Annotated in this window: 47 protein-coding genes, 1 tRNA gene, 1 rRNA gene, 1 other RNA gene and 1 pseudogene (1 of these 51 only partly in view); 18 read left to right on the forward strand and 33 right to left on the reverse strand. The window is 19.4% G+C overall.

What is annotated here, in order from left to right:
• Nucleotides 1–13: 13 nt before the first annotated feature.
• Nucleotides 14–1,493: ribosomal RNA gene (locus GJU02_RS01750) — 16S ribosomal RNA — on the reverse strand.
• A 196-nt stretch (nt 1,494–1,689) separates the two neighbouring features.
• On the reverse strand, nt 1,690–2,499 hold the full coding sequence (gene murI / locus GJU02_RS01755; RefSeq protein WP_168919362.1) for a glutamate racemase: 810 nt from the start codon (nt 2,497–2,499) through the stop codon (nt 1,690–1,692).
• 138 nt (nt 2,500–2,637) lie between these two features.
• On the opposite strand from murI, the gene GJU02_RS01760 reads away from it, so the two are divergent.
• Nucleotides 2,638–3,792: a cysteine desulfurase family protein gene (locus GJU02_RS01760; protein ID WP_168919363.1), complete on the forward strand. Its 1,155-nt coding sequence runs from the start codon at nt 2,638–2,640 to the stop codon at nt 3,790–3,792.
• Nucleotides 3,793–3,827: 35 nt separating this feature from the next.
• Here the strand turns inward: GJU02_RS01760 and pykF are convergent, their stop codons facing one another.
• The 8 genes from pykF to murJ all read right to left on the reverse strand — a co-directional run bounded on the left by pykF (nt 3,828) and on the right by murJ (nt 12,532).
• A complete protein-coding gene (gene pykF / locus GJU02_RS01765; protein ID WP_168919364.1) occupies nt 3,828–5,237 on the reverse strand; it encodes a pyruvate kinase PykF in 1,410 nt (469 codons plus the stop codon).
• Nucleotides 5,238–5,282: 45 nt separating this feature from the next.
• A complete protein-coding gene (gene sufE / locus GJU02_RS01770; protein ID WP_168919365.1) occupies nt 5,283–5,732 on the reverse strand; it encodes a cysteine desulfuration protein SufE in 450 nt (149 codons plus the stop codon).
• A 2-nt stretch (nt 5,733–5,734) separates the two neighbouring features.
• Nucleotides 5,735–6,967, reverse strand: a complete 1,233-nt coding sequence (locus tag GJU02_RS01775) for a SufS family cysteine desulfurase (RefSeq protein WP_168919366.1) — start codon at nt 6,965–6,967, stop codon at nt 5,735–5,737.
• Entirely contained in the window at nt 6,957–8,240 is a 1,284-nt protein-coding gene (locus GJU02_RS01780) for a SufD family Fe-S cluster assembly protein (RefSeq protein WP_168919367.1), read from the reverse strand. Before GJU02_RS01780 ends, GJU02_RS01775 begins: the two co-directional genes overlap by 11 nt.
• Nucleotides 8,230–8,973 (reverse strand): Fe-S cluster assembly ATPase SufC, encoded by a 744-nt coding sequence (sufC, locus tag GJU02_RS01785; protein WP_168919368.1) that lies wholly within the window; start codon nt 8,971–8,973, stop codon nt 8,230–8,232. The genes GJU02_RS01780 and sufC overlap by 11 nt, the downstream gene beginning before the upstream one ends.
• A gap of 35 nt (nt 8,974–9,008) precedes the next feature.
• The gene (gene sufB, locus GJU02_RS01790; RefSeq protein WP_425482344.1) at nt 9,009–10,469 is read right to left on the reverse strand and encodes a Fe-S cluster assembly protein SufB; all 1,461 of its coding nucleotides are present in this window, start codon (nt 10,467–10,469) and stop codon (nt 9,009–9,011) included.
• Complete coding sequence (locus GJU02_RS01795; RefSeq protein ID WP_168919370.1) at nt 10,465–10,839, reverse strand: HesB/IscA family protein; 375 nt, start codon at nt 10,837–10,839, stop codon at nt 10,465–10,467. Before GJU02_RS01795 ends, sufB begins: the two co-directional genes overlap by 5 nt.
• Nucleotides 10,840–10,984: 145 nt before the next feature.
• Nucleotides 10,985–12,532, reverse strand: a complete 1,548-nt coding sequence (gene murJ / locus GJU02_RS01800) for a murein biosynthesis integral membrane protein MurJ (RefSeq protein ID WP_168919371.1) — start codon at nt 12,530–12,532, stop codon at nt 10,985–10,987.
• 161 nt (nt 12,533–12,693) lie between these two features.
• On the opposite strand from murJ, the gene ribA reads away from it, so the two are divergent.
• On the forward strand, nt 12,694–13,287 hold the full coding sequence (gene ribA / locus GJU02_RS01805) for a GTP cyclohydrolase II (RefSeq protein WP_168919372.1): 594 nt from the start codon (nt 12,694–12,696) through the stop codon (nt 13,285–13,287).
• 6 nt (nt 13,288–13,293) lie between these two features.
• Here ribA and sbcB read toward each other — a convergent pair whose 3' ends face one another.
• A complete protein-coding gene (gene sbcB / locus GJU02_RS01810) occupies nt 13,294–14,703 on the reverse strand; it encodes an exodeoxyribonuclease I (RefSeq protein ID WP_168919373.1) in 1,410 nt (469 codons plus the stop codon).
• 55 nt (nt 14,704–14,758) lie between these two features.
• On the opposite strand from sbcB, the gene GJU02_RS01815 reads away from it, so the two are divergent.
• Nucleotides 14,759–14,843: transfer RNA gene (locus GJU02_RS01815), tRNA-Ser, on the forward strand.
• 67 nt (nt 14,844–14,910) lie between these two features.
• Complete coding sequence (locus tag GJU02_RS01820) at nt 14,911–15,483, forward strand: DedA family protein (RefSeq protein ID WP_168919374.1); 573 nt, start codon at nt 14,911–14,913, stop codon at nt 15,481–15,483.
• Nucleotides 15,484–15,492: 9 nt separating this feature from the next.
• Here GJU02_RS01820 and GJU02_RS01825 read toward each other — a convergent pair whose 3' ends face one another.
• The 17 genes from GJU02_RS01825 to parC form a co-directional block, all read right to left on the reverse strand.
• Complete coding sequence (locus GJU02_RS01825; protein ID WP_168919375.1) at nt 15,493–16,956, reverse strand: NADH-quinone oxidoreductase subunit N; 1,464 nt, start codon at nt 16,954–16,956, stop codon at nt 15,493–15,495.
• Between the two features lie 50 nt (nt 16,957–17,006).
• Nucleotides 17,007–18,527 (reverse strand): NADH-quinone oxidoreductase subunit M, encoded by a 1,521-nt coding sequence (gene nuoM, locus GJU02_RS01830; protein WP_168919376.1) that lies wholly within the window; start codon nt 18,525–18,527, stop codon nt 17,007–17,009.
• A gap of 66 nt (nt 18,528–18,593) precedes the next feature.
• The gene (nuoL, locus tag GJU02_RS01835; protein ID WP_168919377.1) at nt 18,594–20,462 is read right to left on the reverse strand and encodes an NADH-quinone oxidoreductase subunit L; all 1,869 of its coding nucleotides are present in this window, start codon (nt 20,460–20,462) and stop codon (nt 18,594–18,596) included.
• The gene (gene nuoK, locus GJU02_RS01840) at nt 20,459–20,761 is read right to left on the reverse strand and encodes an NADH-quinone oxidoreductase subunit NuoK (RefSeq protein WP_168919378.1); all 303 of its coding nucleotides are present in this window, start codon (nt 20,759–20,761) and stop codon (nt 20,459–20,461) included. The genes nuoL and nuoK overlap by 4 nt, the downstream gene beginning before the upstream one ends.
• Nucleotides 20,762–20,809: 48 nt before the next feature.
• Entirely contained in the window at nt 20,810–21,307 is a 498-nt protein-coding gene (locus tag GJU02_RS01845; RefSeq protein WP_168919379.1) for an NADH-quinone oxidoreductase subunit J, read from the reverse strand.
• Nucleotides 21,308–21,333: 26 nt separating this feature from the next.
• Nucleotides 21,334–21,876, reverse strand: a complete 543-nt coding sequence (nuoI, locus tag GJU02_RS01850; RefSeq protein WP_168919380.1) for an NADH-quinone oxidoreductase subunit NuoI — start codon at nt 21,874–21,876, stop codon at nt 21,334–21,336.
• 25 nt (nt 21,877–21,901) lie between these two features.
• Nucleotides 21,902–22,876: an NADH-quinone oxidoreductase subunit NuoH gene (gene nuoH / locus GJU02_RS01855; protein WP_168919381.1), complete on the reverse strand. Its 975-nt coding sequence runs from the start codon at nt 22,874–22,876 to the stop codon at nt 21,902–21,904.
• Entirely contained in the window at nt 22,873–25,602 is a 2,730-nt protein-coding gene (gene nuoG, locus GJU02_RS01860) for an NADH-quinone oxidoreductase subunit NuoG (protein ID WP_168919382.1), read from the reverse strand. Before nuoG ends, nuoH begins: the two co-directional genes overlap by 4 nt.
• Before the next feature lie 89 nt (nt 25,603–25,691).
• The gene (gene nuoF, locus GJU02_RS01865) at nt 25,692–26,972 is read right to left on the reverse strand and encodes an NADH-quinone oxidoreductase subunit NuoF (protein WP_168919383.1); all 1,281 of its coding nucleotides are present in this window, start codon (nt 26,970–26,972) and stop codon (nt 25,692–25,694) included.
• Nucleotides 26,920–27,465, reverse strand: coding sequence for an NADH-quinone oxidoreductase subunit NuoE (gene nuoE / locus GJU02_RS01870; RefSeq protein ID WP_168919384.1), 546 nt, complete (start codon nt 27,463–27,465; stop codon nt 26,920–26,922). Before nuoE ends, nuoF begins: the two co-directional genes overlap by 53 nt.
• 12 nt (nt 27,466–27,477) lie before the next feature.
• The gene (gene nuoC / locus GJU02_RS01875) at nt 27,478–29,301 is read right to left on the reverse strand and encodes an NADH-quinone oxidoreductase subunit C/D (protein ID WP_168919385.1); all 1,824 of its coding nucleotides are present in this window, start codon (nt 29,299–29,301) and stop codon (nt 27,478–27,480) included.
• A gap of 27 nt (nt 29,302–29,328) precedes the next feature.
• Nucleotides 29,329–29,991, reverse strand: coding sequence for a NuoB/complex I 20 kDa subunit family protein (locus GJU02_RS01880; RefSeq protein WP_168919386.1), 663 nt, complete (start codon nt 29,989–29,991; stop codon nt 29,329–29,331).
• Nucleotides 29,992–30,015: 24 nt separating this feature from the next.
• Complete coding sequence (gene ndhC / locus GJU02_RS01885; RefSeq protein ID WP_168919387.1) at nt 30,016–30,399, reverse strand: NADH-quinone oxidoreductase subunit A; 384 nt, start codon at nt 30,397–30,399, stop codon at nt 30,016–30,018.
• Nucleotides 30,400–30,421: 22 nt separating this feature from the next.
• Nucleotides 30,422–31,726, reverse strand: a complete 1,305-nt coding sequence (gene thrC, locus GJU02_RS01890) for a threonine synthase (RefSeq protein ID WP_168919388.1) — start codon at nt 31,724–31,726, stop codon at nt 30,422–30,424.
• Nucleotides 31,723–32,664: a homoserine kinase gene (thrB, locus tag GJU02_RS01895; RefSeq protein WP_168919389.1), complete on the reverse strand. Its 942-nt coding sequence runs from the start codon at nt 32,662–32,664 to the stop codon at nt 31,723–31,725. The genes thrC and thrB overlap by 4 nt, the downstream gene beginning before the upstream one ends.
• Before the next feature lie 19 nt (nt 32,665–32,683).
• The gene (thrA, locus tag GJU02_RS01900; protein ID WP_168919390.1) at nt 32,684–35,131 is read right to left on the reverse strand and encodes a bifunctional aspartate kinase/homoserine dehydrogenase I; all 2,448 of its coding nucleotides are present in this window, start codon (nt 35,129–35,131) and stop codon (nt 32,684–32,686) included.
• 357 nt (nt 35,132–35,488) lie between these two features.
• Nucleotides 35,489–37,732 (reverse strand): DNA topoisomerase IV subunit A, encoded by a 2,244-nt coding sequence (parC, locus tag GJU02_RS01905; RefSeq protein WP_168919391.1) that lies wholly within the window; start codon nt 37,730–37,732, stop codon nt 35,489–35,491.
• Nucleotides 37,733–37,910: 178 nt separating this feature from the next.
• On the opposite strand from parC, the gene GJU02_RS01910 reads away from it, so the two are divergent.
• Complete coding sequence (locus GJU02_RS01910) at nt 37,911–38,969, forward strand: 3-deoxy-7-phosphoheptulonate synthase (protein ID WP_168919392.1); 1,059 nt, start codon at nt 37,911–37,913, stop codon at nt 38,967–38,969.
• Nucleotides 38,970–39,000: 31 nt separating this feature from the next.
• The gene (tyrA, locus tag GJU02_RS01915) at nt 39,001–40,068 is read left to right on the forward strand and encodes a bifunctional chorismate mutase/prephenate dehydrogenase (RefSeq protein WP_168919393.1); all 1,068 of its coding nucleotides are present in this window, start codon (nt 39,001–39,003) and stop codon (nt 40,066–40,068) included.
• A gap of 99 nt (nt 40,069–40,167) precedes the next feature.
• On the opposite strand, the gene bamD is transcribed toward tyrA, so the two are convergent.
• Nucleotides 40,168–40,890 carry an outer membrane protein assembly factor BamD gene (gene bamD, locus GJU02_RS01920; RefSeq protein WP_168919394.1) on the reverse strand — a complete coding sequence of 241 codons (723 nt, stop codon included), beginning with the start codon at nt 40,888–40,890 and terminating at the stop codon, nt 40,168–40,170.
• A gap of 73 nt (nt 40,891–40,963) precedes the next feature.
• Between bamD and GJU02_RS01925 the strand changes: the two genes are divergently transcribed.
• The 4 genes from GJU02_RS01925 (at nt 40,964) to GJU02_RS01940 (ending at nt 43,621) form a co-directional block, all read left to right on the forward strand.
• Nucleotides 40,964–41,152, forward strand: a complete 189-nt coding sequence (locus GJU02_RS01925) for a S4 domain-containing protein (protein ID WP_168919395.1) — start codon at nt 40,964–40,966, stop codon at nt 41,150–41,152.
• Between the two features lie 35 nt (nt 41,153–41,187).
• Nucleotides 41,188–41,919, forward strand: coding sequence for an RluA family pseudouridine synthase (locus tag GJU02_RS01930; RefSeq protein ID WP_246208775.1), 732 nt, complete (start codon nt 41,188–41,190; stop codon nt 41,917–41,919).
• A 106-nt stretch (nt 41,920–42,025) separates the two neighbouring features.
• A complete protein-coding gene (locus tag GJU02_RS01935; RefSeq protein WP_168919396.1) occupies nt 42,026–42,703 on the forward strand; it encodes a DsbA family protein in 678 nt (225 codons plus the stop codon).
• 45 nt (nt 42,704–42,748) lie between these two features.
• Complete coding sequence (locus tag GJU02_RS01940; RefSeq protein WP_168919397.1) at nt 42,749–43,621, forward strand: 5'-3' exonuclease H3TH domain-containing protein; 873 nt, start codon at nt 42,749–42,751, stop codon at nt 43,619–43,621.
• Nucleotides 43,622–43,654: 33 nt separating this feature from the next.
• On the opposite strand, the gene yihA is transcribed toward GJU02_RS01940, so the two are convergent.
• Nucleotides 43,655–44,266 carry a ribosome biogenesis GTP-binding protein YihA/YsxC gene (gene yihA, locus GJU02_RS01945; protein ID WP_168919398.1) on the reverse strand — a complete coding sequence of 204 codons (612 nt, stop codon included), beginning with the start codon at nt 44,264–44,266 and terminating at the stop codon, nt 43,655–43,657.
• A gap of 118 nt (nt 44,267–44,384) precedes the next feature.
• On the opposite strand from yihA, the gene typA reads away from it, so the two are divergent.
• Nucleotides 44,385–46,205: a translational GTPase TypA gene (typA, locus tag GJU02_RS01950; protein ID WP_168919399.1), complete on the forward strand. Its 1,821-nt coding sequence runs from the start codon at nt 44,385–44,387 to the stop codon at nt 46,203–46,205.
• 15 nt (nt 46,206–46,220) lie between these two features.
• Here typA and ssrA read toward each other — a convergent pair.
• Both ssrA and smpB read right to left on the reverse strand, forming a co-directional pair.
• Nucleotides 46,221–46,587: a transfer-messenger RNA gene (ssrA, locus tag GJU02_RS01955) on the reverse strand.
• Nucleotides 46,588–46,594: 7 nt separating this feature from the next.
• Nucleotides 46,595–47,035, reverse strand: a pseudogene (smpB, locus tag GJU02_RS01960) (SsrA-binding protein SmpB); the annotation flags it as partial.
• A gap of 264 nt (nt 47,036–47,299) precedes the next feature.
• On the opposite strand from smpB, the gene grpE reads away from it, so the two are divergent.
• From grpE to rpmG, 3 genes are all read left to right on the forward strand, one after another.
• Nucleotides 47,300–47,968 (forward strand): nucleotide exchange factor GrpE, encoded by a 669-nt coding sequence (gene grpE, locus GJU02_RS01965; RefSeq protein WP_246208770.1) that lies wholly within the window; start codon nt 47,300–47,302, stop codon nt 47,966–47,968.
• 98 nt (nt 47,969–48,066) lie between these two features.
• Nucleotides 48,067–48,291 (forward strand): 50S ribosomal protein L28, encoded by a 225-nt coding sequence (gene rpmB / locus GJU02_RS01970; RefSeq protein ID WP_168919400.1) that lies wholly within the window; start codon nt 48,067–48,069, stop codon nt 48,289–48,291.
• 4 nt (nt 48,292–48,295) lie between these two features.
• Nucleotides 48,296–48,460, forward strand: a complete 165-nt coding sequence (gene rpmG, locus GJU02_RS01975) for a 50S ribosomal protein L33 (protein WP_168919401.1) — start codon at nt 48,296–48,298, stop codon at nt 48,458–48,460.
• A gap of 96 nt (nt 48,461–48,556) precedes the next feature.
• Here the strand turns inward: rpmG and rpmE are convergent, their stop codons facing one another.
• Entirely contained in the window at nt 48,557–48,778 is a 222-nt protein-coding gene (rpmE, locus tag GJU02_RS01980; protein ID WP_168919402.1) for a 50S ribosomal protein L31, read from the reverse strand.
• 105 nt (nt 48,779–48,883) lie between these two features.
• Between rpmE and priA the strand changes: the two genes are divergently transcribed.
• The 4 genes from priA to nrdB form a co-directional block, all read left to right on the forward strand.
• Nucleotides 48,884–50,971, forward strand: a complete 2,088-nt coding sequence (gene priA / locus GJU02_RS01985) for a replication restart helicase PriA (RefSeq protein ID WP_168919403.1) — start codon at nt 48,884–48,886, stop codon at nt 50,969–50,971.
• Between the two features lie 57 nt (nt 50,972–51,028).
• Nucleotides 51,029–52,915 (forward strand): tRNA uridine-5-carboxymethylaminomethyl(34) synthesis enzyme MnmG, encoded by a 1,887-nt coding sequence (mnmG, locus tag GJU02_RS01990; protein WP_168919404.1) that lies wholly within the window; start codon nt 51,029–51,031, stop codon nt 52,913–52,915.
• Between the two features lie 2,050 nt (nt 52,916–54,965).
• The gene (gene nrdA, locus GJU02_RS01995) at nt 54,966–57,248 is read left to right on the forward strand and encodes a class 1a ribonucleoside-diphosphate reductase subunit alpha (RefSeq protein WP_168919405.1); all 2,283 of its coding nucleotides are present in this window, start codon (nt 54,966–54,968) and stop codon (nt 57,246–57,248) included.
• Between the two features lie 40 nt (nt 57,249–57,288).
• Nucleotides 57,289–57,671, forward strand: partial view of a class Ia ribonucleoside-diphosphate reductase subunit beta gene (nrdB, locus tag GJU02_RS02000; RefSeq protein WP_168919406.1) — the beginning only. It continues 748 nt past the right edge of the window; 383 of the gene's 1,131 nt are visible here — the first part of the coding sequence; the start codon lies at nt 57,289–57,291; its stop codon lies off the right edge, out of view.

A 57,671-nucleotide genomic window follows, 5' to 3' on the forward strand; every position in this document is an offset into this window, starting at 1 on the left:
AAGCGCCCTCCTAAAAAAAGGTTAAGCAACTTACTTCTTTTACAACCCACTTCCATGGTGTGACGGGCGGTGTGTACAAGGCCCGGGAACGTATTCACCGTAGCATTCTGATCTACGATTACTAGCGATTCCGACTTCATGGAGTCGAGTTGCAGACTCCAATCCGAACTAAGATATATTTTGTGAGATTCGCTTACTCTTGCGAGGATGCTTCCCTTTGTATATACCATTGTAGCACGTGTGTAGCCCTGGTCGTAAGGGCCATGATGACTTGACGTCGTCCTCACCTTCCTCCGGTTTATCACCGGCAGTCTCCTTTGAGTTCCCAGCCTAGCTGATGGCAACAAAGGATAAGGGTTGCGCTCGTTGCGGGACTTAACCCAACATTTCACAACACGAGCTGACGACAGCCATGCAGCACCTGTCTCATGGTTCCCGAAGGCACTAAAATATCTCTATTAAATTCCATGGATGTCAAGACCAGGTAAGGTTTTTCGCGTTGCATCGAATTAAACCACATGCTCCACCGCTTGTGCGGGCCCCCGTCAATTCATTTGAGTTTTAACCTTGCGGTCGTACTCCCCAGGCGGTCGACTTAACGCGTTAGCTACGAAAGCTATAAGTCAAGCTTACAACCTTCAAGTCGACATTGTTTACGGCATGGACTACCAGGGTATCTAATCCTGTTTGCTCCCCATGCTTTCGCACCTGAGCGTCAGTATTCGTCCAGGGGGTCGCCTTCGCCACTGGTATTCCTCCAGATATCTACGCATTTCACCGCTACACCTGGAATTCTACCCCCCTCTACGAAACTCAAGTTAATTAGTTTCAAATGCAGTTCCTAAGTTAAGCTTAGGGATTTCACATCTGACTTAACTAACAGCCTACGTGCTCTTTACGCCCAGTAATTCCGATTAACGCTTGCACCCTCCGTATTACCGCGGCTGCTGGCACGGAGTTAGCCGGTGCTTCTTTTACAAGTAACGTCAATGATAAAATATATTAGATTTTATCTTTTCTTTCTTGTTGAAAGTACTTTACAACCCTAAGGCCTTCTTCATACACGCGGCATAGCTGCATCAGGCTTTCGCCCATTGTGCAATATTCCCCACTGCTGCCTCCCGTAGGAGTCTGGACCGTGTCTCAGTTCCAGTGTGGCTGATCATCCTCTCAGACCAGCTAGGGATCGTTGCCTAGGTAGGCTTTTACTCTACCTACTAGCTAATCCCGTCTGGGTTCATCTAATGGCATAAGGTTTTATATAAATATAAAATCCCCTACTTTAGTCATAAAAAGACATTATGCGGTATTAGCTATCGTTTCCAATAGTTATCCCCCTCCAAAAGGCAGATCCCCAGATATTACTCACCCGTCCGCCGCTTGCCGACAATAAAAAAAATTGTAAAACTTTCTTTATTTCGCTGCCGCTCGACTTGCATGTGTTAGGCTTGCCGCCAGCGTTCAATCTGAGCCATGATCAAACTCTTCAATTTTTGACATAAAACTTTAATAAAAAAATTTATAAATTTAAAATTTATAAATCTATAAATTTATAGATACTCTTTTCAAGAGTGCCCTTAAAAGTTTTTTATAAATTTTTAAAGAACTATAAAACAATATTAACTATCTTACATATTTATAATAAATAGTCAAGTAGTTTATTTAAGTTTTATATATAATTAAAATATTTTATATTTTAAGATTTAAAATATCTTTAAAACCTTGATTTAAAAATAAAATCTTTATTTTATTTATATATTTATTTTTTTTTGTATAAAAAATAATATTATTTTTTTTTTTTAGAATTGTTTTATTAGAATTTATGTTTTTTTTAAATTTTAAAACAATATTTTTTTTTGAATCTAGAAAATATGTATTTTGTGGAAAAATAATTTTTAATTCATTTAAAATTAATGGGAAATGTGTACAACCTAAAATTATAGTATCTGGAAATATTGTAAGATTAAACCAAGAATTAAAAATTTTTTTTATATCATTTATAACAATTTTATATCCTAATAATTTTTTTTCTGCTAAAAAAACTAGTTTTGAAGATGATATTATTTTTATTTCATATTTTTTTTTTAGAAAATTAATTTTTTCTTTAATTTTATTATTTTTTATAGTTGTATGAGTAGCTAAAAGACCAATTACATTATTTTTTGTTTTTTTTATAGCTAAATCAATAGCAGGAGTAACTCCAATAATGGGAAAATTAAAATAATTTCTTATATTAGGTAAACTAGAGACACTAGCAGTATTACATGCAATAATTGCTAATGAAATATTATAATTATTCGAAATTTTTTCTAATATTTTAATTAAACGTTTTAAAATAAAATTACTTGATTTATTTCCATAAGGAAAATATTTATTATCTAATAAATAAATAAAATTTATATTAAAAAAAATATTTTTTATATAATTAAAAATTGTAATTCCACCTAAACCAGAATCAAAAATAAATATTGTGTTTTGTTTTAAAGATATTTTTTTCATAAAAAATCCTAATTTATTTACAATATTTGTATTTTAAATATAAATAATATTATTTTTTTAATAAATAATATATATTATTTATTATGAATTTATAAATTTTTTTTAAAATATTTAAATTAAATATAATTTTATTAAATTATGAAAAAATTAATTTATTTGGATTATGCTTCCACAACTCCTATTGATAAAAGAGTTTTAAATAAAATGAGTAAATATCTTACTATAAAAGGAATATTTGGTAATCCATCTTCTTCAAATTATTTAGGTATAAAAGCTAAAAATGAAATAGAAAATGCTAGAATAAATATAGCAAATATTATTGGAAGTTTAAAAGAAGAAATATTTTTTACATCTAGTGCAACTGAATCTATTAATTTAGCTATTAAAGGAATTATATATAATTATCTTACTTCTAATAAAAAATATGTTATTACAAGTATACTTGAACATAAATCTGTATTAGAAACTTGTAATTTTATAAAAAAATTAGGAATAAAAATTATATATATAAAAAATTTAAATAATGGTATTTTAAATTTACATTCATTAGAGAAAAAAATTACAGAAAAAACTATTTTAGTTTCTATAATGCATATTAATAATGAAATAGGAACAATTAATGATATAAAAACTATTGGAAAAATATGTAAAAAAAAAAATATATTTTTTCATGTAGACGCTACACAGAGTGTAGGAAAATATTCATTAAATTTAAAAAAAATGAATATTAATTTATTATCATTTTCTGCTCATAAATTTTATGGACCAAAAGGAATTGGTGTTTTATATATAAAAAAAAATAAATCTAAAATAAATTTAATTCCATTATTACATGGAGGTGGACAAGAAAAAGGATTAAGATCGGGTACTTTAGCTACTCATCAAATTATTGGTATGTCAAAAGCATTAAGTATTGCTAATGATGAAATAAAAAAAGAAAAAAAAAGGATAAAAGTATTAAAAAAAAAATTATGGAATGGTATAAAAAATATTTCTGGTATATATTTAAATGGTAATTTTAAAAATAGTTCTCCATATATTATTAATTTAGGTTTTAAAAATGTTTTTAATAAAATTCTTATGATAGAAATGAAAAATATTATTGTATCATCTTCTTCTGCATGTAATACAAATAAATATAATATATCTCATGTTTTACAAGCTTTAGGATTAACAAAAAATTTAATACAAAGTTCTATTCGTATTTCTTTTGGAAGATTTACTACTGAAGAAGAAATTAATTTTGTAATTAAATATTTAAATAATTCTATTAAAAGAATTAGAAAAAGTTAATTTTTTAAAATTTTTATTTAATAAAAAAATATAAATTATATAATATGAACAGAAGTTGTGTTAGTTGTTCCGCTAGGAACTAGCGCACCAGAAACCATTACAATAACATCTCCTTTTACAGCATATTTACTAGCTAAAGCAACTTTTTTACCTATAATATAAAAATCATCTGTAGATGATATTTTATCCACTAACTTAGGTATTATGCCTTTACTTAAAATTAATTGTTTTACAGTTTTTTTATTTGTAGTTAAAGCTAAAATTATTGCCTTAGGAAAATATTTTCTTATTGATTTTGCTGATTTTCCTAACTGAGTAGCAACAATTATTAAAGGAGTTTTTAATTTTTCGGCAATTTCTACTGCACTACGACATACTGCATCTGTAATACTCATATCTATATTATCATAAAAATTAATTCTATTAGTCATTGTAATATCTGTTCTTTCACAAATTGTAGACATAATAGATACTGATTCTAATGGATATTTTCCTTTAGCACTTTCCCCTGATAACATAACGGCATCTGTTCCATCTAAAATAGCATTAGCTACATCACCAGCTTCTGCTCTAGTTGGTCTTGGATTTTTTATCATAGAATCTAACATTTGTGTTGCAGTTATTACTATTTTACCGAAAAAATTACATTTTTTAATAATCATTTTTTGAGCAAAAATAACATTTTCCACAGGAATTTCTACTCCTAAATCACCTCTAGCAACCATGATTCCATCAGCTACTTCTAAAATCTCATCAAAATTATTTAATCCTTCTTGATTTTCAATTTTTGCTATAACTTGAATATTATTTCCGTTATATATTTTTAAAAAATTTTTTATTTCTAAAATATCTTGTTTTTTACGAACAAAAGATACAGCAATATAATCTATTTTATTTTTACATGCAAAAATTAAATCATATTTATCCTTTTCAGATAAAGAAGGTAATTTTATTGATACTCCAGGTAAATTAATACTTTTATTTTCTGATAATTTTCCATTATTTAATATTTTACATATAATTTTATTATTAATAATTTCTAATACTTCCATTGCTATCAAACCATCATCTATTAATATTTTATCACCTATATTTAAATCATTAATTAAATAAGGATAAGTAATAGCAACATGTTTATTATTTCCAATAATTGATTGATCAGTAGTTAAAATAAATTTTTCTCCAGAATATAAATATACATCTTTTCCTTTATATAATTTCATAGTACGTATTTCGGGACCTTTTGTATCTAATAAAATAGCTGCATTTTTACCTGTTCTTTTTATAATTTTTTTTAAAGTATTAATACGTTTTTGATGATCATTATGAGTTCCATGTGAAAAATTTAATCTAGCAACATCCATGCCTAAATTTAATAAATTTGATAAAATATTTTCTGATTCAGAACTAGGACCTATAGTACAAACTATTTTTGTTTTTTTCATAAAATTTATATTTCCTACATTATTTTATTTAATAAACAATAAAATTTATATTATATAATATTTATTTGTTTTAATAAGTATTAATTTTTTTAATTTATTTTTAATTGTTTTTAGAATAATATTAATTCCTTGTATTCTAGAAGAAGTTAAATATTTATTAAAAGATAATTTTTTTAAACATGATTGAATATCAAAAGAAATAATTTCATTGGAAGTTTTTTTATTATAAAAAATAAAAATTATCATTAATAAACCCTTAACTATGGCAGAATCACTATCACCTTTAAATTTTACATAATTATTAGAATTAATTTTTATCGAAATCCATACTCTACTTTGACATCCTGGTATAAAATTTTCTAAAGAATATTCTTTTTTTGATAAATTAGGAATTTGATTACCTAACTCAATTATATATAAATATTTTTCTTCCCAATTATTACAACTTATAAAATTATTTTTAATTTTATTTATACTAGGTATAGTATGTGACATAATTATTTACTTAATAAGTTATTTATATAATTTAATTTTTCTATAAAAAAATTAATATCATTTAAATTATTATATATAGAAAAAGAAATTCTACACATTGATTGAACTTTAAAATATTTCATAATAGGTATAGAACAATGATGACCAGTACGAATAGCAATACCATATTGATCCAAAAAACTACCTATATCATAAGAATGATATTTTCCTAAATTAAATGCAATTATACCTATTCGATTATTATTAGAATATTTTTGCCCAAAAATCTTAATATTTGATATAAGATTAAGTTTTTTTAAAGTATATTTTGTTAAAAATTTATTATGATTAATTATATCGTTTATATTAAATGACATAAACCATGACAATGCAACTCCTAATCCTATAATTCCCGATATATTAGGAGAGCCAGCTTCAAATTTCCAAGGAATTTTTTCCCAAATAAATTTATTTTTATATATATCTATAATCATACCTCCGCCACCTTGCCATGGAGGCATAAGTTCTAATATTTTTTTTTTCCCATATAATATACCTATCCCAGTAGGTCCAAAAATTTTATGACCAGAAAAAACAAAAAAATCACAGTTTAAATCTTGAACATCAATTTTTCTATTTGCAATTGCTTGAGCACCATCAATTAAAGTTATAATATTTTTTTTTTTTGCTAATTTAATTATATTTTTAACTGGATTTATAGTTCCCAATATATTTGAAATATATGTAATTGATATTAAACGAGTATTTTTATCAATTAAATTATTAATTTTATTTAATTTTAAATTTCCATTTTTATTTAATGGAATTATACGTATACTAAAACCTATTTTTTTAGACAATATTTTCCAAGGAATAATATTTGAATGATGTTCCATTTCAGAAATAATAATATTATTATGTGATAATATATTATTTAAACCCCAAGTATTTGCAACTAAATTAATACTTTCTGTTGTACTTTTAGTAAAAATAATTTCTTCATTATATTTTGCATTAATAAATCTTGCTACTTTATGACGTATTTTTTCCATTTTATTTGTTGTATTTATACTTAAACTATATATACTCCTATTTACTGAAGAATATTCATTTTTATAAAAATAATTTAATGCTGAAATTACTTTTTTAGGTTTATGTACAGTAGCTGCATTATCTAAATAAATAATTTTTTTACCATTAATTTTATTAAATAAAATAGGAAATTGTTTCCTAATATTTTTTATATTAAAAGTCATTAAAAAAATTCTCTACTGATAAATAACGTGATATTTTTTTTAAAAAAACTTTTTTTAAATTATTATAATTAATTTCTTTTAAAGAATCTAGTATAAATGACATAAGTAATATTTGATGTGCTTTTTTAAAACTTATTCCTCTCATTCTTAAAAAGAATATTTGATTATAATCTAATTTACCTGTACACACACCATGTGTACATTTAACATTATTATTTAGGATATCTAATCCTGGCTGTATATTTATTTTTGAAAATTTACTTAATAGTAAACTATTATAATTTATTTGTCCATTTGTTTTTATAGCGTATTTATTTATTTTTAATAAACCAATTAAATTAATAATTGCATTATTTAATGTTATTGCTTTATGTGTTTGAGTACTATAACAATTTTTTGCATTATGTTCTACATAATTATTTAATTTTATAAAATTATTATTTTTAGCAAACGATATACTTTTATATATTAACTTTGATTTTTTATCTACAAATTGAAAATTATTATTTTGTTCTATATATTTATTAGACATTAATAAATCATATTTTTTAAAATAAACATTTTTATATAGATAAAATTCATTATTAATAATACAATAATTTTTACTATGATTTTTACTTGTAGTAAATTTATAATATTCTAATTGAGAATTATTACCTAAAACTAAAGTATTATAAATATTATTAAAATATATTTGTTTTGTATTAATATGGTGTTCTATTAAAACTATAGGATAGATATTATTTATATAAATAAAATTTCTATAATTTGATATAAAAATTTCATTATTTTTATTATTTTTATTGTTTTCATTAAAATAAACTAAATAAAGTGGTTTAATATATTTTTTATTATTAATATTAATAAATATAAATTCTTTTGTTAGGGATTCAGATAAATATGTATAAATATTATTTTTAAAAAAAGTATTTTTAAAATTAGTAGTATTATGTTTTTTTATACTTATTTCATAATATGAGTTATTTATATTACTAAAATTTTTATCTATTTTCCCATTAATAAAACATAACATAACGGCATCTATTTTTAATAAAAATTTTTTAAATTTATTTATATCTATAGAAAATTTTTGATTATTTTTTAATATATTATTATTAATATATTTTAAAAAAAAATTATTATTGTCATCATATTGTTTATTTTTGAATAAATTTTTAAATTTTAACCAATTAGATTCTATTTGTTTAGAAAAATGATATTTTTTATGTAATTTATAAATATTTTTGAGTTGTATATAAATATTATTTTTCATTGAAATACCCATAACCATTTTTTTCTAAATGAGAAATAATATTTAAATTTCCTGATTTTACAATTTTTTTATTATATAAAATATGAATATAATCAGGATTTATATAATCAAGAATACGTCGATAATGAGTAATAATTAAAAAAGATCTATTTTTATTTTTCATAATATTAATTATTTTACATACTAATTTTAAAGCATCTATATCTAATCCAGAATCGATCTCATCTAAAATACATAAATTAGGTTCTAATACAAACATTTGAAATATATCATTAATTTTTTTTTCACCTCCGGAAAAACCAACATTAACAGGACGTTGTAAGAAATCTTTTGATTTTCCTAAAATTTTAACTTTTTCATTAATAATTTGATTATAAGTAAATCTATCTAATTCTTTTTTTTCTTTATGTTTTTTTATTGCTTTTAAAGAATTATATAAAAATAAATTATTACTTACTCCTGGTATTTCAATTAAATACTGAAAAGATACAAAAACTCCTTTTCTAGCTCTAATTTCAGGTTCCATAAATAATAAATTTTCATTTTTATAATATATTTCTCCTTTAGAAACTAAATATTCTTTTTTTCCAGATAATACATAGGATAATGTACTTTTGCCTGATCCGTTAGGACCCATAATTGCATGAATTTCTCCTGGATTTATATTTAAATTAAATTTATTTAAAATAATTTTATTATTTATATAAACATGTAAATTTTTAATTTTTAACATAATTTTTTATTGATAATAATTATTAATATATTATATTATCCTATACTATCTTCTAAATGAATAGATAATAATTTTTGTGCTTCAACTGCAAATTCTAATGGAAATTTAACTAAAACTTCTTTACAAAAACCATTGACAATAAGAGAAATAGCATTTTCAATATTTAATCCTCTTTGTAAACAAAAAAATATTTGTTCTTCTTCAATTTTAGAAGTAGTAGCTTCATGTTCTACTTGTGCAGTATTATTTAATATTTTTAAAGTAGGGTATGTATGTGTACTACATTTAGAACCGATTAAAAGTGAATCACATTGAGTAAAATTACGAGAATTTTCTGCGGATTTATTAATATAAACTAATCCACGGTAAGTATTTTTACTATATTCAGTAGAAATACTTTTAGAAATAATTTTTGATCTTGTATTTTTACCTATATGTATCATTTTAGTACCAGTATCAGCTTGTTGTTTTCCATTAGTTAATGAAACAGAAAAAAATTCTCCTTTAGAATTATCTCCTTCTAGAATAACACTTGGATATTTCCATGTAATTGCTGCTCCTGTTTCTGATTGTGTCCAAGACATTTTACTATTCTCTCCTTTACATATTGCTCTTTTGGTAACAAAATTTAAAATTCCTCCTTCATTTTTTGTATTTCCTGCAAACCAATTTTGTACTGTTGAATAATTAACTTGAGCATTTTTATGTAAAATTACTTCAACAACAGCTGCATGTAATTGAGTATTATTTCTAATTGGGGCAGAACAACCTTCTATATAATTAACATAACTATTTTCATCAGCAATTAAAATAGTACGTTCGAATTGTCCTATATTTTTTTCATTAATTCTAAAATAGGTAGATAAATCTATAGGACAATATGTATTTTTAGGAATATAAATAAAAGTACCATCAGAAGCGACAGCAGCATTTAATGCCGCAAAAAAATTATCATTAGCAGGAACTACAGAACCTAAATATTTTTGAACTAATTCAGGATAATTTTTTATAGCATTATTTAATGAACAAAAAATAATTCCTTTATTTAATAATTTTTTTTGGTTTGTTGTAATAACTGATACAGAATCAAAAATAGCATCTACAGCTATATTAGAATTATTTTCTATAGGAATATTTAATTTGTTAAAAGTTTTTTTTACTGCAGATGTTAAATATTTATTTTTAATATCATTATTTAATTTTATATCATATAAAGGAGCAGAATAATATACATAATTTTGATAATTTAATTCTTTATAAAAACCATTTAACCAATGAGGTTCTTTTTTATTTATCCATGAATAATATCCTTGTAATCTAAAATTTAACATCCATTTTGGTTCATTACGAATTTTAGATATTTTATGTATTATATCTAAATTAATACCAGGAATAAATTTTTCATTTTTTAATTTAGTAAAAAATCCTTCTTTATATATTTTTTTTTGTTTTCTAAAATATTTTACATTATTATTCATATTATTTATTCTTTTAATTAATATTAAAACTTTTTTTACATCCACAAAATTGTTTAATTTTCTTATTATAAAATTCAAATGATTGACTGAAATTATTTTTTGTAAAATCAATAACAGTACCATCTATAAAAATAATATTTTTATTATTTATAAAAATATATATATTTTTTTTTTTAAATAAAATATCATTATTAGGTATTTCTTTTACTAAAAGAAATTTATATTTAAAACCAAAACAACCAGATTTTTTTAAAAATAATGTTATTCCTTTACTATTATATTTTTTTATTATTTTATTTATTTGTAAAAAAGCATTTTTTGTTAAATATAAACCTTTATAAATATTTTTAATACACTTAAAATGTATTAAGTTCTGTTTTGTTATCATATAACAACCTAAAATATAGTTTTTATATATTTATTTTAAAATATAAATAAATTTTAATATATACAAGTTAACTTTTAAAAATAAGTTTTAAATATTTTAAATAAAAATATTTTAAGCTCAATTAAATATATATTTAAAATATGAATTATTTTACCATATTTTGTGAGGAAAAATCTTGTAAACGAAACCCTAATAAAAATAATATAAATATATATAAGCAAAAAATAAGAAAACAAATACTTGATAGAAAAAATATACGTATTTTAAAAGGAGATAAAATTAACCATTTTTCAGAAATTATATTAGATATAAATAATAAAATTATACTTAAAATAATTGTTACTGTGATAATACGAAAAAAAAATTTTAACCAACCAGATTCTGGTTTATAAATATTTTTTTTAATTAATTTATTAAATAACAAAATAACATTTAAAAATGCAGCAAAACATATTGCTATAGAAAATCCGATATGATGTAAAAAAAAAATAAAAAAAGGACTTAATAATTGAGTAATAATTAAAACAATTATGTTAATTTTAACAGGTGTTTTAACATCTTGTCTAGCATAAAATCCTATAGCTAAGACTTTAGCAATTATTAAAAATATAAGTCCTATTGAATATATAATAATATTTATTTGAGTCATTAATACATCAAAATATGTAAAAGCTCCATATTGAAATAAAGAAATTAATAATGGTTTTGATAAAAAACCTAAAATTAAAGAACTAGGAATTATTAATAAAAAACATAAACGTAATCCAATATCAATTAATTGATTATATTCGCGTTCTTTATTTTGAGTATAAGCATCAGTTAAAGCAGGTAATAATACTATTGTTAATGCTATTCCAAACATACTTACAGGTAGTTCCATTAAACGATCAGCATAATAAATCCAAGTAATAGATCCTGTAATTAAAAAAGATGAAAAAGCAGAGTTAATTAATAAAGATATTTGTGTAGTTGTAACTCCAATAATAGCTGTCCCCATTTTTTGAAAAACTCTTAATACTCCTTTATCAAAATTTTTAAAATGAGGAAAAATCAACATATTTATTTTTTTTAAATAAATTAATTGATAAAAAATTTGTAATAATCCTCCAATTAATACTGCCCATGCTAAAATTAAAATTGAAGGATCTAACATATTAGGAAAAATAATAATTAATAGAATCATACTTAAATTTAATAAAATAGGAGTTATAGCTGGTACAAAAAAATTTTTCCAAATATTTAAAATTGAACTTGCTAATGAAGCTAATGATATTAATAATATATAAGGAAAAGTCATTTTTAATATTTTTGATGTCAATTTTAATTTAAAATCTGTATTAACAAATCCAGGAGCAATTATAGAAATAATTAAAGAAGAAAATAATATTCCTAATATTACTATTATAGAAAGTATAATAATTAATATTCCTAATGTAGAAGCAATAAAATTTTTTGTATCTTTTTTACTTCGTTTATTTTTATATTCTGCTAATATTGGAGTAAAAGCTTGAGAAAATGCTCCTTCTGCAAATATACGGCGTAATAAATTAGGTAATTTAAAAGCTATGAAAAAAGAATCACTATAAACTCCTGCTCCAAAAACTTTTGCAATAAGACTATCTCTAATAAAACCCAATAATCTGGAAAATAATGTAATTATACTCACTGTCGTTAATGACTTTAATAAATTCATATAATTCCTAAAAATAATAGTTTATTATATAAATAAATTATTTTAATAAAAAATTCAATATAATAAAGTATTTTCTTTTATAAAAAAATATTATAAAAATATTATTTTTTTTAATAAAATATTTATTTTTTATAAATTTTAATTTTTATAGGTAATATATTATGAATATAAAAGAAGTATCTAGGGCAAAACTTCCAACAAAATGGGGTAAATTTATTATAGTTGGTTTTGAAGAAATAAATACAGGTAAACATCATATTGCATTAATACATGGATTAAAAAAAATACATAAAAATTCAATTATTTTAACTCGAATACATTCAGAATGTTTAACAGGAGATGCTTTTTTTAGTTTACGTTGTGATTGTGGTTTACAATTACAATTAGCCTTGGAAAAAATTTCTAAGGCTAATTGTGGCATCTTAATTTATCATAGACAAGAAGGAAGAAATATTGGACTTTTAAACAAAATTAAAGCATATAATTTACAAGATCGAGGTTTAGATACTGTAGAAGCAAATTATAAATTAGGCTTTCATGCAGATGAAAGAAATTTTATTTCTTGTATAAATATATTAAAAATATTAGGTATTTTAAATATTAAATTATTAACAAATAATCCTTATAAAATTAATATTTTAAAAAAAAAAGGGATAAATGTTATAGATAGAATTCCTTTAATTACAAATTATAATTTTTATAATTATAATTATTTAAATACTAAACATATAAAACTAGGACATATATTTAGTTAAAATTTTTCATAAGTTTTTTATATATTTTAATAAATTTTTTAAAATTAAAATTTTTTTTTTACAAAATTGATTTTTTAAAAGTTTTTTTATTTTTAAAATATAATTATTAAGAAAATTTTTATTAAAAATATTTTTTTGATATATATTCCATTTTTTTTTTTCTTCTTTATTTAAAGTACATGGAAAATTTCTTGCTCTATATTTAAAAAATAAAATATTAGCTCTTTTATCTTTAAAAGATAATTTATTAAAATTTATTTTAATAGATTTTTTATTATGTATTTGTTTAAATTTTAATATATCTTCATATGGAAAAAAATTTTTATATAATTGCTCATCTACATTATCAATATTAGTTTCATCATATACTTTTTGCAAGTTAATTAAATTAAATTTAATAAAATTTTTTATTTTTAAAAAATTTTTTTTAAGTTCTATAAAATTATTTATGTAAAATATAATATTAAAATTTAATCGTTGAACATCTGTTTTTTTTAAAATATTAATTGGTATTAATAATGGAGATTTACTAAAATTAATATATTGTATGTATGAAAAAATATTTTTTTTATTTAGTTTATTTTTATTTTGTAAAATTTCTAAAAAATTATGAATACTTTTTATTAAATTAAAAGTAATTAATATATTTTTATTTTTTGGATGCCAAAATAAAGGTGTAATACAGTTTATATTATTATCTTTATTTTTATAAATATTACTAATATGAATCAAAATTTGAATTTTTGATAAATTTATAATCTTTATTAGTTCTTTTTTATTTCTATATTTTAGAAAATATTTATATAACAATGGTTGTTTTTTTTTTATTAATTTAGCGATAGATATTGTTGTATATACATCAGATAATGCATCATGTGGTTTATAGTGTGTTATTATATTATTAGATATAGCCATTTTTTCAAGATTAAATACTGGTATATTATTAATTTTTGGCCATAAAATACCATTTGGTCTTAATACATAACAAGCTCTAACTAAATTTAAAATATCCCAGCGACTATTATTATTCTTCCAAAACCAACTATATGAATCATAAAAATTACGATAAAATAAAAATTTACTAAATTCATCATCAAAATTAATATTATTATACCCTAAAATACAAGTATTAGGATATAAAAATATTTGATTAATATAATTTGCAAATTCATTTTCTTTAAGCCCTTTTAAATTAACTATGCAAGGACTAATATTATGAATAGTAATAGCTTGAGGATCAGGTAAATAATCATTAGGTACTTTACAATAAAGTACTATAGGTGATTCTATCATTTTAAAATCTATATCAGTACGTATACACGCAAACTGTGCAATTCTATCCTTTTTAGGATTTAATCCAAAAGTTTCATAATCATAAAATAAAAAATTAAATTTTAATTTTTTTTTTTCTAACATAGTATATAATATTATTATATTATTAATATTTTGACAATATTTATTATTAAATTATGGTGAGATGGCCGAGTGGCTTAAGGCGCATGCCTGGAAAGTATGTATATGGTAACATATCAGGGGTTCGAATCCCCTTCTCACCTAATTATTTTCTTTTTTTTTAATAAATATAAAATATTAAATACTTATTTTATAAATGTGATATAAAATATGTTTAATATAAATATTACTAAAATAATAAATCAATATGGTTATTTTATTATATTTTTAGGATCATTAATTGAATGGGAAACATTTATTATTATTGCTGGAATGTTAGCTCATAAAAAAATTTTATTTTTACACAAAATTATTTTTATTACTATTATAGGATCTGTAATAAGCAATCAAGTACTTTTTTTTATAGGTAAAAAATATAATAAAAAATTTTTATCTTTCTTCAAAAATTATAATTTAAAAATTCAAAAATATCATAAATTAATTATAAATTATCCTTACATATTTATTATTATTACAAGATTTATTTATGGTTTTAGATTAATTAGTCCAATTACAATGGGGATTTCTAATATTTCTAATATAAAATTTTTTTTATTAAATATTATTGGTGCTATTATTTGGGCTATTTTTTTTACTATTACAGGATATTTTTTTGGTGAAATTATATCTACTTGGATAAAAAATTTTATTAAAATTATGAAATATTTTTTATATATTTTTTTATTATTTGTAATAATTAAAATATTATTAAAGATAATAAAAAAATATTTTTTTTATAAATAAAATTTAATATTAAATTAAACTATGAATAAATTTAATAATGAATTCAGGATATATACCTAATATAATTGTTATTATTGTTAATAATAAAAATAAGTTTTTAATATAAAAATAATATTTTTTATTTTTTATTGTCGAAATATATAAATTTTTATTTATTTTAGATGGTATTAAATATAAACTAATAATAATACGTAAATAATAATATAATCCTAAAGAACTTCCTAATATAATAATAGCGGTTAAATACCATATTTTAATTTTTATACTTAATGCTATTAGATAAAATTTAGAAATAAAACCTATAGTTAAAGGAATACCTGCTAAAGATAATAACATTATTGTTAATATAATAGTAAGTATTGGATCATACCAAAATAAACCACGGTAATAATATAATTTATCTGTATTTTTTTCTTGATAATTTAAACTTGTAAATAAATTTATTATTCCTAAAACAACTAAATTATTTATTATATATCCAATAATATATATACTCATCATTTCTAATGAAAAAATATGTGTTATGTATTTTTGATTATAAATAAGAATTGTAAACATATAGCCAATATGGGTTATAGAAGAATATGCTAATAAACGTTTAATATTATTTTTTGTTTTAATTCCCATTAAATTACCAAATATTATAGATAATATTGATAATAAAATTAATATTTTATATAAAAAAAATTTATTATTATTAATTTGAGAAAAATAAATTAAAAATTTTACTAAAAATATAAAAAGAGATGATTTATTAAATGTAGTTAAAAATATAGTTACAATTGTAGGAGCTCCTTGATAAACATCAGCAGTCCATAGATGAAATGGTACTATTGATAATTTTAGACTTATACTTACTAAAATTAAACAAAAACCAATCATAGTTAAGTAATTTATCAAAAAATTTTTATAAAATAAATAATGATTTAATAAAAATATAAAATTTAAACTTCCATTATCTAAATAAATAAAAGATATTCCTAATATTATAAATGATGAAGCTATTGTGGATAAAATTACATATTTAATGCTAGCTTCTAATGAATATTTTTGTTTGATATTATAACTTATTAATCCAAATATAGGTATAGATATTAATTCAATACCAACTAACATAGAAATAAAATTATTTGAATTTAGTAAAACTATACTACCTATTGTAGATATTATAGTTAATAAATAAAATTCATCTTGATATTTTAAAATAGATAACCATTTATATGATATTATACATGTTGCTATATTATTACAAAGTAATATAATTATATAAAAAGTTGAATATGTATCATTTGAAAACAGATAATTTACTGGGAAATGATTATTTTTAGTATAAAAAATAGATATTATTGTTAATATAAATCCTGAAATTGTAATAATTAAACTTGTTAAATTGTTACGTTTAATTGATATTTTTATTAATAAAAATATTGATAATGTAATAATAATAATTAAAGGTATTAATGATTTAGTCATAAAAAAATTCTATTTTATTTGATAAATTTATTTAAAATTAAATATAAATTTTATTTATAATTAGTTATTATAATTCTATTATAAATACCATTTATAGTCGTGTCTGATATATTTAAAATAATTTGTGGATAAAACCCTAAAATTAATAATAAAATTATAAGTATAAAAGTAATAATTTTTTCTCTTAAAAATATTTTTTTTATAAAAATATTTATTTTAGTTTTAGGACCATAAAAAATTTTCTGTATCATATTTAAAGAATAAATACTAGAAAATAATAAACTAAAAGAAGCAATGCTTGCACATATAGGATATGAATAAAAAGTACCTAATAAAATTAAAAATTCTCCTATAAAATTTCCTGTACCAGGTATTCCAATACTAGCTAAAGCAAAAAATAAAAATGTACTTGGTAATATATTTATTTTGTCCCAAATACCTCCCATTAATTTAATATTTCTTGTTTTTAACCTATCATATATTTGTCCACAAAGAATAAATTGTGCTGCGGCGGAAATACCATGTGATATCATTTGTATTATGACACCCTGATAGGCTATTTTATTATGACTATAAATCCCCATTAAAATAAAACCCATATGGGATATGGATGTATATGCTATAATTTTCTTTATATCAGATTGTATACAAGCCATCCAAGAACCATAAAATATACCAGATATTCCTAATAATATGGCAATAAATGAAAATTTTAAAGATGATACAGGGAATAATGGTAAAGTAAATCTTAATAAACCATAAGCAGCTGTTTTTAATAAAATACCAGCAAGATCTACTGAACCAGCTGTTGGAGCTTGACTATGTGCATCAGGTAACCATCCATGAAATGGAATGATAGGCATTTTAACAGCAAAAGCAATAAAAAAAGATAACATTAATAAAAATTCTGTTTTTAGATTTAAATGATTATTTAGTAAAGAACTATATTCAAAAGTTAATATACCAGTTAATTTTTGATTTAAAAAAACTAAAGATAAAATTCCACATAACATTAATAAACCACTAGATTGAGTATAAATAAAAAATTTAGTAGCTGCTTTTATACGACTATGTCCTATTTTTCCTTTATGACCCCATAAAGATATTAAAAAATACATAGGTATTAACATAATTTCCCAAAATAAAAAAAATAAAAACATATCTACAGATAAAAACACTCCAATAACTCCACTTAAAATCCATAATAAATTTAAATGGAAAAAACCATGCCATTTTTTTACTTCATTCCAAGAACATATAACTGCCATTATACCTAATAATCCAGTTAGATTAATCATTAATAATGATAATCCATCTATTGCTAAATGAAAATGAATGCCAAATCGAGGAATCCAATTTAATATAAATTCTGATATCCATATCGGATATATAAATAATATTTTTTTATTAAAATAAATTTTATATATAAAATATTCTAAAAATGATAATATAAAAATACAACTAATTGAAATTAAAGATATCCAACGAGGTAATTTAAAATTTATTTTTTCACTTTGCCAACAAATTAAACCGCTAATAAAAGGAATTAATATTAACCAGGGTAATAACATAAAATTTCCTAAGCATATTCTATTATTTTAATAAAAATATTAATTATATTATAAATTTAATATCAATTAATTATTAATTAATATTATTAAATATAATATAATAAATATTACTCCTAAATATATTAATGATATATACCAACGAATGTATCCGTTTTGACTTATTAATAATATATTACCTATTTGATTTATTATTTTTATTGTTAAAAAATCTATAAATTTAGAAATAGGATCATTTTTTATAATTGATAATATTTTTGTAAATATATTTACAAAAATTTTTTTATATATAAAATCTATATAACATCCATTTAGAAAAAAATTATTTATAAAAGAAAATCTATAATAATATTCTTTAATTATCTTATTAATAAAAATATTTTTTTGAACATATAATATATATAACATAAAACTAATAATAAATATTATAATAGATGATATTTCTAATATATGATTATATATATGATTATTTAGTAATATTTTATTAGGTAAAAAAATATTATTTTTTATTGGTAATAGCTTGATACCTATATAACTAGATAATATACTTAATAATATTAAAGGAAAATCATGTAAAAATTTACTGTTATTAATAATAATAGATGAAATATTATTTTTATTACTGTAAAATATGATATATATCATCCTGATAGTATATAAACAAGTAAAAAAACTACCTATGATACCAATAATAAATAATATAATATATTTATTTATTAAAATTTCATATAGTATTTTTTCTTTAGTAAAACCACTCATTGTTATAAAAGGAAAAGATACTAAAGATATAGAACCTAATATAAAACAATAATATATAAGAGGGAAATATTTTTTTATTTTTCCTATTTTGAATATATTTTGTTCATTGTTACATGATGTAATAATAGATGCAACACATAAAAAAAGTAATGCTTTAAAAAAAGCATGTGATATTACATGAAATAAAGCAGCATGAAAGGAATGAATTCCTAAAGCTACAAACATATATCCAATTTGACTCATAGTAGAATAAGCTAAAATTCGTTTTATATTATTTTGTGTTAATGCAGACCACCCGGATAATAATAATGTTATTGATCCAATAACACTAGTTAAAAATAGCGTATCATTCATTAAAAATAATATATTATTTCGTAATATTAAATAAATTCCTGCTGTAACCATAGTAGCTGCATGTATAAGTGCAGAAACTGGTGTGGGTCCAGCCATAGCATCTATTAACCATGTATTTAATGGAAATTGTGCAGATTTACCTAATGCTCCTATAATTAACATTATAGAAATTATTTTCAAATAATATGACTTATAATAAATAGAAGAAGATGTTATTAAATTTGATATTTCTAAAAAATTTAAAGTATGAAATATTTTAAATATCAAAAAAATACCAATAATTAAAAAAATATCACTAAAACGAGTAATTAAAAAGGCCTTTATAGCAGATAATCCATTTTTTGATTTTTTATAAAAAAATCCTATTAATAAATAGGAACACACTCCTACTCCTTCCCACCCGAAAAACATTAAGATAAAATTATTGGCTAAAATTAATAAAATCATATTTGCAATAAATAAATTAGTATATGCAAAAAATCTAGAATATCCTTCTTTATTTTTCATATACCAAATTGCAAAAATATGTATAATAAATCCTATCCATGTGGTCAGAAGTAACATGATTAAAGATAATTTATCTAAATAAAAAGAAAAATCAATACATAAATAGTCAATCTTTAATATTTTCCATAAAGTTTGTTTATATAAAAAAATATTATTTTTAATAAAAATAAATCCGATTAATAATGTAATAATTGCACTTATTCCTATAAAACTAACTCCAATTATTAAAATTTTAGTTTTATTAAGCTTATTTGAAAATAATGATAGTATAAAAAAACTAATTAATGGCATTAAAAAAATTAAAAAAATAAATTTCATCCATTCATCTCACTAATTGAATCAATATTAATATTATTTTTATAATAATATAATTTTATTAATAAAATTAAACTTATACAAGTTTCTATAGCTGATATACTTATTGATATAATATACATAATTTCTCCTTCTGTTTGTTTCCAATAATTACCAGAAATTATACATGATAATGCTGCAGCATTTATCATTATTTCAGTACAAATTAAAATATATAACATATTATTTCGTATTATTATTCCTGTTAATCCAATAATAAATATTAATATAATAAATATTAAAATATGATATAAAGGTATCATTTTATATTCTTCTTTTATTTTATAAAATTAATAAATAATTTTAAATTATTATTTTATTTTTCCTATATGTAAAACAGTAACTATACCTGATAATAAAAGTATTGATATCAATTCTACAATAATTTTATATTGTGTAAATAAATTTATGCCGATATCTTTAATATTAATATTATTCATAATAATAATATATTTTTTATTATATAAAATTTTTAAAATATAAAATATAAGTATTAAAAATAGTAACGTAAATAGGAACATAATAATTAAAAATAATATTTTTTTTAATAAAAATTTTTTTTCTTCTAACTTAATATTTTTATAATTTAATACCATTAAAACAAGTGTAAATAAAACAACAATAGCTCCGGCATAAATAATAATTTCTAATGAACCTGCAAAATAATCTCCTAAAATAAAAAATATACATGATATTGAAATTAATGAAATTAAAAAATATAATAATGTATAAATAGGATTAATACTAATAATAATTGAAAATGTAAAAATTATTGATATAAATCCTAAAATATAAAATATTATTTCCATATAAAACACCTTTTTAAAATTTAAAATTATGGTAATATATTTTTAATATCTACTTCGATATTTGAAGATTTATCTTTTTTATTATAATTATTTTTAATATTTACCCCTGAAACATCATAAAAATTATATTTGGTATATTTACCTTGAGTCTTTTTTAATAAATCATGTTTTTCATATACTAAATCCTTTCTATTAAATTCACATAATTCAAAATCTGGAATTAATTGTATGGCACCTGTAGGACAGGATTCTTCACAAAATCCACAAAAAATACATCTAGATATATTAATTCTAAAAAATTTTGGATAAGATCTGCCATTTTTATTTACTGCTTTTTTTAAAGTTATACAACTAACTGGACATGATACTGCACAAAGATTACATGCAACACAACGCTCATTATTATCAGAATCAGATGTTAATATAATTCTTCCTCTATATCTTGGTGGTAAATAAACTTTTTCCTCTGGATACATTATAGTTTCTCTTTTATTAAAAAGATTAATCCATACTAAAAAAAGACTTCTTATTTGACTTATTAAATATATAAAAAAATTTTTCATTTTCATTATTTTTTTGAAATATAATTGTTTTTTATTTTAATGCTATAAAAAATGCAGTAATAATAAGATTAATTAATGTTAATGGTAAACATATGAACCAACTAAAATACATTACGTTATCATAACGAGGTCTTGGCAAAGATGCTCTTATTAAAAAAAATAATATTATAAATATAATAGTTTTTCCTAAATACCATATTATAGGTGGAAAAAATGGACCTAACCATCCTCCAAAAAATAAAATTACAATTAAAGAAGATAAAACTATTATATTAATATATTCTCCAATAAAAAAAAGACCAAATTTCATTCCAGAATATTCAATATGATAACCATCAATAAGTTCTTGCTCTGTTTCTGGTTGATCAAAAGGATGTCTATGACATAATGCAATAGAAGCTATAAAAAATGATATAAAACCAAAAAATTGGGGAATTATATTCCAACAATATTTATATTGATAATAAACTATATCAAATAAATTAAAAGAACCCGTTTGACATATAATTCCCATTAAGGATAAACCTAAAAAAATTTCATAACTAATTATTTGAGCAACACCTCTTATAGATCCTAATAAAGCATATTTATTATTACTAGCCCATCCTGCAAATAAAATAGAATAAATAGAGAGACTAGCCATCATAAAAAAAAAAAGTATTCCAATATTTAAATTAGAAATCATTAACTGAGGTGTAAGAGGTAATGTAGCAAATACAGATAATAATGTATTAAAAGCTATAATTGGAGATATATTAAATAATAATTTATTTGAAAAATTTGGTGTCCAATCTTCTTTAAAAAAAATTTTTATCATATCTGCTAATATTTGTAAACATCCATATAATCCAACTCTATTAGGACCATAACGATTTTGAAATAAAGCTAATATACGTCGTTCAATAAAACTTAAAAAAGCACCACTTATTATTAATAATAATAATATAAATATTATTTTGATTAAAAATATTGGTTCTATAGAGTTTAAAAAAGAAAATAAAATCATTTTAATACCTTTATTTTTTCGATAGTTTTTCCTAAAAAAGATAATGGAATTTTTTTTGATCCTAATGGGATACTAATTAACCCTTGATGTAAAAATTCCGAAATACATGCTTGTAATATAAAAATATTATTTAAACAATGTAATTCAACTAAATTATTAGTTAAAATTCCTAATTTTTTAGCATCTTTTTTATTAAAAAAAACATAATAATTAGGAAAATATTTTTGTATCAAAAATGATTTTTGTATTAAACTATTACTATGAAATAGAGTATAATGTGAAATTATTATAAATTTATTAGATCTAATCAATTTATAATTATAATTATTTTTTTTTATATTTATTGTATGTTTTTTTTTTTGAAAAATTTTAAATCCGGTTGATCCATATTTTGATGAAATTCCTATTTCTTTTTGGAATTTATGTAATGCTTGAGATGAATTCCATCCAGGAGACCATAAAAATGGTATATGGGTACAATTAATATTTTCATTATAATTTCCCTCCATAGAAAAACTAAAAATAGTATCTTTATCTTCTGGTTGTTTAGGTTCATGTATATTAATATTAGATAATATAGATGTTCTTCCACTATATCTAATAGATGATCTTGCAAATTTCTTATTATATACCTTATAATTAGCTAAAGGTGATGCTTTATGAATACCATTAAGAATGGGGATATATTTTTCACATTTTTTAATAATATCATCTAATGTAATTTTTTTATTTAAATTATTTAGTTTTGCATATATTTTATATATCCATTTCCAACTAGATTTTCTATTATTATGTTTATTATAAAAAGAAGGTTTATATACTTGAAAAAATCGTTGTGCTCTACATTCATTATTAATTACAGTACCACTACTTTCTATAAAATTTGATACTGGTAATATTATATTAGCTTGTTTCATAGTTTTAGTTAAAATATGATCTAAAACAATTATATTAGGAATTTTAGCAAAAAAATTATTTAATTTATTTTTTTCCTCATAAAAATATAAATCATTTTCCATAATAATAATTGTATCTATATTTATAGAATTATTAGATTTGTTTTGTAGAAATAAATCATATAAAGATTTACCTTTAATTAAACCAATTCCCATACTATTTACTTCATTTAATACATAAAATAAACCTACATTTTTTTTTTTTTCATTTAATGCTTTGGCTATAGCATAAGAAGCAGAAATTAATTTTATAGAACTTGAGCCAGTTCCAGAAATAATTAAAGGTTTTTTAGCATTTAATAATATTTTTTTTATTTTTAAAATTTTATTTTTTAATTTATTATTATTTAAAATAATATTCATATTTTTATTACTAATATAATTAGCTAATATAAAACCAAATTTAGATTGATTTATAGTAGGTGCATAATAATTCCATGCAGAAATATCATCTAATAATGTTTTATCATTACTTGTTATAAATAATGGATTAAAAAATTTATTTTTAAAATTTAAAATTGCATCAGAATTCCAATAAGGAATGTCTTTATATTTTTTAATATTATTCAAACTATTTTTTATAGCTTGTCTTACTGCTAAGGCAGCTCTAGGATTAGTATTAGTTATATCTTCTCCTAATATTAAAATAGCATCATAATCTTCTATTTCAGATAATGTAGGAAAAAATATATTTTTATCTTGCAGTATTTTAATAATATAATTAATTTGTTTTTTTTCATTTTCTAAAATACCTAAATAAAAATTATTTTTTCCAACTAGTTTTTTTAAAATAAAATTACTTTCTATACTTGCTCTAGGAGAGCCAATACCAACTGTTTTTTTTGATTTTAAGATTAAACTAGTAATTTTTTTAATAATTTTTTTATCGTTTAAAGATAATTTTTTATTATTTTTATAATATTCTATCGAAATAGGATTACTTTTTAAAAAAGTATATCCATAGCCAAAATAACCTTTATCACAAAGAAAATAATGATTTATTTTTTCATGAAATCTATTTTGTATATTAGATAATTGTCCATAACGTTCACCTATAAAAATATTACATCCTAATGAACAATGTTGACAAATACTTGGAGCATATTGAAGATCCCATTTTCTTGCATAATTTATATTATAAGTTTTATCTGTAAAAACTCCTGTAGGACATATTTCAATTAAGTTTCCAGAAAAAGGATTTTCTAATATACCATCTATATATCTACCAAAATAAATATTATCTTTTGAACTAAAAACATTAAAATCTTTACCATCTGCATAATTTTTATAAAATCTTACACAACGATAACATGTAATACAACGATTCATTGTATGTGATATAAAAGGACCTAGATATTGATTTTTATATATCCTTTTAGGAAAATTATATCTACGAATATTATGTCCAGTCATAACAGTCATATCTTGTAAATGACAACTACCACCTTCATTACAAACAGGGCAGTCATGAGGATGATTCAACATTAATAATTCAATATTTTTTTTACGAAAATTAATAGAATCTTGATCATTAATAGAGATATATGATCCTTCAATAGGTGAAGACATACAGGACATAATTATTTGTCCATTTTTTTTTTGAATATTATCATGTTGTTTAATTGCACATTGACGACATGCACCTATACTTCCTAAAATTGGATGCCAACAAAAATATGGTAAATTAAAACCTAAAGATAGACATATTTTTAATAAATTATCTTTTTCATTAACTTTATATAATTTACCTTCTATATTAATATTAATCATAATATAAATTCCATAATACTATTTTAGTATATATAAATAAATTTAATTATATTAAATATAATAAATAAAAATTTTTATACGCAAAACATTTAATTATTAATTCCATATTCAAATTCATCTAAAAAATATTTTAATGCACTATTTAAAGGTTCCATAGCTCCTGGAGCATGTGCACAAAAGGAACCTCCATTTGTTAATTGTTGACTTATTTCTTTAAGAAGAATAATATCTTTTTTAGATCCCTTTTTTTTTTCTAAATTATTTAATATTTTAACAATCCAGGGTAATCCTTCTCGACAAGGAGTACAAAAACCACAAGATTCTCTAGCAAAAAAAATTTCCAAATTTTTTACTAAAGATAATATATTAATATTATTATCTATAGCTATAGATATTCCTGTTCCTAATCTACTACCCGCTTTACTAATATTTATAAAATCCATAGGTAAATCTAAATGATTTTCTATTAATAAACCAGTACCTGCTCCACCTGGTTGCCAAGCTTTTAATGAATAACCTTTTTTCATTCCTCCTGCATATTTTTCTAAAACTTCTCTAGCAGTTGTACCAAAAGGTAATTCCCATAATCCAGGTTTTTGAACATTTCCAGAAAAACCTAACATTTTAGTACCAGTATCATATTTACTTTTAGTTATATTTTTATACCAATTGGGTCCATATTTAATTATACCAGGTATATTAAATATAGTTTCAACATTATTAATACAAGTAGGTTTACCCCATAAACCAACTATAGCTGGATATGGAGGTTTAAATCGTGGATTAGCACGTTTTCCTTCTAAAGAATTAATTAAAGCTGTTTCTTCTCCACATATATATCTGCCTGCTCCTGTATGGAGATATAAATCAAAATTAAAATTACTATTTAATATATTTTTTCCTAAAAATTTAATTTTATAAGCTTCTTGTAAAGCTATATTTAAAATTTTTTCGCAATGTGTATATTCACCTCTTAAAAAAATATATCCTTTATTAGCTTGAATAGCAAAAGCACTAATAATTATACCTTCTATTAATTGATGAGGAATATGTTCTATTAAAAACCGATCTTTATATGTTCCAGGTTCCATTTCATCTGCGTTACATAAAAAATAACGTATTTCTTTATTATCTATTTTTGGAGGAATTAAACTCCATTTTAATCCTGTATAAAATCCACCACCTCCTCGTCCTTTTAATTTTGATTTTTTAATAATATTAATTATATCTTGAGGAGTATATTGGCATAAAATTTTTTTTAAATTTTGATAACCATCTTTTTTTATATATTTTTCTAAAAATATTGTTTTATTTTTATTAATACGCCATGTTAGAGGGTGTGTTTTTGGATTGGGTTTTATGATTTTCATTAATATAATGATCCAATATTTGATTTATATAATTAATAGATAATGAAGTATAAACTTTTTCATTAATCATTATAACAGGACTATTTTCACAATGTCCTAAACAACAAATAGGTATTAAAGTAAATAATTGATCACAAGTTGTTTGACCTGATTTAATATTTAATCTTTTTTGAATATATTTTAAAATTTTTTCATATTTTGTTATATAACAAACAACACTATCACAATATTTAATAACATATTTACCTACTGGTGATCTAAAAATTTGGCTATAAAATGTTGCTATACTATCAATTTCAGAAGGATTTATATCTAAAATATTAGAAGTAAGAATAATAATATTATCAGATATCCATCCATATTTTTTTTGAAAAAATATTAATATTTCAATGATAGCAGCGTTATTACATTCATAATTATTTTTAATTTTATTAATTATTTTTAATTCTTTTTCATTTAAAAAGATATTTATCTTATTAGTTATTTTTTTCATAATATTATTATTTTAACGATCTACATCAGACATAACAAAATCAATACTACCTAAATAAGTAATTAAATCAGATATTAAACTACCTTTAATTACAGATGGTATTTGCTGTAAATGAGGAAAACTAGGTGTTCTAATTCTAGTTCGATAACTCATTGTACTACCATCACTAATTAAATAATAACTATTAATTCCTTTTGTAGCTTCAATCATTTGAAATGATTCGTTAGCAGGTATTACGGGTCCCCAAGAAACTTGAACAAAATGATGAATTAAAGTTTCTATATCGTTTAACATTCTTTCTCTAAAAGGTGGTGTTGTTAAAGGATGATCAACTTTATGTTTTCCTTCAGGCATATAATTTAAACATTGTTTAATAATACTTAAACTTTGCCAAATTTCTTCAAATTTTAATAAAATTCTTGAATAAGAATCGCTAATATTATTTCCGGTGGGGATTTCAAAAACAAAATTTTCATATCCAGAATAAGGACGCCATTTACGTACATCAAAATTTAATCCAGTAGCTCTTAAACCTGTTCCAGTAATTCCCCATGATATTGCTTCTTTTTGATTATAAGATGCTATATTTTGAGATCTAGATATTAAAATACTATTTTGTAAAGCTACTTTTTTATATATATTTAACCTTTTAGGTAACCAACTTAATAATTTTTTAACTAAAAAATTCCATCCGTAAGGTAAATCTTGTGCTAATCCTCCTATTCTAAACCATGCAGGATGCATTCTAGCTCCTGTAATAGCTTCAATTATATCATATATTTTTTGTCTATCTGTGAAAACTAAAAATATAGGAGTCATTATACCTAAATCCTGCATAAAAGTGGATAAACATAATAAATGACTATTAATACGAAATAATTCGGATAACATTACTCTAATAACTTTAATTTTATCTGTAACAATAATATTAGCTAATTTTTCTATAGCAAGAATATAAGGCATTTCATTTACACAACCACCTAAATATTCAATTCTATCTGTATATGGTATATATGTATGCCATGTTTGTCTTTCTGCTATTTTTTCTGCTCCTCGGTGATGATATCCTATTTCAGGTATGCATTTTATAATTACTTCTCCAGATAATTGTAATATTATTCTAAAAGCACCATGTACTGAAGGGTGATTTGGTCCTAAATTAAGATACATATAATCATCTAATTTATTTTTTATTTTTAGATTAAAATCTTCTGGATTAAATTTAGTAGATTTAATATCTTTTTTATATTTTTCTTTTGTTAAAAAATAAGGTGTAGATTCTGTGGCTCTAAAAGGGAAATCCTTACGTAAAGGATAACCATAATTCCAATTTTTGGGGAGTAATATATGTGATAAACAGGGATGATTAATAAAATTAATTCCAAACATTTCCCAAATTTCTCTTTCATACCAATTAGCATTTTTAAAAAAATTTGTAATAGTATTAATTTTTAAAAAATTTTCTTTTAAAGGAATTTTTATAATAATATCAGAATTTCTATTAATAGATATTAAATAATAAAATAATGAAAAATCCATTTCTTTCATTAAACTAAATTTATTAATATGTAATCTTTCATCTATACCATGCATATCATATAACATATTATATGGATTATTTATTTCAGAAAAAAATTTTATAAATTTTATTAAATCTTTTGATTTAATCCAGATAGTGAATGGCATTTTGTCAGTAGAATTATTTTGTATAATAAAATCTTTAAAATTAAAATTTTTATTTATTTCATTTATAATAGGTTCTATATTTTTTTTAGAAAAAGATTGATTATGTACATCTCCTATTTTTTTTACCACATTATCAAAAAAATTATTCATGATAGATCCTACACATAATAGGTGATATTATATATTTTTTATTGATTTAAATTTAATATTTTTAGCATTAAAAATTTTATTAGATGATTTTAATTTAGCTTTATAAATACCTTGATCTCCTACAATCCAGGATAAAGGACGTCTTTCATAATTTATAGATTTTTGTAATAATAATAATGCTTGTATATATGCTTCTGGTCTAGGAGGACATCCTGGTATATAAATATCTACAGGTAAAAATTTATCTACTCCTTGTACTACAGAATATATATCATACATTCCTCCTGAATTAGCACATGCTCCCATTGAAATAACCCATTTGGGTTCTAACATTTGATCATATAATCTTTGTATAATAGGTGCCATTTTTAAAAAACAAGTACCCGCTATTACCATAAAATCAGCTTGTCTTGGAGATGCTCGTAATACTTCTGATCCAAAACGAGAAATATCATTAATAGATGTAAATGATGTAGTCATTTCAACATAACAACAAGATAATCCAAAATTGTAGGGCCATAAAGAATTTTTTCTACCCCAATTAACAATTTGATGTGTAATTTTTTTTAAATTACCTAAAAAAATATTTTTACTAATTTGATCATTTAAAGGATCTGTATTAATATTTTTTTTATTTTCTAAGGGATAATTTTTTTTATTAATTTTAATGTCATGTAAAGTATATTTCATATTATTATATATATTTTATATTAATTAAATATTTTTAAATTTCCAATTTAGAGCTTTCATTTTAAATAAATAAAATAAAGTCACTAAAATAGTAAAAATAAATAAAATTCCTTCAAATAAACTTTCTAATTTTAATATTCTCAAAGTAACAGACCATAAATATAAATATAAAGTTTCAATATCAAAAATTATAAAAAATATTGCTATTAAATAAAAATTAATATGTATTTTAATTTGAGAAATATTATAAGAATAAGCTCCTGATTCAAATGGTATCTGTTTATCTAAACCATATGAATGTCCTCCTAAAAATGATGATATTAATATTACTATACAACTAATAGTAATAGCAAAAATTTGAAATATTACAAAATATTGAAAATTATAAGTTAGTTTATTTATTAGCATAATTGATTTTTTAAGAATAAATTTATATTACATAATTTTTTATTAAAAAATTTTTTAAATCAGAAAAATTATTAGATAATATATAAGATAAATTTTTTTTTTTTATACAATTAATTAAAATTTTAGGTAATATTATTTTTTTATGTAATATCTTATAAATATAATTTTGAAATTTAGCTGGATGTGCGGTACCAAGAAATACATTAAATGTATCTTTTTTTAAAATTTGTTTTTCTAATGCACAAAAACTTACAGCTGTATGAGGTTCTAAAATATATTTATATTTATTAAAAACATTTATTGTTGTTCTAGTTGTTTGTTCATCTGTAATAGAACAAGATTCTAATTTATTTAAATTCCAGTTGTTTTTATTAAAAATTTCTATAATTCTAGGCCAATTATTGGGAATACTAACATCCATAGCATTAGATAGTGTCGATATTGTTTTTTTAGGTTGCCAGTATCCTTTATTTAAATATCTAGGAATTGTATCATTTATATTAGTTGCTGCAATAAATTTATAAATAGGTAATCCTATTGTTTTAGCTATTAATCCAGCAGTTAAATTACCAAAATTACCACTAGGTACTGAAAAAATTATTTTTTTTTCTTTTTGATTTAAAGGAATTTGAGCAAAAGCTTCAAAATAATAACATATTTGTGCAATTACTCTACTTATATTAATAGAATTTGCAGAATTTAAATATAATAATTTTGTAAGTTCTTTATCTTGAAAAACTTGTTTTATAAGTCTTTGACAATCATCAAAATTACCTTTAATCGCAATTGTATTTATATTATTTCCTAATGTACAAAATAATTTTTCTTGTAAAATAGAAATTTTTTTATATGGATATAATATGACAACTTTAATATTTTTAATTTTATAAAAAGCATGAGCAACAGCAGCACCTGTATCACCAGAAGTAGCAGTTAAAATAATAATTTTTTTTTTTCTATTAAAAAAATTTAATATTTGAGCCATAAAACGTACCCCAAAATCTTTAAATGCTAGAGTAGGTCCATGAAATAATTCTAAACAAGCAATATTTTTATCAATTAAATTTAATAATAATGGAAAATTAAATGCTTTAGTAATTTGTAATTTTAAATCATTTGATAAAATTTCTTTTTCATCTAAAAATAATGAAATTATATAATTACTTCTATCTATAAAATTTAAATTTAATAGATCTTTAATTATTTTATTATTTAATTTTGGTAAATTCATAGGAAAAAATAAACCTTGATTTTTACCTAAACCTTTTTTTAATGCTTGATTAAAATTTATATTTTCTTTTCGATAATTAAGATTATAAAATTTCATTTTTTCTCCATAATTTGGGTTCCTGTATTATTAATTTTACATATATAAACAAATCCTGTATTATTTTGTAAATAATTTTTTTTTAACCATTTAACCATATCGTATGCAAAATGCAAATTATTAAAAATACTAAATATAGTAGGCCCTGAACCTGAAATTCCATAACTTAAAGCGCCTAATTTTTTTGCTATATAAGAAATTTTTTCAAAATTAGGTATTAAAGATTTTCTATATGGTTCAGCAATAAAATCTTTCATTAATTTTGATGCTAATAATTCTTGTTTTGTATAACTAGCATTAATAAAACCTGCTAGAAATTGACTTTGTTTAATAAAAATTTCTTTTTTATATAATTTTGGTAAAACTTTTCTAGAACAAAAAGTAGATAATCCAGTCCCTGGATACGCGATAACCCAAAGCCAATTTTTAAAAATTGGAATATTTTGAATGATTAAATTATTTTTATTAATAATTAATATTAATTTCATACCTCCTAATAAACAGGGAGCTATATTATCATAGTGTATATTTCCTGATAATAATCCTTCTAGTTCTCCCATTAATTTTAGTAAATCAATATTATTTATTGGGTTATTACAAAATAAATTTATTGCTTTTAAACATGAAACTATTGAACATGCACTAGAACCTAGTCCTGATGCTATAGGAACATTTTTTTCTAAAATTATTTTTAGAGGAATTTGTTTACCAATTTTATCACAAAATTTTGTCCAGCAATGAAAAATAATATTTTCATAATTATTTTTTGGTAAATCGTTTGAAAAGCGACCTTTATTAATTAAAGTAAATTTATTAGATTCAGAAATTGTTATTAAATCTCCTAAAATACCTTTATCAATTCTAGATAATGCAATCCCTAATGTATCAAAACCTACATTAATATTTCCAATAGAAGCAGGAGAATAAATTTTAATCATAAATAATAATTCCTTATATTTAAATTAAACGCAATAAATCAGTTAATACTCCTGCTGCAGTAACATCATTACCGGCTCCATATCCTCTAAGTACTAAAGGATATGGTTTATAATAATTAGTATAAAAAGCAAAAGAATTTTCTCCATTTTTTATTTTAAAGAAAGGATGATTATTATCAACTTTTCTAATTTTTACATTACATTCACCTTGTGAATTTATACTTCCAATATATCGTAATACTTTATTATCTTTTTTTGCTTCTTGAATTTTTTTTGTATAAATTATATCTAATTCTGATAAAGAATTAAAAAATTCTGAAAGAGATTTTTTTTTATTGAAGGTATCAGGTATAATGGGTTCAATAATAATATTATTTAATTCTATTTTTAAACCAATTTCTCTTGCTAATATAAGTAATTTTCTCGCTACATCTTTTCCTGTGAGATCTGTTCGAGGATCTGGTTCTGTAAAACCCATTTCTTGAGCCATTTTTATTGATTTAGATAAAATAATACCATCTTCTAACTTACCAAAAATATATGAAAGTGAACCGGATAAGATCCCAATAAAATTATTAAGTTTATCACCTGTTTTAATTATATTTTGTAATGTATTAATAACTGGTAATCCAGCACCAACGTTAGTTTCATAATAAAAATTTAAATTTAATTTATTTGCAGTAAAACGTATTTGATTATAATATTCTATTGTAGAAGAATTTGCTCTTTTATTAGTAGCAATTATATTAAAACCATGATTTAAAAAATTTACATATTGATCTGCAATTTTTTGTGAAGAAGTACAATCAATAATTACAGGATTTATAAATTTATATTTATTATAATTTCTTATTAAATTTTCTATTGTATTATTAAGATTATGTTTAATTTCTTCTTTCCAATTTTTAATTTTAATGCCATTAAAATTAAATAGAAAATTTTTTGTGTTCATAATACTACAAATTTTTAAAAAAATATTTTTATTTTTAAAATAACATTTATTTTTATAAATTTGTTTTAATAAAGTACTACCAATACTTCCAGTACCTATTATAAATACTTCTAATATTTTTTCTTTATGAAATAAAGTTTTATATGTTAATTCTATAATATTTTTTGCATATTTTTCTTTTATAGCAACAGTAATGTAATTTTGAAAAATATTTTGTGATATAGTATATATATTTATATTTGTTATTTTAAAAATATTTAAAAATTTAGAAATTATATTTGTAGAATGGTTAATATTATTATTAACTAATGTAATTAATGATAAATTTTTAATTATTTTAATTGATTTAATTAATTTATATTGTAATTCTAAATAAAATTCTTCTTCTAATAAAATTTTCAAATTATCTAAATTTTTATTTGATAATAAAATATTAATATTACAATCTTCTGAAGATTGATTAATAAAATAAATAGATATTTTTAAATTAAAAACAAAAAATAATATTCGTGCTATAATGCTTTTTATTTGTTTATTTTTATTACCACTAATATTTAATATAGATATATTTTTTAATTCAGTAATTCCTTTTATTTTTGGTAATATGTATTGATTAACATCAAAATTATTTATTATAGTTCCACTATATTTTGGATTTATTATATTTTTAATAATACAAGGTATATTATTTTGTATCATTGGAGCCAAAGTTTTATAATGGATTACTTTAGCACCAAAATATGCTAATGTTATAGCTTCTTTATAAGTAATAAATTTTAATAATTGTTTATTAGGTATAATATTAGGATCAGCTGTATATATACCATCTACATCAGTCCAAATTTCACAACATTGAGCTTTTAAACAAACAGCTAATACTGCTGCAGAATAATCAGATCCATTTCTACCTAATAAAACCGTTTCTTTTTCTTTATTAACAGCAGAAAATCCAGGCATTAATATTATATCAAAAAAAGATAAATTAATATTTCTAATATTTTTTAAACTTACACTAATATCTACTGTAGATTCTAAATAAGTACCATATGCTAATAAATATTTTTTAGGAGAAATTATAAATATTTTATATTTTTTTATTTTTAATAAATATTCTAATATTAGAATGGAAAATTTTTCACCTTGTGATAAAATTTTTGCTTTTATCATATCAGGACAATAATTAAGTAAATTAATACCATGTAAAAGTTTTTCAATTTTATTGATAATTTTTTTAATATTATTATTAATAATATTTATATCTAAATTTTTTATATTTTTTTTTAAATCATTAATTAAATTTATAAAAAAATTTTGTATATAAATTAGATCTTTTTTATAATTTTTTTTTTTTATAGATTTATCTATCATTATTTCTAATATATTTGTAATATTTGCAGGAGCAGATAAAACAACAGCTATTTTTTCATTTTTTAAGTAAATATTAACTATATTAATTACTAATAAAAATCTCTCTGCATTTTTTAAAGAAGTTCCACCAAATTTCAATACTCTCATATTATTAAACCACCTAAAATTTTAAAATATAAAAATATGAATAAATATATATATTTATAATTTTTATAAAATGAATATATTGATAATAATATTATTTAATAATAAAATTTTTATTTTTTAATAAAATAAAAAATAAAAATTTTACTTTAAATAATAAGTTATTATTAATAAAAAATTATAAATAATTTAAAATAAACAATATTATTATTTATAGAATAATTGTTTTTTTATAATTTTAAATTTATTTTTAAATATTGTAACATGAAAAATATGTTATTAATTAAATAATTTTATAGTTTATATAAATATTTAAATAATACTAAAGTTTTAATTATTATTTTGAAAATTTTAATATTTTTATTTTATAAAAATGTTTTCAATATTATTTATATTTTTATAAATAAACCCTTTATTTCCTTTAACTGAAAAAAAAATTTTTAACTTTTCATATTTTAATTTATATGTTTTATTATTTGTTTTTATATAAATTATTGAGTTTTTATTAATAAGAAATATCCACTTTAATTTATCTTTTTTTTGAATAAAATCTTTATGATCGATAAAAATTAATCTACTTCCTCTACCTCGAGATAATTTTGGAATTTCATTAATAGAAAATAATAAAAATTTATTTAAAGAAGATATAGCTAATATTTTATCATTTTGGTTATTAATTATTAATGGTGGTAATATTTCAGCATTTTCTGATAAAATAATAGATAATTTACCATTTCTATTACATGCTATTAAATCATGAAATTTACATATAAAACCGTAACCAGAGCTAGAAGAGAGAATAATTTCTTGATTATTAGATTCCATTAATAAACTTTTAATTATAGATCCTTGTGCAATATTTAATTTACCATTTAAAGGTTCTCCTCTACTACGAGCAGCAGGTAAAGAAACTGAATCAATACTATAACTACGTCCTTTAGAATCTAAAACTACTATAGTTTGATTTTTTTTTCCTTTTACTGAAATTAAAAAAGAATCTCCTGATTTATAATTTAAATTTAAGGGATCTATTGTATGACCTTTTGCACATCTAATCCAACCCATTTTTGATAAAATAATTGTAATAGGTTCATTTGAAATTAATTCAGATTCATTTAACAATTTTGCTTCTTTTCTTTTTTTAAAAACTGTACGACGATTATTACCATAATTATTAGCTGCTAATAATATTTCTTTTTTTAATAATAAATTCATTTTTTTTTCTGAAAATAATATTTTTTCAATTTTTTTATGTTCTATTTCTAATTTTTTTTTTTCATTTATTAAATTTTTTTCTTCTATAAATGAAATAGAACGCAACTTAAAATTAAGTAATTTTTCTATTTGTATATCAGTAAGATTAAATTTTTTTTTAATAATATCATTAGGATATTGATTTAAACGAATAATTTTTATAAATTCTTTTAAATTAGAATAAACAATTAATAATCCTGTAATAACATGTAATTTTTTATTTACTTTTTTTAAATTAAAATTTAAACGTTTTTTTACTATTTTTCTTCTAAAAAAAATCCATTCTGATAATATTTCCATTAAATTTTTTACGGCAGGTTTATTATTTAGTCCTATCATATTTAAATTAATACGATAACTTTTTTCTAAATCAGTAAGAAAAAATAAATGACACATAATGTGTTCAATTTTTAAATAATTAAAATTATTACGAATTACAATAACTATTCTAGTCGGATTTTCATAATCTGATTCATCTCTTATTTCATCAATCATTGGTAATTTTTTATTTCTCATTTGTGTCGTAATTTGTTCAATAATCCGTATTCCAGAAATTTGATAAGGTAATGATGTAATAATAACTGTATTATCTTTTATTTCCCATGATGCTCTTAATTTTATAGAACCTCTACCTTTTTCATATATTTTATAAATTTCATCTTTAGATGTTATAATTTCACTTCCAGTAGGAAAATCTGGTCCTTGAATTATATTTAAAATTTCATTTAATTTAATTTTAGGATAATCAATTAATTTAATTATAGCATTAGAAATTTCTTTAATATTATGAGGAGGGATATCCGTTGACATACCTACTGCTATTCCTGTTGATCCATTTAAAATTATGTTTGGTAAACATGCAGGTAAGATTTTTGGTTCTAATAATGTTCCATCAAAATTAGATATAAATTTTACAGTACCTTTTTCTACTTCATTTAATAATATATTAGAATATTTTGATAATCTAGATTCTGTATATCTCATTGCTGCAAATGATTTAGGGTCATCTTGAGATCCCCAATTACCTTGTCCTTCTATTAATGGATATCTATAAGAAAATGATTGTGCCATTAATACCATTGCTTCATAACATGCTACATCTCCATGAGGATGATATTTTCCAATAACATCACCAATTGTTCTAGCTGATTTTTTAAATTTACATGATGATTTTAAACCTAATTCAGACATAGCATATATAATTCTTCTTTGTACTGGTTTTAATCCATCACCAATATGAGGCAATGCTCGATCTGATATTACATAAATAGAATAATTTAAATAAGCATGTTCTGCAAATTTATCTAATAATATAGATTCTATTATATTTTTTTTTATTAACTTATTCATTTTTAGTTTCCTAAATATTAATTATTTAAATTAAGTATTTATTATAAAGAAACTTTGTAACATTTTAACCATAAAATAAATAATATTTTTTTAATTTTTAAAATTAAATAAATTTAATTGAATTTTATAGAATAAATATGTTATTTTTGTGCAAGAATATTTTATTTATGGATTTTATATGCAAGAAAATTATTTTCAAAATAAAAGATATTTAATTACTCCAAAAGAATTAAAAGATAAATTACCAATATCTCAAGAAATAAAAAAACAAATATTAAATTCACGTAAAATTATATCAAATATTATTTCAGGGGAAGATCATAGATTATTAATTATTTGTGGTCCTTGTTCAATTCATAATATTGATGAAGCAATAGAATATAGTAATTTTTTAAAAAAAACTTTTTCTAAAGTTAATAATAATATATATCTTGTTATGAGAGTATATTTTGAAAAACCTAGAACTATTTTAGGATGGAAAGGATTAATTAATGATCCTTATATGGATAAATCCTTTAATATAAATAAAGGATTATATTTAGCTCGTAAATTATTAATCAAATTAGTCAAAAATAATATTTCATTAGCGACAGAAATATTAGATCCTAATACATTAGGATATCTTGATGATCTTTTAAGTTGGATAGCTATTGGAGCACGTACTGTAGAATCACAAATACATAGAGAAATAGCATCTTTGGTTACAATTCCTGTAGGTTTTAAAAATAATACAGATGGTAATATTTTTTCTGCTATAAATGCAATTCAAGCATCTGCTATAGAACATCATTTTATTAGTTTAGATCAAAATGGTAAAATTTGTATTGTTGATACAAAAGGAAATAAAAATTGTCATATTATTTTAAGAGGAGGAAAAAAACCTAATTATGATAAATTTAATTTATTAAAATGTGAAAAAGCTTTATTAAAAGTAAAATTAAAACCTAAAATAATGATAGATTGTAGTCATGGAAATTCTAATAAAGATTTTAAAAAACAAATTTTAGTTATTGAATCAATAATTTCACAGATTAAAGAAGGAAATAATTCTATTATGGGAATAATGATTGAAAGTTATATTAATGAAGGAAATCAAATTTTAAATATTAATAATTATAAAAGATTAAAATATGGAATATCTATTACAGATGGATGTATAAATTTACAAACAACAAAAAATATTTTATATAAAATAAATAATGAATTAGATTTTATCCTTAAAAAACGTTTATTATAAAATAAAATTAATTAAGTATAATTATAGAATTATGTTAAATAAATTAAATTTATTACGTAATAAAATTGATATTTTAGATTTAAAATTATTAGATATTTTATCAGAAAGATTAAAATTAGTAAAAGAAATCGGATTAATAAAAAATAAATATGGGTTACCACTTTATGTACCAGAAAGAGAAAAATCTATAATTAATACCAAAAAAAAAGAAGCAAAAAAAAAAGGAATATCACCTAGTTTTATTGAAAATATATTTCGTTATATTATTAATGAATCATATTCCTATGAAAAAATAAAAATATTTAAAAAAATTAAACCTAATTTTTCAAAAATATTAATTATTAGTAATAATAAACAAAAAATTTCTTTATTTAAAGAAATGTTAATTACTACTGGATATAATGTTGACTATATAGAAGAAAAAAATTTATATATTAAAAATGATATTACTTATTTATTTAAAAATATAGGAATGATTATTTTAGATATATCAAAAAAATTTTTTACAAAATTAGTTAAAAATTTATCTTTTTTACCTAAAAATTGTGTTTTAGTGGATTTATCTCCCATTAAAGAAATATCTATTAAAAAAATATTAAAATTATATAAAGGTCCTGTTCTTGGTTTATATTATTTATTTGATTATAAGAAAGATTTATTATTTAAAGAATATATAATATATTGTCATGGCCGTAAAAAAAAAAATTATAGTTGGTTTTTAAAACAAATAAAAATTTGGGGATTAAAAATTCAAAATATGGATATTATAGAACATGATAAATATATTTTTTTTATAAAATCATTAAAATATTTTTTTATGTTAATATATAGTACTTTTTTAATAAAAACAAACATATCTTTAAATAAGATGTTTATGCTTTCAAAAACTATGGATTGTTTACATTTATTTATTTTAAAAAATTGTTTTTCGCAAAATCCAAAGTTATATAATAATTTAATTAAAAATTCTAAAAATAATACTAGAAATATTAAAAAATATTTAGATTATATTAATAATTTAGCTATTTTAGATAATAAAAATAAAATAATAGAAATAACTCAAATTTTAAGAAAAATTAAAAAATTACCAATAACTTAAATTTAGAATTGAACTTTAAATTCAGATATAAAAATATTTTAATGTTAAAAACATATAAAAAAACTTAATATTAAATCAATATTAAGTTTTTTTTATATTTTAGATTTTTAAATGTATTTCATTACATGAAATTTTTAAAATTTTTTTAACTAAATTAATTTCTTTTATACTAGAAGGATATTCCTTTAAAAAAATTAAACATCTATTAATTGTAGCTATATAATTTTTCTTTTTAAAAAGAAATTTTATGATATTTAAATCAAAAAATTTAACTCTTTTTTCCATATTAAATAATTTTTTTTTTAGAAAATTTATATATATACTATTAGGATAATTTTTCATAAATATTTTTATATCATGAATAGCTAATTGTGTATAAAAAGGATTACAAAAATATCTATTTATTCTAAAAAAATTTTGTATTTTAGTATTTGTATCTAAAGATATTTCTGATAAAATCCTAATATATATAACATAACTCATAAATGCAGAGAAATTATATGATTGTATAAATTCTTCTGATAATTCTAAAACATTTAAAAAATCTTTATGTAGATAATTTAAAAACATTAAATAAACTAAAATTTTTTCTGTATATATATTATATGGATAATTTACATATAAATTACTAAATTTTATTAAAGCTTTATTATATTTTTTCTCATTTAAAATTTTTATAGCATTTATATATTCATGTTTAAAAGAATAATTTAAATGTTTTTTTTTTGAAATAGAATAATATTCACAATTAGTTGTAAAAATTAATAATATACATATTAAAATATTGATAAAAAAAGATCTATTTTTTATAAAAATTTTCATTTTAATCTTTTAAAAAATTAATATATAGGATTAATATATAATAAATGAATTTTACATAAAAAATATTAAATATATGAAAAATATAAATTTAACTTTAAAAGTTAATCTAATACATGATAGAGAAAGATTAGATTTATTTCTTACTAAAAAAATTATACAATTTTCAAGATCACAAATACAAAAAATTATTATTAATAACAATATAAAAGTAAATAATAATATTATAAATATTCCTAAAAAAAAATTTTTTTTGGAGATATAATTAAATTTCATATTTTTATTCCACATGAAAATCACATATGGAAAGTACAAAATTTAAATTTAAATATCATTTATAATGATAAACATATTTTAGTTATAAATAAAAAAACTAATTTAGTTGTACATCCTTCTCATAAAAATCAAAATAATACTCTTTTAAATTGTTTATTATATTATTATCCGAATTTAAGAGATGTGCCTAGGGCAGGTATTATCCATAGATTGGATAAAAATACTACAGGATTAATGATTATAGCAAAAAATATGCATTCATATATATTTTTAAAAAAAGAACTTAAAAAACATAATATTATTAGAGAATATGAAGCAATTGTAAATGGTATTATTAAAAAAAATGGAATAATAAATAAACCAATAAAACGTATATATAAAAAAAATCATATTTATATGAATATTCATCCATTAGGTAAAAAATCAATAACAAAATACTTTATTAAAAATACTTTTAAAGAATATACTCATTTAAGAATTAGATTAAAAACTGGAAGAACACATCAAATTAGGGTTCATTTATCCCACATTAATCATAGTATTGTTGGTGATCCAATATATAAAAAAATAAAAAATATTTCTTTTAATAATAATTTTAATAAAAATAATATTAATAAAATAATTCAAAGACAAGCTTTACATGCTTGTTATTTAAAATTTACACATCCGTTTTATAATATAAAAATTAAATTATATTCAATATTACCAACTGATATAAATAATTTAATTAATTTTTTAAAAAAAAATAAAATTTAAATTATTAAAATAAAAATATATTTATTTAAAAAATAATTTTATTAAAATAAATAATTAGTTTATAATAAAAATAAATTTTATCTTTTTCATTAAGAGTGATAAAAATATGATAAATATAAAAAAATATGTATTATTTTTTGGCATGTTCTTTTTATTATTAATTACATCAAATAATTGTATAGCATCTAATAAATCATCTCAAATTTCATTATATGATGTTTTAACAAAAGAAGAACAACAATTATTTATTGAAGAATTTGGTAAAAAACCAGTTATAGTTGAATTCTTTTCATTTTTATGTCCTCATTGTTATGAACTTTATCAAGGTTTTGATCAAAAAATTTTAAAAAATAAAATTCCAAAAAATGTAAAAATTATAAAAATTCATTATAGTAAAATGGGCCAAGAAGATGGTTTATCTACTGTATTAGGTTATGCATGGGTAGTTGCTAAAATGTTAAATGTACAAGATAAAATTATGGGTCCAATTTTTGATGGTATTCATAAAAATCAATCTATTCATGATTATAATTCTATAAAAAGAATTTTTATAAAAAAAACTGGAATTACTAATAATATGTTTGATGCCGCATGGAATAGCAATATAGCAAAAATATTATATGAAAAAGAATATGATTTAGTTGAAAAATTTGGTATACATTTAGTACCTGATATATATATTAATAATAAATATATAATAAATCTTTCTGGATTATATTCTAACGATATTGAGAATTTTTATCAAAATTATATAAATTTAATTAATAAACTTTTAAAAAAATAGAATTTTTTAAAATTAAAAGATATATTTTTTAGTATATTCATAAATATGAAAAAAAAAATAATTTTAATAGATGGCTCATTTTATTTATATCGTGCTTATTATGCTTTACCTCATTTAATGAATAATAAAGGATATCCTACAGGTGCAATATATGGTTTTATTAATATGTTTAATAAAATTATAAGAATGAACATAAATAGTTATTTTTTAATTATATTTGATACTAAAGGAATATCTTTTAGAAAAAAAATTTTTAATAAATATAAATCAAAAAGAATTAAAATGCCTGATAATTTAATTATGCAAATTAAACCTTTATCTAAAATTATACAGGCAATGGGATATAAGATCATATCAATAAAAAATATAGAAGCAGATGATATAATTGGTACTTTATCATTACAAGCAGAAAAAAAAAATTATTTAGTTTATATTTTTAGTATAGATAAAGATATAACTCAATTAGTTAATAAAAATATTAAAATAGTAAATCCTATTAACTATTCTATTTCTGGATCTAAGGAAATATATAAAAAATATGGAGTATATCCAAAATTTATTAGTGATTTTTTAGCATTAAGTGGTGATTCCATAGATAATATTCCTGGAGTTCCAGGAATAGGATATAAAATAAGTCAAAATTTAATAAATAAATTAGGTAATTTACAATGTATTTTTAAAAATATAAATAATATTAATAATATTAATTTTAGAGGAGGAGATAATATAAAAAAAAAACTTATAAAGTATAAAAAATTAGTTTTTTTATATCATAAATTAACTAAAATTAAAACAAATATTACTATAGATGTGGATTATTTTAGTTATTTAAATTTTAAAATTACACCACAAATAAATTATTTAAAATATTTATTTAAAATATATGAATTAAAAAAATTTAATAAAAATTATTTATAATTAAATTTATATATTTTACAAATTTTATTTTAATTATAACCAATAATTAATTATTTTTTTTATTTTTATTAAATTTTTTTTATTAATAATAGAAAAAGTTAATAATATAATCTTTTTATCAAAAAAGATGTCTATTTTTTTTTTTAAAATTTCTATTATTTTATTTATATTATTTTTTATATTTTTTTTAGATATTTTATCAATTTTATTTAATATTAATAATATAGGTTTTTTATAAAAAATTAATTTTTTTAAAATTTTAATATCTTTTTCTTTTAATAAAGAACGTATATCAATTAAAAGAATAATTCCCTTTAATGAATTTTTTTGGTTTAAATATTTTTGTAAAATATAAAAATATTTTAATTTATTTTTAATAATAAATTTATTATATCCATATCCTGGAAAATCTAAAAAACGAATTTTTTTTTTATTATTTTCAAATACATTGATATATAATGTAGATCCTGGAGTTTTACTTACATAAGCTATTTTCTTATTGAGTAAAATATTTATCATAGAAGATTTACCTACATTAGAATAACCAATAAAAGCAATATCTTGAACTTGACTACTAAAATTAGTAATTAAAAATTTAATATTTAAAGTACTATAACTGAAATTAATATTATTAAAATTATTCATTATTTTTTTATATGACTAAATTAATATTAAAATATAAAATGTTTAATTTTATAAAATTTTAATTATATATTAATAAAAAATTTAAACAATTAAAATTATATTTTATTAGGATTTTTTTATGAAAAAAATACGTAATATAGCTATTGTTGCACATATTGATCATGGAAAAACTACATTAATAGATAAATTATTACAAGAATCTGATAATTTCAAAAATACTTCGAAAGAAAAAAATATTAATAGAATTATGGATAGTAATGAATTAGAAAAAGAAAAAGGAATTACTATTTTTTCAAAAAATACATCTATTTTTTGGAAAAATTATAAAATTAATATAATTGATACACCAGGTCATGCAGATTTTGGTGCAGAAGTAGAACGTGTGTTATCAATGGTAGATTCTGTTTTATTATTAGTAGATGCTGTTGAAGGGCCTATGCCTCAAACTAGATTTGTTGCATTAAAATCTTTTTTATATAATTTAAAACCTATTATTGTAATAAATAAAATAGATAGGAAATTTATTAGACCAGATTGGGTTATTGATCAAATATTTGATTTATTTATTAACTTAAATGCTTCTGATGAACAATTAGATTTTCCTATAGTATATACTTCTGCACTTAAAGGAACTTCAGGATATAATATCAATAAAATGCAAAATAATATGGATATATTATATGAAACTATTATTAAACATGTACCATCTCCTCAAGGAGATATTAACCAACCATTTCAAATGCAAATATCTCAAATAGAATATAATAACTATATTGGAAATATCTGCATTGGTTTAATAAAAAAAGGACAAATTAAAAAAAATGAATATGTTGCTATTATTGATAATAAAAAAAAATTTAAAAAAGTTAAAATTTTATATATTATATTTAATATAGGATTAAAACCTATATATACTGATAATGCTAAATGTGGTGATATTGTTGGTATTGCTGGTTTAGGATTTGAAGAAATAAATATTTCTGATACAATTTGTAATATTAATCATTGTATACCTTTACCTTTATTAAAAATAGAAAAACCTAAGATAGGTATGTTATTTCATGTAAATAATTCACCATTTTCTGGAACAGAGGGGAAATATATAACATCTAGTAAAATATTTAATAGAATTAGTAAAGAATGTTTACATGATGTTGCTTTAAAAATAAGTAAAACAAAAAATAATAATATTTTTCATGTTTCTGGTAGAGGAGAATTACATTTAGCTATTTTAATAGAAAATATGAGAAAAGAGGGTTTTGAATTATCTGTATCTAAACCTCAAATTATACCTAAAATTATTAATGGTAAAAAATTAGAACCATTTGAAATATTAATTCTAGATTTTGAACAAAATAAGAAAGGTAATATAATACAGTTAATTAATCAAAGAAAAGCAATTATAAATAATATTCTGTTAGATGATTATAGTAATAGAATAAAAATTGAAGCAATTATTTCTAGTAAAGGTTTAATTGGTTTACGACATGAATTTATAAATATTACTTCAGGTACTGGTATAATAAATTCTTTTTTTAGTCACTATGATGTTAATAAATATAATATAATTGGAGAACGTAATAATGGTGTTTTAATTTCTAATAAAGAAGGATATGCTGTTGCTTTTTCTTTATATAATTTACAATTTAGAGGTAAATTATTAATTAATCCAGGAGAAAAAATATATGAAGGTCAAATAATAGGAATACATAATAAATCTAATGATCTTGTTGTAAATTGTTTAACTAATAAAAAACTATCTAATATGAGAGCATCAGGAAATGATAATCCTATTAATTTAATTCCTATTAAAAAAATATTTTTAGAAGAAGCAATAAATTTTATTAATAATGATGAATTAGTAGAAATTACACCAAAATCAATTCGTATTCGGAAAAAATATTTAACAAAATCCCAGCGTAAATTAAAAAAAACATAATAACTTAATAATAATTATTGGAGCTGGGGGGATTCGAACCCCCGTCCAAAATTACTACACTTTCGGCACTACATGTTTAGTTTTATCTTATGAAAAATTATTAATATAAACTGATAAAACAAAGTTTTATATATTAAATAGTCTATTAACTTCTTTTAATATATAATTTTTAGACTAATTATATACGATCTCTTTTATTTATGACCTATTTACTCTTATCAAAGAGAAAAATAATAAGTAAACAGGGCTTCTGCAGTTTTTTATGCTGCTAAAGCATAGTTTTGATTATTTGCAACTATTTTTTACGGTTTTTTTACAAGGCCTACCGTACCTTGACATGCTCCTTAAGTTTGATAATTTTGTCAAATCCATGATCAGCCCCATAAATTTTAAATATTTTTTTTTAAAAAACTTAATTTTTTAATATTCCATTCTTTTTTTTTTAAAATATTTCTTTTATCATATTTTTTTTTCCCTTTAACAATAGCAATTGTTAATTTACACCAAGATTTTTTCCAAAAAAGACCAATAACAACAACTGTGAAATTTTTTAAATTTATATAATTTTTTAATAATTCTATTTCTTTTTTTGTTAACAATAATTGTTTTTTTCTATTATTTTCATATTTTATATGACTACAAGTTGTTTTTATAGGACTAATATTTAAATTATATACATATATTTTATTATATGCAAAACTTATATAACTATTAATAATAGTTACTTTATTAGATCTTAAAGATTTTACTTCCCACCCTTTTAAAATAAGACCTGCATTTATTTTTTCTTTAATAAAAAAATTATAATAAATTTTTTTATTAAAAATAAAATATTTTTTTTTTCCATTATAAAATAATTTTAATGTTAAATATTATTAACTATAATAGATATATGTATAAATATCAATATATTATATAATAATATTTTTATCAAAATAATTTTATAAATTTTAAATTTATATTTTATTAATTTATCATGTTTTATAATTATTTGATAAATTGTAAATATTTATTTTTATAAAAAATAATATATATTATTATTAATAATAAGTATTATGTAAAAATTTTTATAAAATTTATATAAGGATAAATATATGAAAAAAGATCAATCATTAAATACTAATATAGTAAAAAATAATATAAAAGAAAAAGATGATGACAAATTAAATAATGTAAATATAAATAATAATAATATAGAAAATAAAAAAATTATAAATGAATGTAAAAAAAAATATACTATTGAATATTTTAAAGAAAAAAATGATATTTATAAACTTAAAATTATTGAACTTAAAAATAAATTAAAAAAATATAAAAATAATATATGGGATTTAAAATTACGTTCACAAGCTGAAATTGAAAATATTAGAAGTAGATCTATTCTAGATATAGAAAAAGCTTATAAATTTTCATTAGAAAAATTTATTCATGAATTATTACCTGTAATTGATAATTTAGAAAGAGCTATTAATTTAAAAATAAAAGAAAAAAATAATATTAATTTATCCATAATAGAAGGTATTAAATTAACTTTCAAATCTTTATTAGTATTAATTAAAAAATTTGGTATTAGTATTATAAATGAAATTAATGTACCTTTTGATCCTTCTAAGCATCAAGCAATGTCTATTATAGAATCAAATACAATAAAAGATAATTATATTATAGAAATTTTACAAAAGGGATATTTTCTTCATAAAAGATTATTAAGACCAGCTATGGTTATAGTTTCAAAAAATAAACTTATTCAGAATAATAATTAATATTTATTTTTTAATAATATGTTCATATACTATTAATAGTTAATGAACATATTATTTTTATAAAAAAAAATTTTAAAAATAAAAAAAGGTATTAGTCAATGACAAAAAGATGTCAAATAACAGGGAAAAAAACTATAAAAGGTAATAATCGTTCTCATGCAATGAATGCAACTAAAAGAAAATTTTTACCTAATATTCATTATCATAAATTTTGGTTAGAAAAAGAAAAAAGATTTATAAATATAAGAATATCTACAAAAGGAATGAGATTAATAAATAAAAAGGGAATAGAAAATGTTTTTTTATATAAAAAAAATAGGTAATTTTATGGCAAAAAAAAATCGTATTATAATTAAATTAATTTCATCAGCTAAAACTGGACATTTTTATACTATTACTAAAAATAAAAAAAATATAAAAAAATTAGAAATCAAAAAATTTGACCCTTATATTAGAAAACATGTTTTATATAAAGAAAAAAAAATTAGATAAAATAAAATTTTATTATATTAATAATTATTAACATATTAATCAATAATGGTTAATTATATAAAATAACATTATTGATTAATTTTTTTCTAAAAATTTTTATTCGAATATTTTAGAGTTTTTGAATCTTTTTTTAAAATTTTCAACACGTCCTCTAGTATCTGTTATTTTTTGTTTTCCTGTATAAAAAGGATGACATATATTACAAACATCTAGATTTAATTCTTTATTATTTTTCAAAGTTGATCTAGTATGAATAACATTACCACAAGAACATTTCATAGTAATTTTATTATATTGAGGATGAATATTTTTTTTCATAAATTACCAATAATATTTTTAAAAAAATTATTTTTATATATTATAAATATATTTTTTTTATTTCCAAAATATTTTTATCAAAAAATAATGAAAAAATTTTAAATTATGAAAATCATTAAAGTAGTATTTAATAATTCTATTATTTGCAATAAATTTGATTATTTATTATCTAAAAATAGATCTATTTATATTGGATGTAGAGTAATAGTACCTATAAAAACTAAAAATTATATAGGTATAGTATTAGAAATACATAATTTTTCTAAAATACCTATAAAAAAATTAAAATTTTTATATAAAATTTTAGATAAAAAACCTATTTTTGATCCGTTAATTTTTGATTTTGCACATAAAATTTCTACATATTATAAATATCCTATTGGATTTATTTTATTTCAAATATTACCAATATTTTTTAGAAAAAAAAATAAATATACAAAAAGTTTAAAAAATAAATTAAATTTAAATAATACAAAAATATTAAATAATAATATTAAAATTATAAAATCATATAATTTTAAAAAAATTGAAGATGTAAATATTGAAAATAAAAAAAATTTTTTATTAAATACAAATATATTAAATATAATGTATAAAACACAGAATCATAAAATATCCAATTTTTTTCAAGAAGAATATTTACAAAAAAAATTTTCTGTTTGGATAACACAAGATAATATTATTTTTCTTGAAAAAATAAATATTTATTTAAAAATTATAAAAAAAATTATATCTGAAAAAAAACAAGTTTTAATAATAGTTCCGCAAACCTATTATTTTTTTTATTTATATCAATTTTTAATATCTAATTTAAAAATTTTAGTTTGTTTATTATATTCAAATTTTAAAAATCAAAAAACATTATCAATTTGGGATAATATAAAAAATGGAAAAATAAAAATTATCATTGGAACAAAATTTACTATTTTTACACAATATTTAAAATTAGGATTAATTATTTTAATTGAAGAACATAATTTTATATATAAAAAAACAAATATTTATAAATATAATGTAAGAGATATTGCTATTTTAAGAGCAAAAATAGAAAATATTCCAATTTTATTAAGTTCAAAAACACCAAGTTTGGAAACATTACATAATATTAATATAAAAAAATTTAAATTTTTATTTGAAAATAATGAACAAATATTATATAAAAATTTTTTTAAATTTATAATTTTAGATATGAATAAACAAATATCAAAATTACAAATTTTTTCTAATATTTTAATAAAAAAAATAAAAATATGTATTAAAAATAATGAACAAATCATTATTTATTATAAATATCAAGGATATTCAAATCTTATTTTATGTTTTTTTTGTAAAAAACCTTTAAAATGTAAAGATTGTAATAAAAATTATGTCTTTTATAAAAAATTATGGAAATTATATTGTATATATTGTAAAAAAAGCATTATTATGTTAAATTTTTGTCCTTTATGTAAAAATAATTTTTTTATACCAATAGGTATTGGTACAGAACAATTAATTGAATTTTTAAAGAAATTATTTTCAAATATCTTAATTTTAAATATTAATAATAAAAATTTTTTAGAAAAATTTCTATTAATTAAAAATAATAAACCATCTATTATAATTTCTTCACATATTTTACATAAAAAATATTTTTATTTTTCAAAAAACAATTTAATTATTATTCTAAATATAGATAATGTTTTTTTTTCTAAAAATTTTAGAGCAACAGAATATTTTTCTCAATATATTTTTAGTATATTAAATAATCATTTAGATATAAAAAAAAAGACAGTTATTATTCAAACATATTTTCCTAAAAATGAAATTATTATAAAAATATTCAAAAAATATAATACATATTATGATATTTCAAATTTTATTCTAAAAGAAAGAAAAATAATGTTATTACCTCCGTTTACTAAACATATTATTCTAATTTTAGAATCTTATAATAAAAAAATTTTATTAAACTTTTTAAATATTTTAAAAAAAAAAATAATATCTAAATACATAAATGAAAAAAATTTTTTTATAATTGGTCCTTTATCGTTAATACAAAATAAAAGAAAAGGATTATTTAGAAAACAAATTATTTTACAACATATTTTTAAAAAAAAATTACAATTTATTATAAAATATATTATTTCTATAATAGAAAAAATTGTTAATTTTAATAAAATTAAATTAATAATTAATGTTGATCCAATTTAATTTTAAATTAGGAAATAAAATAATTTAATATTTTATCCTTAAAAAGGTAGATATTTTATGTATAATTTTAATAAATTTGATGTAATAGTTATAGGTGGAGGACATGCTGGTACAGAAGCTGCTATAGCTAGTGCTAAAATGAAAAAAAAAACTCTTTTAATTACAAATAATATAGATACAATAGGACAAATGTCTTGTAACCCTGCAATAGGTGGTATTGGAAAAAGTCATTTAGTAAAAGAAATAGATGCATTAAATGGAATAATGGCTACTGCTATTGATTATTCTGGAATTAATTTTAAAATACTTAATAGTAGTAAAGGTCCTGCTGTACAGTCAACAAGAGCACAAGCAGATAGAGAAATGTATAAAGCCCAGATAAAATTACTTTTAAATAAAGAAAAAAATTTGTTTATTTTTCAACAAGAAGTAAAAAAAATTATAATTAAAAATTATAAAATAAAAGGTATTATTACTAAAAATAATGATATTATAAATACAAAAATTGTAATTTTAACTACTGGTACTTTTTTAAATGGGAAAATTTATATTGGATTAAATAATAAATTTTATGGAGGAAGAATTAATGATCTTTCATCTATAGATTTAGCTAATTTTTTAAATGAATTACCTTTAAAAAAAGGAAGATTAAAAACAGGTACTCCTCCACGTATTGATATAAGAAGTATTAATTTTTCTAAATTAGAAATACAAAATAGTGATAATCCTTTACCCTATTTTTCTTTTATTGGTAATTCTCAACAACATCCTAAACAATTACCTTGTTATATTACATATACTAATAAAAATACACACAAAATTATAACAGATAATATTATTAAAAGTCCAATATATAGTGGTTTAATAAAAAGTAAAGGTCCTAGATATTGTCCATCTATTGAAGATAAAGTAATTAGATTTCCTCATAAAGATAAACATCAAATATTTTTAGAACCAGAAGGATTATCCAGTTATGAAATTTATCCTAATGGAATTTCTACTAGTTTACCATTTGAAATACAATGTTCAATTATAAAATCTATTAAAGGTTTAGAAAATGCATATATTACAAGACCAGGATATGCAGTAGAATATGATTTTTATGATCCTAAAGGATTAAAACCTACAATGGAAAGTAAATTTATAAAAGGATTATTTTTTGCAGGACAAATTAATGGTACTACTGGATATGAAGAAGCTGCATCACAAGGATTAATAGCTGGATTAAATGCATCTCTTTTAATTGATAACAAAAAAAATTGGTATCCATTAAGGAATCAAGCGTATATTGGAGTATTAATAGATGATTTATGTACCTTAGGTACAAAAGAACCATATCGTATGTTTACTTCTAGAGCAGAATATAGATTATTTTTAAGAGAAAATAATGCAGATATAAGATTAACAGAAATAGGATATAAACTTGGATTAGTTGATAATTTACGTTGGAAAAAATTTAATAAAAAATTAGATAATATTGAAAAAGAGTATCAAAAAATTAAAGAATTTTATATTAATTTAAATGATAAAAAAAATATAAAAAAAATAAATTTATTACTAAAAGATCCTATCAAAAAAAATATAAATGGCATAAATTTATTAAAACGTTCTGAAATTAGTTATTTAGATTTAATAAAATTAAATATATTTAATTTTGAAATAAAAAACATAGAAATTTTAAAATATATTGAAACAGAATTAAAATATCAAGGATATATAAAAAGACAAGAAGAATTTATAAAAAAATTTAAAAAAAATGAAAAAATATTAATACCAATAAATACTAAATATTTTAATATTAAAAGTTTATCACATGAAGCAATAGATAAATTTAATTTATGTAAACCTTTTACTCTTGGACAAGCGTCTAGAATACCTGGTATAACACCAGCAGATATTTCAATACTTTTGATTTATTTATTAAAAAATAAAAATAATATATGAATCTAATATATTTTTTATTATATATAATATTTTATACAAATAAAATTTAAAATTAAATATTTAAAATTTAATTATAAAAATATATTAATTTATGATTAATAAAAGAATTAAATTCATGGATATAGTTATTTTTACTAGTGATAATTGTAAATAAATATATTTATTTTTTTTTATAAAAATATTAAATATACTTTAGAAAATTTTTAATTTAAGATATTATTAAAGAATTAAAAATATGCATATAGTATATAGTTTTAGTAAAAAAATTGAAAAAGTTTTTAAATAATGAAATATATATTACATGGATATATTAATTAAAACAGTTGAAAAAAAGAAATATTATTCAAATAATTTTTATTAAATTTTAATTAAAATAAAGATATTTTAATATTATATAAAAATGTACCTTTTATTTTAAAAAATAATTTTAAAATTATATAATAAAAAATTTAAAAATTATATTTTTTTTATTTTAGTAAAATAGAAAATTTTAAAAAATATGGTTTAATTTTATGAAAAAAATTACATATAATAATATTTTATTAATTATATTTTATATACTAATTATAGTAAAGTAATACTATTACTATAGAAATAATCTTTATGTAAAATGTTTATAATATTGAATAAATTTTTAATAATTAAAAAAATTATATAAATTAAATTAGAAAAAATAATATATTTTAATAAAAATATATTATGTTTGATATTATATAAATAATATTTAAATATGATATAATAAAAATTATTTTAAATATCTGTTTTTTAAGAATATATAGTTTATAATTTTACTAAAATAGTTATTATTAATAATAAAAAAAATTAATTAATATTTTTTCTATTTTATCTAGAATATCAAAATAAAAAGTTTTTCTAAAATGAAAATTATAGATATGAAAATCTTAATTTATTAATATATTTTAAATTAAATTAATATAATTCCTTAATTATTGGTTAAGTAATTAATAAATATTTCTTAAAATTAGTTATCATTATTAAAATATATAAATTTAATTCATATAACAAATAAAAAATTTTAATTAAAATTATACATGAAAAAATAATTGTTATTTTTTAAAAAAATATTTTTAAATATATTTAAATTATAATGTGTGAAATATTTTCTTATGAAAAAATAATTATAAAATATTAATTCAATTATTAACAAACTTATTTTTTTATATAAAAATTATATTAGCATTTAAATATAGAAAAAATTTAATATTAATAATATTTTATTATCAATAACTTTATCATATGTAATATAATACATTAGTTATGTTAGAATTATCTACAAAATTAATTTTTTATTAACTACATTAATGTATGTACTACTTTCTTTAGTAAGAAAAGAATTATATTTATTCTTACTTAAATAGTTATTGAAATTAGTGTAATTTCTACAAAATTTTTTATAAATCAATTAATAATATTACTTATTTTATTTTTTAAAATAGGAAAATTTTATGATTTGATAAAAAATTTAAAAAGAATAATAAAATTTCTAAAAAAAAACTAAAGAAATAAAATACCTAATTTTAGGTAAAGATAATTTGTTTTATCCCTAGAAAGGGATATTAAAAATGAAAAAAAATATTGATATGCATATAAAAAAATATACAATTAGAAAATTAAAAAATGAGATATTATTTAGTTTACCTGTTATTATCTTAGTATTTACAAATAATATATTAACAAAAATTAAATCAAATATAGATTTAGAAATATATTTTTATAATATATTATTATATATTATAATTAATAAATTTTACTATATTTATAAAAAAATTAATATAATTAAAACATTTTACATTAATTATATAATTTTTCCTGTATTATATATAATACCGCTAAAATTTTTATCTTTATTTATACTGAAATAGTAAAAATTAATTAATAATTCTAATCTTTTTATAAATTTAGTAAAGTCTATTATTGTCAAAGAAAATATTTTTCATTAAAAAAATAAAATATATTAAGTGTTTTATAAAATTAATTTTTTAAATTTATTTAATAAATATTATTAATATTTTTTAAAAAGGTATTATATATGAAACAAAATTTATTTGTTATAAAAAGAAATGGATGTAAAGAACTAATAAATATAAATAAAATAAACTTAGTATTATCTCGTGCAGCACAAAATTTACAGAAAATATCTTTATCACAAATAAAAAAAAAACTATATTTACAATTATATAATAAAATTAATACAATAGATATTCATAATATTATAATTAAAATTACAGCAGATCTTATTTCAGAAAAACATCCTGATTATCAATATATGGCGGCTAGATTAGCTATTTCATATTTAAGAAAAGAAGCATATGGAAAATTTACTCCTCCAAAACTATATCATCATGTCAAAAATATGATATTTTTAAAAAAATATGATAAATTTCTTTTACAAAAATATACTAAAAAAGATTTTTATTTAATGGAAAATATACTTGATCATAATCGTGATATGAATTTTTCATACGCTGCAGTAAAACAATTAGAAGGGAAATATTTAGTTAAAAATAGAATTACAGGAAAAATATATGAAAGTGCACAATTTTTATATATATTGATTGCAGCTTGTTTATTTGCTAAATATCCATCTCATAAAAGAATAAATTATATAAAATATTTTTATGATGCAATTTCAACATTTAAAATTTCTTTACCAACTCCAATTATGTCTGGTGTACGTACGCGTACGAAACAATTTAGTTCATGTATTTTAATTGAATGTGGAGATAATATAGATTCAATTAATGCTACTACTAGTAGTATAGTAAAATATGTTTCTCAAAAAGCAGGTATTGGTATCAATGCAGGAAGAATTCGAGCAGTAGGTAGTCCAATTAGGAATGGAGAAGCATTACATACTGGATGTATTCCATTTTATAAACATTTTCAAACAGCAATTAAATCATGTTCTCAAGGAGGAGTAAGAGGAGGAGCAGGAACATTATTTTATCCTTTATGGCATTTAGAAATTACTAATTTATTAGTTTTAAAAAATAATAGAGGAGTAGAAAATAATAGAGTAAGACATCTTGATTATGGAGTACAAATAAATAAATTATTATATCAACGTTTGATTAATGGTGATAAAATTACTTTATTTAGTCCATCAGATGTTCCTGATTTATATGAATATTTTTTTTCAAATCAAAAAAAATTTAATCATCTTTATGAAAGTTATGAAAAAAATATTAAAATCAGAAAAAAAAAAATTAGTGCTGTTAATTTATTTTCATTAATGATGCAAGAACGAACTTCTACAGGACGTATATATATACAAAATGTTGATCATTGTAATACTCATTCTGCATTTAATCCTAAAATATCTCCAATAAGACAATCAAATCTTTGTTTAGAAGTTACACTACCAACAAAAATTTTACATAAAATTGATGATCCTAATGGTGAAATAGGATTATGTACTTTAGCTGCTTTTAATTTAGGAAAAATTAAAAATTTAGAAGAAATAAAAAATTTATCAAATTTAATAGTAAGAGCATTAAATTGTTTATTAGATTACCAAAAATATTTAATTCCTGCTGCAAAAAATTCTGCTTTAGGTCGTAGACCATTAGGTATAGGAGTAATTAATTTTGCATATTATTTAGCAAAAAATAATGTACGTTATTCAGATAATAGTGCTAATAATTTAACACATAGAACTTTTGAAGCTATACAATATTATTTATTAAAAGCATCTAATAATTTAGCTAAAAATGAAGGTTCTTGTCCTTTATTTAAAGATACAAATTATTCAAAAGGTATATTACCTATTGATACTTATAAAAAATATATTGATAATTTTCATCAAGAAAAATTACATTATGATTGGGAGAAATTAAGAAAAGATATAAAAAAATATGGATTACGTAATTCTACTTTATCTGCTCTTATGCCATCTGAAACTTCTTCACAAATATCAAATGCTACTAATGGTATTGAACCTCCAAGAGGATTTATTAGTATAAAAACATCTAAAAATGGTATTTTAAAACAGGTAGTACCAGAATTTTTAAAATTAAAAAAAAAATACGAATTATTATGGAATATACCAAATAATAATGGATATTTAAATTTAATAGGAATAATGCAAAAATTTATTGATCAATCCATTTCCTCAAATATAAATTACGATCCTAATCGTTTTAGTAAAAATAAAATACCAATGCAACAGTTATTAAAAGATTTATTAATTTCATATAAATTAGGTATTAAAACTTTGTATTATCAAAATACTAGAGACGGTGCTAAAGATAATCAAGATGAAAGTATTTTAGAAAAAAATAATAGATGTTTAAATGGATCTTGTATAATTTAATCTTAAATAATTTTAATTTTTATTAAGATCGGATAATTAAATGAGTTATACTACTTTTTCAAAAAAAAAAAATAATCAATTAAAAGAACCTATGTTTTTTGGGCAATCTGTAAATATTGCGCGTTATGATCAACAAAAACATTATATTTTTGAAAATTTAATTGAAAAACAATTAAGTTTTTTTTGGAGACCTGAAGAAATAGATATATCATATGATCGGATTCATTATCAAAATTTACCAAAAAATGAAAAACATATATTTATTAGTAATCTCAAATATCAAACTTTATTAGATTCAATTCAAGGAAGAAGTCCTAATATAGCATTACTTCCTATTGTTTCAATTCCAGAATTAGAAACATGGATAGAAACATGGTCTTTTTTTGAAACAATACATTCCAGATCTTATACACATATAATTAG

Source organism: Enterobacteriaceae endosymbiont of Donacia thalassina (assembly GCF_012568245.1).
Taxonomy (GTDB): Bacteria; Pseudomonadota; Gammaproteobacteria; order Enterobacterales; family Enterobacteriaceae.

Coding starts and splice junctions, on each gene's coding strand:
- murI (WP_168919362.1), bottom strand. CDS start 2,499: ATGAAAAAAATATCTTTAAAACAAAACACAATATTTATTTTTGATTCT.
- GJU02_RS01760 (WP_168919363.1), top strand. CDS start 2,638: ATGAAAAAATTAATTTATTTGGATTATGCTTCCACAACTCCTATTGAT.
- pykF (WP_168919364.1), bottom strand. CDS start 5,237: ATGAAAAAAACAAAAATAGTTTGTACTATAGGTCCTAGTTCTGAATCA.
- sufE (WP_168919365.1), bottom strand. CDS start 5,732: ATGTCACATACTATACCTAGTATAAATAAAATTAAAAATAATTTTATA.
- GJU02_RS01775 (WP_168919366.1), bottom strand. CDS start 6,967: ATGACTTTTAATATAAAAAATATTAGGAAACAATTTCCTATTTTATTT.
- GJU02_RS01780 (WP_168919367.1), bottom strand. CDS start 8,240: ATGAAAAATAATATTTATATACAACTCAAAAATATTTATAAATTACAT.
- sufC (WP_168919368.1), bottom strand. CDS start 8,973: ATGTTAAAAATTAAAAATTTACATGTTTATATAAATAATAAAATTATT.
- GJU02_RS01795 (WP_168919370.1), bottom strand. CDS start 10,839: ATGATAACAAAACAGAACTTAATACATTTTAAGTGTATTAAAAATATT.
- murJ (WP_168919371.1), bottom strand. CDS start 12,532: ATGAATTTATTAAAGTCATTAACGACAGTGAGTATAATTACATTATTT.
- ribA (WP_168919372.1), top strand. CDS start 12,694: ATGAATATAAAAGAAGTATCTAGGGCAAAACTTCCAACAAAATGGGGT.
- sbcB (WP_168919373.1), bottom strand. CDS start 14,703: ATGTTAGAAAAAAAAAAATTAAAATTTAATTTTTTATTTTATGATTAT.
- GJU02_RS01820 (WP_168919374.1), top strand. CDS start 14,911: ATGTTTAATATAAATATTACTAAAATAATAAATCAATATGGTTATTTT.
- GJU02_RS01825 (WP_168919375.1), bottom strand. CDS start 16,956: ATGACTAAATCATTAATACCTTTAATTATTATTATTACATTATCAATA.
- nuoM (WP_168919376.1), bottom strand. CDS start 18,527: ATGTTATTACCCTGGTTAATATTAATTCCTTTTATTAGCGGTTTAATT.
- nuoL (WP_168919377.1), bottom strand. CDS start 20,462: ATGAAATTTATTTTTTTAATTTTTTTAATGCCATTAATTAGTTTTTTT.
- nuoK (WP_168919378.1), bottom strand. CDS start 20,761: ATGATACCTTTATATCATATTTTAATATTTATTATATTAATATTTATT.
- GJU02_RS01845 (WP_168919379.1), bottom strand. CDS start 21,307: ATGGAAATAATATTTTATATTTTAGGATTTATATCAATAATTTTTACA.
- nuoI (WP_168919380.1), bottom strand. CDS start 21,876: ATGAAAATGAAAAATTTTTTTATATATTTAATAAGTCAAATAAGAAGT.
- nuoH (WP_168919381.1), bottom strand. CDS start 22,876: ATGATTTTATTTTCTTTTTTAAACTCTATAGAACCAATATTTTTAATC.
- nuoG (WP_168919382.1), bottom strand. CDS start 25,602: ATGATTAATATTAATATAGAAGGTAAATTATATAAAGTTAATGAAAAA.
- nuoF (WP_168919383.1), bottom strand. CDS start 26,972: ATGAAAATCATAAAACCCAATCCAAAAACACACCCTCTAACATGGCGT.
- nuoE (WP_168919384.1), bottom strand. CDS start 27,465: ATGAAAAAAATAACTAATAAGATAAATATCTTTTTAAATGAAAAAGAA.
- nuoC (WP_168919385.1), bottom strand. CDS start 29,301: ATGAATAATTTTTTTGATAATGTGGTAAAAAAAATAGGAGATGTACAT.
- GJU02_RS01880 (WP_168919386.1), bottom strand. CDS start 29,991: ATGAAATATACTTTACATGACATTAAAATTAATAAAAAAAATTATCCC.
- ndhC (WP_168919387.1), bottom strand. CDS start 30,399: ATGCTAATAAATAAACTAACTTATAATTTTCAATATTTTGTAATATTT.
- thrC (WP_168919388.1), bottom strand. CDS start 31,726: ATGAAATTTTATAATCTTAATTATCGAAAAGAAAATATAAATTTTAAT.
- thrB (WP_168919389.1), bottom strand. CDS start 32,664: ATGATTAAAATTTATTCTCCTGCTTCTATTGGAAATATTAATGTAGGT.
- thrA (WP_168919390.1), bottom strand. CDS start 35,131: ATGAGAGTATTGAAATTTGGTGGAACTTCTTTAAAAAATGCAGAGAGA.
- parC (WP_168919391.1), bottom strand. CDS start 37,732: ATGAATAAGTTAATAAAAAAAAATATAATAGAATCTATATTATTAGAT.
- GJU02_RS01910 (WP_168919392.1), top strand. CDS start 37,911: ATGCAAGAAAATTATTTTCAAAATAAAAGATATTTAATTACTCCAAAA.
- tyrA (WP_168919393.1), top strand. CDS start 39,001: ATGTTAAATAAATTAAATTTATTACGTAATAAAATTGATATTTTAGAT.
- bamD (WP_168919394.1), bottom strand. CDS start 40,890: ATGAAAATTTTTATAAAAAATAGATCTTTTTTTATCAATATTTTAATA.
- GJU02_RS01925 (WP_168919395.1), top strand. CDS start 40,964: ATGAAAAATATAAATTTAACTTTAAAAGTTAATCTAATACATGATAGA.
- GJU02_RS01935 (WP_168919396.1), top strand. CDS start 42,026: ATGATAAATATAAAAAAATATGTATTATTTTTTGGCATGTTCTTTTTA.
- GJU02_RS01940 (WP_168919397.1), top strand. CDS start 42,749: ATGAAAAAAAAAATAATTTTAATAGATGGCTCATTTTATTTATATCGT.
- yihA (WP_168919398.1), bottom strand. CDS start 44,266: ATGAATAATTTTAATAATATTAATTTCAGTTATAGTACTTTAAATATT.
- typA (WP_168919399.1), top strand. CDS start 44,385: ATGAAAAAAATACGTAATATAGCTATTGTTGCACATATTGATCATGGA.
- grpE (WP_246208770.1), top strand. CDS start 47,300: ATGAAAAAAGATCAATCATTAAATACTAATATAGTAAAAAATAATATA.
- rpmB (WP_168919400.1), top strand. CDS start 48,067: ATGACAAAAAGATGTCAAATAACAGGGAAAAAAACTATAAAAGGTAAT.
- rpmG (WP_168919401.1), top strand. CDS start 48,296: ATGGCAAAAAAAAATCGTATTATAATTAAATTAATTTCATCAGCTAAA.
- rpmE (WP_168919402.1), bottom strand. CDS start 48,778: ATGAAAAAAAATATTCATCCTCAATATAATAAAATTACTATGAAATGT.
- priA (WP_168919403.1), top strand. CDS start 48,884: ATGAAAATCATTAAAGTAGTATTTAATAATTCTATTATTTGCAATAAA.
- mnmG (WP_168919404.1), top strand. CDS start 51,029: ATGTATAATTTTAATAAATTTGATGTAATAGTTATAGGTGGAGGACAT.
- nrdA (WP_168919405.1), top strand. CDS start 54,966: ATGAAACAAAATTTATTTGTTATAAAAAGAAATGGATGTAAAGAACTA.